The sequence below is a fragment of the Sphingomonas sp. 37zxx genome, assembly GCF_000786205.1.
Classification (GTDB): Bacteria; Pseudomonadota; Alphaproteobacteria; order Sphingomonadales; family Sphingomonadaceae; genus Sphingomonas.
Genome location: NZ_JROH01000011.1, coordinates 54,379 through 111,750 on the forward strand (window position 1 = coordinate 54,379; position 57,372 = coordinate 111,750).

At 65.3% G+C, this 57,372-nt stretch carries 50 protein-coding genes and 1 tRNA gene (2 of these 51 cut by a window edge); 30 read left to right on the forward strand and 21 right to left on the reverse strand.

The window, feature by feature from the left end; translation table 11 throughout:
* Positions 1–437: the 5' portion of a signal recognition particle-docking protein FtsY gene (gene ftsY, locus QU44_RS07195; RefSeq protein ID WP_033921232.1), read on the reverse strand. It extends 496 nt beyond the left edge of the window; the window shows 437 of its 933 coding nt (coding positions 1–437); its start codon is at positions 435–437; its stop codon lies off the left edge, out of view.
* Complete coding sequence (gene mtaB / locus QU44_RS07200; protein WP_033921233.1) at positions 434–1,645, reverse strand: tRNA (N(6)-L-threonylcarbamoyladenosine(37)-C(2))-methylthiotransferase MtaB; 1,212 nt, start codon at positions 1,643–1,645, stop codon at positions 434–436. Before mtaB ends, ftsY begins: the two co-directional genes overlap by 4 nt.
* Positions 1,646–1,669: 24 nt before the next feature.
* Here mtaB and QU44_RS07205 point away from each other — a divergent pair, with 24 nt between their 5' ends.
* Positions 1,670–2,248 carry a DUF924 family protein gene (locus QU44_RS07205; protein ID WP_052134411.1) on the forward strand — a complete coding sequence of 193 codons (579 nt, stop codon included), beginning with the start codon at positions 1,670–1,672 and terminating at the stop codon, positions 2,246–2,248.
* A gap of 30 nt (positions 2,249–2,278) precedes the next feature.
* Here the strand turns inward: QU44_RS07205 and QU44_RS07210 are convergent, their stop codons facing one another.
* The 3 genes from QU44_RS07210 to QU44_RS07220 form a co-directional block, all read right to left on the reverse strand.
* Entirely contained in the window at positions 2,279–2,887 is a 609-nt protein-coding gene (locus QU44_RS07210; protein WP_033921234.1) for a LysE family translocator, read from the reverse strand.
* Between the two features lie 110 nt (positions 2,888–2,997).
* Complete coding sequence (locus tag QU44_RS07215; protein ID WP_081987910.1) at positions 2,998–4,125, reverse strand: sialidase family protein; 1,128 nt, start codon at positions 4,123–4,125, stop codon at positions 2,998–3,000.
* A 67-nt stretch (positions 4,126–4,192) separates the two neighbouring features.
* A complete protein-coding gene (locus QU44_RS07220) occupies positions 4,193–5,821 on the reverse strand; it encodes an EAL domain-containing protein (protein ID WP_081987911.1) in 1,629 nt (542 codons plus the stop codon).
* Positions 5,822–6,098: 277 nt separating this feature from the next.
* Between QU44_RS07220 and ffh the strand changes: the two genes are divergently transcribed.
* From ffh to rimM, 3 genes are all read left to right on the forward strand, one after another.
* On the forward strand, positions 6,099–7,598 hold the full coding sequence (gene ffh, locus QU44_RS07225; protein WP_033921235.1) for a signal recognition particle protein: 1,500 nt from the start codon (positions 6,099–6,101) through the stop codon (positions 7,596–7,598).
* Positions 7,599–7,694: 96 nt separating this feature from the next.
* The gene (gene rpsP, locus QU44_RS07230; protein ID WP_033921236.1) at positions 7,695–8,168 is read left to right on the forward strand and encodes a 30S ribosomal protein S16; all 474 of its coding nucleotides are present in this window, start codon (positions 7,695–7,697) and stop codon (positions 8,166–8,168) included.
* Positions 8,169–8,229: 61 nt separating this feature from the next.
* On the forward strand, positions 8,230–8,766 hold the full coding sequence (gene rimM / locus QU44_RS07235; RefSeq protein ID WP_081987902.1) for a ribosome maturation factor RimM: 537 nt from the start codon (positions 8,230–8,232) through the stop codon (positions 8,764–8,766).
* 9 nt (positions 8,767–8,775) lie between these two features.
* Here rimM and QU44_RS07240 read toward each other — a convergent pair whose 3' ends face one another.
* Complete coding sequence (locus QU44_RS07240) at positions 8,776–9,684, reverse strand: NAD(P)/FAD-dependent oxidoreductase (RefSeq protein WP_033921238.1); 909 nt, start codon at positions 9,682–9,684, stop codon at positions 8,776–8,778.
* Between the two features lie 95 nt (positions 9,685–9,779).
* Here QU44_RS07240 and QU44_RS07245 point away from each other — a divergent pair, with 95 nt between their 5' ends.
* The 9 genes from QU44_RS07245 (at position 9,780) to QU44_RS07285 (ending at position 18,231) form a co-directional block, all read left to right on the forward strand.
* A complete protein-coding gene (locus QU44_RS07245) occupies positions 9,780–10,052 on the forward strand; it encodes a hypothetical protein (RefSeq protein ID WP_033921239.1) in 273 nt (90 codons plus the stop codon).
* A gap of 820 nt (positions 10,053–10,872) precedes the next feature.
* Positions 10,873–11,565: a tRNA (guanosine(37)-N1)-methyltransferase TrmD gene (gene trmD, locus QU44_RS07250; protein ID WP_052134425.1), complete on the forward strand. Its 693-nt coding sequence runs from the start codon at positions 10,873–10,875 to the stop codon at positions 11,563–11,565.
* Between the two features lies 1 nt (position 11,566).
* Positions 11,567–11,956 (forward strand): 50S ribosomal protein L19, encoded by a 390-nt coding sequence (gene rplS, locus QU44_RS07255; RefSeq protein WP_033921240.1) that lies wholly within the window; start codon positions 11,567–11,569, stop codon positions 11,954–11,956.
* 164 nt (positions 11,957–12,120) lie between these two features.
* Positions 12,121–13,149 carry an AI-2E family transporter gene (locus tag QU44_RS07260; protein WP_052134414.1) on the forward strand — a complete coding sequence of 343 codons (1,029 nt, stop codon included), beginning with the start codon at positions 12,121–12,123 and terminating at the stop codon, positions 13,147–13,149.
* Between the two features lie 81 nt (positions 13,150–13,230).
* A complete protein-coding gene (locus tag QU44_RS07265; protein ID WP_033921241.1) occupies positions 13,231–15,495 on the forward strand; it encodes a S9 family peptidase in 2,265 nt (754 codons plus the stop codon).
* Positions 15,496–15,761: 266 nt separating this feature from the next.
* The gene (locus QU44_RS07270) at positions 15,762–16,787 is read left to right on the forward strand and encodes an aspartate-semialdehyde dehydrogenase (RefSeq protein WP_033921242.1); all 1,026 of its coding nucleotides are present in this window, start codon (positions 15,762–15,764) and stop codon (positions 16,785–16,787) included.
* A gap of 31 nt (positions 16,788–16,818) precedes the next feature.
* The gene (locus QU44_RS07275; RefSeq protein WP_033921243.1) at positions 16,819–17,070 is read left to right on the forward strand and encodes a FitA-like ribbon-helix-helix domain-containing protein; all 252 of its coding nucleotides are present in this window, start codon (positions 16,819–16,821) and stop codon (positions 17,068–17,070) included.
* On the forward strand, positions 17,054–17,467 hold the full coding sequence (locus QU44_RS07280) for a type II toxin-antitoxin system VapC family toxin (protein WP_231621649.1): 414 nt from the start codon (positions 17,054–17,056) through the stop codon (positions 17,465–17,467). The genes QU44_RS07275 and QU44_RS07280 overlap by 17 nt, the downstream gene beginning before the upstream one ends.
* Positions 17,464–18,231: an alpha/beta fold hydrolase gene (locus tag QU44_RS07285; RefSeq protein WP_033921244.1), complete on the forward strand. Its 768-nt coding sequence runs from the start codon at positions 17,464–17,466 to the stop codon at positions 18,229–18,231. The genes QU44_RS07280 and QU44_RS07285 overlap by 4 nt, the downstream gene beginning before the upstream one ends.
* A 40-nt stretch (positions 18,232–18,271) precedes the next feature.
* Here QU44_RS07285 and QU44_RS07290 read toward each other — a convergent pair whose 3' ends face one another.
* The 4 genes from QU44_RS07290 to QU44_RS07305 form a co-directional block, all read right to left on the reverse strand.
* Positions 18,272–19,387 (reverse strand): SDR family oxidoreductase, encoded by a 1,116-nt coding sequence (locus QU44_RS07290; protein ID WP_052134416.1) that lies wholly within the window; start codon positions 19,385–19,387, stop codon positions 18,272–18,274.
* A 63-nt stretch (positions 19,388–19,450) separates the two neighbouring features.
* Positions 19,451–20,887 (reverse strand): AMP nucleosidase, encoded by a 1,437-nt coding sequence (locus tag QU44_RS07295; RefSeq protein ID WP_033921245.1) that lies wholly within the window; start codon positions 20,885–20,887, stop codon positions 19,451–19,453.
* Positions 20,888–21,025: 138 nt separating this feature from the next.
* Positions 21,026–21,415: a hypothetical protein gene (locus QU44_RS07300; protein ID WP_052134417.1), complete on the reverse strand. Its 390-nt coding sequence runs from the start codon at positions 21,413–21,415 to the stop codon at positions 21,026–21,028.
* 111 nt (positions 21,416–21,526) lie between these two features.
* Positions 21,527–22,009: a peroxiredoxin gene (locus tag QU44_RS07305; protein WP_033921246.1), complete on the reverse strand. Its 483-nt coding sequence runs from the start codon at positions 22,007–22,009 to the stop codon at positions 21,527–21,529.
* A gap of 115 nt (positions 22,010–22,124) precedes the next feature.
* On the opposite strand from QU44_RS07305, the gene QU44_RS07310 reads away from it, so the two are divergent.
* A complete protein-coding gene (locus tag QU44_RS07310; protein WP_033921298.1) occupies positions 22,125–22,685 on the forward strand; it encodes a YqgE/AlgH family protein in 561 nt (186 codons plus the stop codon).
* A 50-nt stretch (positions 22,686–22,735) separates the two neighbouring features.
* On the opposite strand, the gene QU44_RS07315 is transcribed toward QU44_RS07310, so the two are convergent.
* A complete protein-coding gene (locus QU44_RS07315; protein WP_052134418.1) occupies positions 22,736–24,520 on the reverse strand; it encodes a methyl-accepting chemotaxis protein in 1,785 nt (594 codons plus the stop codon).
* Positions 24,521–24,759: 239 nt separating this feature from the next.
* Between QU44_RS07315 and ahcY the strand changes: the two genes are divergently transcribed.
* From ahcY to trxA, 8 genes are all read left to right on the forward strand, one after another.
* Positions 24,760–26,175 (forward strand): adenosylhomocysteinase, encoded by a 1,416-nt coding sequence (ahcY, locus tag QU44_RS07320; RefSeq protein WP_033921247.1) that lies wholly within the window; start codon positions 24,760–24,762, stop codon positions 26,173–26,175.
* Positions 26,176–26,341: 166 nt separating this feature from the next.
* Positions 26,342–28,687 (forward strand): sensor histidine kinase, encoded by a 2,346-nt coding sequence (locus tag QU44_RS07325; protein WP_033921248.1) that lies wholly within the window; start codon positions 26,342–26,344, stop codon positions 28,685–28,687.
* Positions 28,684–29,130, forward strand: a complete 447-nt coding sequence (gene tsaE, locus QU44_RS07330; RefSeq protein WP_052134419.1) for a tRNA (adenosine(37)-N6)-threonylcarbamoyltransferase complex ATPase subunit type 1 TsaE — start codon at positions 28,684–28,686, stop codon at positions 29,128–29,130. Before QU44_RS07325 ends, tsaE begins: the two co-directional genes overlap by 4 nt.
* Entirely contained in the window at positions 29,127–30,095 is a 969-nt protein-coding gene (locus tag QU44_RS07335; RefSeq protein WP_033921249.1) for an aminoglycoside phosphotransferase family protein, read from the forward strand. Before tsaE ends, QU44_RS07335 begins: the two co-directional genes overlap by 4 nt.
* A 5-nt stretch (positions 30,096–30,100) precedes the next feature.
* Entirely contained in the window at positions 30,101–30,856 is a 756-nt protein-coding gene (locus QU44_RS07340; protein ID WP_033921250.1) for a nucleotidyltransferase family protein, read from the forward strand.
* Complete coding sequence (gene addB, locus QU44_RS07345) at positions 30,849–33,800, forward strand: double-strand break repair protein AddB (protein WP_033921251.1); 2,952 nt, start codon at positions 30,849–30,851, stop codon at positions 33,798–33,800. The genes QU44_RS07340 and addB overlap by 8 nt, the downstream gene beginning before the upstream one ends.
* Positions 33,787–37,182 (forward strand): double-strand break repair helicase AddA, encoded by a 3,396-nt coding sequence (gene addA, locus QU44_RS07350; protein WP_033921252.1) that lies wholly within the window; start codon positions 33,787–33,789, stop codon positions 37,180–37,182. Before addB ends, addA begins: the two co-directional genes overlap by 14 nt.
* Before the next feature lie 54 nt (positions 37,183–37,236).
* On the forward strand, positions 37,237–37,560 hold the full coding sequence (trxA, locus tag QU44_RS07355; protein WP_033921253.1) for a thioredoxin: 324 nt from the start codon (positions 37,237–37,239) through the stop codon (positions 37,558–37,560).
* A 108-nt stretch (positions 37,561–37,668) separates the two neighbouring features.
* On the opposite strand, the gene argJ is transcribed toward trxA, so the two are convergent.
* Positions 37,669–38,889: a bifunctional glutamate N-acetyltransferase/amino-acid acetyltransferase ArgJ gene (gene argJ / locus QU44_RS07360; protein ID WP_033921254.1), complete on the reverse strand. Its 1,221-nt coding sequence runs from the start codon at positions 38,887–38,889 to the stop codon at positions 37,669–37,671.
* Positions 38,890–39,002: 113 nt separating this feature from the next.
* On the opposite strand from argJ, the gene QU44_RS07365 reads away from it, so the two are divergent.
* Entirely contained in the window at positions 39,003–39,278 is a 276-nt protein-coding gene (locus tag QU44_RS07365; RefSeq protein WP_033921255.1) for a hypothetical protein, read from the forward strand.
* A 110-nt stretch (positions 39,279–39,388) separates the two neighbouring features.
* Positions 39,389–42,133 carry a preprotein translocase subunit SecA gene (secA, locus tag QU44_RS07370; RefSeq protein ID WP_033921256.1) on the forward strand — a complete coding sequence of 915 codons (2,745 nt, stop codon included), beginning with the start codon at positions 39,389–39,391 and terminating at the stop codon, positions 42,131–42,133.
* Positions 42,134–42,245: 112 nt separating this feature from the next.
* Here the strand turns inward: secA and QU44_RS07375 are convergent, their stop codons facing one another.
* The 4 genes from QU44_RS07375 to moaA all read right to left on the reverse strand — a co-directional run bounded on the left by QU44_RS07375 (position 42,246) and on the right by moaA (position 44,969).
* The gene (locus tag QU44_RS07375; RefSeq protein WP_033921257.1) at positions 42,246–42,845 is read right to left on the reverse strand and encodes a CC0125/CC1285 family lipoprotein; all 600 of its coding nucleotides are present in this window, start codon (positions 42,843–42,845) and stop codon (positions 42,246–42,248) included.
* Positions 42,846–43,000: 155 nt separating this feature from the next.
* Positions 43,001–43,075 (reverse strand) — tRNA-Asn (locus QU44_RS07380).
* Positions 43,076–43,197: 122 nt separating this feature from the next.
* Complete coding sequence (locus QU44_RS07385) at positions 43,198–43,974, reverse strand: NAD kinase (protein ID WP_033921258.1); 777 nt, start codon at positions 43,972–43,974, stop codon at positions 43,198–43,200.
* Complete coding sequence (gene moaA, locus QU44_RS07390) at positions 43,971–44,969, reverse strand: GTP 3',8-cyclase MoaA (RefSeq protein WP_033921259.1); 999 nt, start codon at positions 44,967–44,969, stop codon at positions 43,971–43,973. Before moaA ends, QU44_RS07385 begins: the two co-directional genes overlap by 4 nt.
* Before the next feature lie 144 nt (positions 44,970–45,113).
* Between moaA and QU44_RS07395 the strand changes: the two genes are divergently transcribed.
* From QU44_RS07395 to QU44_RS07405, 3 genes are read left to right on the forward strand one after another with little or no spacing between them, the layout of a single operon-like run.
* Positions 45,114–47,069, forward strand: a complete 1,956-nt coding sequence (locus QU44_RS07395; RefSeq protein ID WP_231621650.1) for a putative bifunctional diguanylate cyclase/phosphodiesterase — start codon at positions 45,114–45,116, stop codon at positions 47,067–47,069.
* A complete protein-coding gene (locus QU44_RS07400; protein WP_131602964.1) occupies positions 47,066–47,491 on the forward strand; it encodes a YybH family protein in 426 nt (141 codons plus the stop codon). The genes QU44_RS07395 and QU44_RS07400 overlap by 4 nt, the downstream gene beginning before the upstream one ends.
* On the forward strand, positions 47,491–47,889 hold the full coding sequence (locus QU44_RS07405; RefSeq protein WP_052134420.1) for a hypothetical protein: 399 nt from the start codon (positions 47,491–47,493) through the stop codon (positions 47,887–47,889). The genes QU44_RS07400 and QU44_RS07405 overlap by 1 nt, the downstream gene beginning before the upstream one ends.
* Positions 47,890–48,004: 115 nt before the next feature.
* Here the strand turns inward: QU44_RS07405 and mfd are convergent, their stop codons facing one another.
* Together mfd and QU44_RS07415 are read right to left on the reverse strand one after the other, a co-directional pair.
* Positions 48,005–51,481: a transcription-repair coupling factor gene (mfd, locus tag QU44_RS07410; RefSeq protein ID WP_033921261.1), complete on the reverse strand. Its 3,477-nt coding sequence runs from the start codon at positions 51,479–51,481 to the stop codon at positions 48,005–48,007.
* Positions 51,482–51,602: 121 nt separating this feature from the next.
* Positions 51,603–51,869, reverse strand: coding sequence for an FAD assembly factor SdhE (locus QU44_RS07415; RefSeq protein ID WP_033921262.1), 267 nt, complete (start codon positions 51,867–51,869; stop codon positions 51,603–51,605).
* Positions 51,870–51,939: 70 nt separating this feature from the next.
* On the opposite strand from QU44_RS07415, the gene recG reads away from it, so the two are divergent.
* Positions 51,940–54,000, forward strand: a complete 2,061-nt coding sequence (gene recG / locus QU44_RS07420; protein WP_033921263.1) for an ATP-dependent DNA helicase RecG — start codon at positions 51,940–51,942, stop codon at positions 53,998–54,000.
* A 63-nt stretch (positions 54,001–54,063) separates the two neighbouring features.
* Positions 54,064–54,504 (forward strand): DMT family transporter, encoded by a 441-nt coding sequence (locus tag QU44_RS07425; RefSeq protein WP_033921264.1) that lies wholly within the window; start codon positions 54,064–54,066, stop codon positions 54,502–54,504.
* Between the two features lie 3 nt (positions 54,505–54,507).
* Here QU44_RS07425 and QU44_RS07430 read toward each other — a convergent pair whose 3' ends face one another.
* From QU44_RS07430 to QU44_RS07440, 3 genes are all read right to left on the reverse strand, one after another.
* Positions 54,508–54,819: a PilZ domain-containing protein gene (locus QU44_RS07430; RefSeq protein ID WP_231621651.1), complete on the reverse strand. Its 312-nt coding sequence runs from the start codon at positions 54,817–54,819 to the stop codon at positions 54,508–54,510.
* A 101-nt stretch (positions 54,820–54,920) separates the two neighbouring features.
* Positions 54,921–56,159: a tyrosine--tRNA ligase gene (tyrS, locus tag QU44_RS07435; protein WP_033921266.1), complete on the reverse strand. Its 1,239-nt coding sequence runs from the start codon at positions 56,157–56,159 to the stop codon at positions 54,921–54,923.
* Between the two features lie 102 nt (positions 56,160–56,261).
* A complete protein-coding gene (locus tag QU44_RS07440) occupies positions 56,262–57,101 on the reverse strand; it encodes a MipA/OmpV family protein (RefSeq protein ID WP_081987905.1) in 840 nt (279 codons plus the stop codon).
* 171 nt (positions 57,102–57,272) lie between these two features.
* Here QU44_RS07440 and QU44_RS07445 point away from each other — a divergent pair, with 171 nt between their 5' ends.
* A protein-coding gene (locus QU44_RS07445; RefSeq protein WP_033921304.1) for an anhydro-N-acetylmuramic acid kinase crosses the window boundary here: on the forward strand, positions 57,273–57,372 show its start. The gene runs 992 nt beyond the window's last position; the window shows 100 of its 1,092 coding nt (coding positions 1–100); its start codon is at positions 57,273–57,275; its stop codon lies beyond the right edge, outside the window.

Consider the following 57,372-nt stretch of genomic DNA (forward strand, 5'->3'; position numbering starts at 1 on the left):
GCGGCGGCGCGGAAGGTGTCGCCCGCGCACAGCATCACGCCATAATCCTGATCGACCAGCGTCTTGGCGAGCTTGGCGATCGTCGTGGTCTTGCCCGATCCGTTGACGCCGATCACCAGGATCACCTGCGGGCGCGGAAAGGCGTCGATCTCAAGCGGCTGCGCGACTTTTTCGAGCACCTTCTCGATCTCTTCGGAGACGACCAGGCGGATGCCCAGCTCCTCCATGTTGCGCTCATAGGCCCCTTCGGCAAGGCGAGTGCGGATCCGCGCGGCGGTTTGCGGGCCTAGGTCCGACGCGATCAGCGCTTCCTCGATCTCGTCGAGCTTGGCGTCGTCGAGCCGGGCCGCCGACAAGCCGGCCAGATTGCCGATCAACCGATCCGATGTCTTGCGGAAGCCGCCGAGCAGGCGATCGTGCCAGCTTGAGTTGGTCATGCGAAGGTTCCTGTCAGGGCGTTTTCGGTCGCGTCGGTGATCTGTACCGGCGCGATCTGGCCCGTTCGTGCTGCGATGGGATTGGAGGCCGATTTCACTTCGGCGAAGTTTTCGGCATGGCCCCGGTCGCCGGGACGTTCGACCAGGATCGATTGCCGGGTGCCGATAAGCGAGCGCAGCCATGCCGCGCGGCGGCTTTGTGCCGCCTCACGCAAGCGGGTGGCGCGTTGCTTCACCAGTGCGGGCGCGACCTGCGGCATCCGGGCGGCGGGGGTGCCGGTTCGGGGGGAGAAGGAGAAGATGTGCGGGTGGACCACATCGCAATCGTCGAGCAGCGCCAGCGTGTTGGCGAAGGCGGCATCGTCTTCGGTGGGGAAGCCGGCGATCAGGTCGGCCCCGATCGCAATTGCGGGGCGCGCTGCCTTTAGCCGCTCGACCAGCGCCACCGATTGCGCGCGGCTGTGCCGGCGCTTCATGCGCTTGAGGATCATATCGTCCCCCGCCTGAAGCGACAGATGGACATGCGGCATCACCCGCGCCTCCTGTGTCAGCAACGCAAACAGCCGGTCGTCGATCTCGATCCCGTCGAGCGACGACAGCCGCAGGCGCGGGAGCGCGGGGACGTGCAGGAGGATGCGTCCGACGAGCTGGCCGAGCGTCGGCTGGCCGGGCAGGTCATGGCCATAGCTGGTCAGATCAACGCCGGTCAGGACGATCTCGCGATGGCCGGCATCGACGAATTGGCGAATCTGTTCGATCACGCCGCCTGCGGGCAGCGAACGGCTGGGGCCACGGCCAAAGGGTATCGCGCAAAAGGTGCAGCGATGGTCGCAGCCATTCTGCACCTCGACAAAGGCGCGGGCGAAGTTGGTGAAAGTGGCGCGCTTGGCCGGCGAGGGCGGGGTATCGACCGCGCCCCAATGCGCCGGGTCGAGCTTGCCGATATTGGGGACGACGCGATCGACTTCGGGCATCGCGCGATACCGATCGGGCTCGATATTGGCGGCGCAGCCGGTTACCACCAGTTCGGCATCGGGATGCAGCCGGCGCAGGCGGCGAATCGCGCGGGTGGTGTTGGCCACGGCTTCGTTGGTGACCGCACAGCTATTGACCACCGTCACCGCCCGATCGCCCACCATCGTGCGGATCGCTTCACTTTCGGCGATGTTCAGGCGACAGCCCAGGGTGACGATGTTCGTCACCGGCAAAAGACCAATCGAGGGGAAGCGATCATGGCGAGCGATCTAGGGACCGATGGCGGCGAAGTCCATGCAGCGGCGGCGCGGGTGCTGGCGTTCTGGTTTGAGGAAACCGCGCCCGAGGGGCATTTCGCGCAGGACGCGGCTTTCGATGCGGCGATCGCCGATCGCTTTGGCAGCGTGCGCGAACAGGTGCTGTCGAGCGGCGCGGCGGCCTGGCGCGATTCGCCCGAACCCTTGCTGGCGGCGGTGATCCTGCTCGACCAGTTCACCCGCAACATCCATCGCGGCAGCGCGCGCGCGTTCGAAGGCGATGCGTTGGCATTGATACTCGCTCGCGAGGCGATTGCCCAAGGGTGGGAGCGCGCGATGCCCGATGCGTGGCGGGTGTTTCTGTACATGCCCTTCATGCACGGCGAGGACGCGGCGGCTCAGGCCGAAAGCGTGCGGCTGTTCGAGGCGCTGGGCGGTGCCGACAGCGTTGCCTTTGCCCGCGATCATGCCGAGGTGGTGGCGCGCTTTGGCCGGTTTCCTAGCCGTAATGCCGCACTGGGGCGCGTTTCGAGCGAAGATGAGCTGGCCTATCTGGCAAGCCGGGACAGTAACTGGTGATATGTAGGGCGGCGGTTTCGCCAGGCGCGGTTAGCCAAGGTCCGCCAGCAGGAACGACGCCGCAACGCCGACTATGATCGCGGCAAAGACGCGGCGCACGATGCGGGTGCGGGCCGGATCGGAAAGCCAGACATTGGCTTTGCTGCCGGCGATGACGATCGCCAGATGGACGGTGGTGGCGATGGTCACGCTAACCAGTGCCAGGATAAGCGCATTGCCGAGGCCGAGCATTTCGCCGCGCAGGAACTGCGGCGCGACCACGACGAAAAAGATATATGCTTTCGGATTGAGCAGGTTGATGAGGGTGCCGGTGGCGAACGCCCGGCGCAGCGAGTTGCCCTGACTGGCTTCGCCCGATGGCCCGCCTGCGCCGCGCCATGCTTCGACAGCAAGCCACAGCATCATCGCCGCGCCGGCATAGCGAAGGCCGTCCCAAAGCTCCGGCGCGGCCTGCAACAACGCCGCCAGCCCCAGTGCGGCGAAAATGGCGTTGGCAAGCAACCCGATCGCCACCCCGGCAACCGCCGCCAACCCGCATGCCCGCCCCTGGGTCGCGGCTAGCCCGGCGAGCCAGGCCATGTTGGGGCCGGGGGTCAGCTCAATCACCAATACCGCAAGGGCAAAGCCGACAAGGTCCAATCATCGTCTCCGGTTGCGCGGCTTTAGGCGATTGCCGGGGTACGCCTTTGGGGGGCTCGGGTCGATCGTGTCGCTGTCCCGCTGGACTGTCGGGCAATGTACCGGCGCAGTCAGCGCAGCCGCTGGGGATCGATGACGACGTGCCGGATTCGGGTGCGGTTGTGGGTGTAGGTGATGTGGACCAGCCCGTCGCCGGTCTGGATTACCGCTGGATAAGCGTAGCCGGCGGGCACCGGCTGGGATTCGAGCGTCAGGACGTTGCGCCAGCGCACCCCGTCGTCGGAAAGACCGATGTTGAGCGGCCAGCGCGGGCCGTCGCCGGGTTGGCCGGGGGCATGGCCGGCATGGTTGTACACGATCAACTGTCGTCCATCGCGCAGCGTCACCGCGTCGGTGCCGGCATTGGGATTGGGCAGGTCGATCGCGGCGAGCGGTGACCAGTTGCGCCCGGCATCGCGCGACCAACTGGCCGCGAGCGCACCCTGCCGGGTTCGCGCCACCAATTGCAGCCGTCCGTCCTGGTGGGACAGGATACTTGGCTGGATCGCCTCGATATGCATGGGCGACGCGATCGTGTCGCCGACCTGCCAGCTTTGCCCGCGATCATCGCTTCGCTCGACGCGGAGCGACCAGTAATTCTCCTCGGCGCTGCCCTCTTCGCGGCTGGAGGGGGAGATCCAACTGCCGTCGGGCATCTCAACAGGCTTGTTCTTGATCGGTCCCAGCACGCCGTCGGCCAGCCGGCGCGCGGCGCTCCAGTGCCTGCCGCCATCGGCAGAGGTTTTGACCATGCCCCACCAGCTGCGCGGATTCGGCCCGACCTTGTAAAAGAGCTGGAGGTCGCCGCCTTTGGGCTGGAACAGCACCGGGTTCCAGGTGGGAAAGCGCTTGCCGCCGCCTGTCGCGCCGTCTGCGACCGCGACGGGAGTGTCCCATCCGTTCGGGCCGCGCCGCGCGAACCAGATGCGGACATCGGGCTGGCTTTCGCCTGATCCGCCGAACCATGATGCCGCCAGCGTTTCGTCGGGCAGTTCGACGATCGTCGATGCGTGCGCCTGGGGGTAGGGGGCTTGGGTGTAGATGAACTCGGACAACAGGATCGGGGATTGTCCTTGTGCCACAGCATTGTCGCCGCTGGGCGACGACGCGATTGCGCCGGTTGCCGCGACGATCGCCCCCAATGCAATCGCTCCCGAAGCCTGCCGCAGCCCCCGCGTCACCATCAATTTCGCGCGCATGCTGAACCTTTGATCTATTTGCCCCACCGTGACCGAGCGCCAGCAATAGCGCCCGAGCCGCGCCGGATTAGCCAGCCATGCGCCGCGCGTCGATCGGTTCGATGATAGCGCCGGCATGCGTGCCCAGTAGCATGTGGCGTTCGGCCAAAAAGCGGCGGACGCCGATCAGCGACAGCGGCTTGCCATAGAACCAGCCCTGGCCCTTGGCGCAGTTCATTGCCTTTAGCCGCGCCTCGATCGCTGCATCCTCAATCCCTTCGGCGGTGACGGGCAGGTTCAGGCTTTCGCCGAGGCTGACGATCGCGGTGACGATCGCCGCCGAATCGGTGCTTTCGTTGATCGAGGTGACGAAGGATTTGTCGATCTTGATCCGGTCGAACGGTAGCGCGCGCAGATGGGCCAGGCTGGAATAGCCGGTGCCGAAATCGTCGAGCGCGAGCTTCACCCCCTGGTTTTTCAGGCTGCCCGCGATCGATTGCGCCAGCGCCATATTCTCGAACAGCGCGCTTTCGGTGATTTCGATTTCCAGCCGCGCGGCCGGAAAGCCGGTTTCGGTGAGCGTCTTGATGATCTTTTGCGCCAGCCACGCATCGCGCAACTGCCAGGGCGAAATGTTGATCGAGATGGTGAGCGACGGATCCCAATCGCGCGCGGCGGTGAATGCCTGTTGCATGATCGACATCGACAGGTCGGCGATCATGCCGGTTTCCTCGGCGATCGGGATGAAGCGTTCGGGGCTGATGATGCCGCGCGTGGGATGCTCCCAGCGGGCCAGCACTTCGAAGCCGTTGAGCTTGCCGGTGGCGATATCGACCTGCTGCTCGAAATAGGGGACGATCTCACCGCGGGGAATGCCGACGCGAAGCCCTTGTTCAAGGTCGTTGCGCTGCTGGAGTTCGCGCTCCATCGATGCGTCGAACCACACGCAGCGATTGCGGCCTGATTTCTTGGCGGCGTACATCGCGATGTCGCCGGCGCGCATCAGCGCTTCGATCGTCGGGCATTCAAAGTCCGATCGGGCGATGCCGACCGAGCAACTGATGTGCAGTTGAAGCCCTTCGGCGTCGAATGGCTGGGCAAGGCGGCTGACCAGCCGTTCGGCGATACGATCGACCATCTCGGGGGCGGTAGGATCGAAGAGGAAGCCGCAAGCGAACTCATCGCCGCCAAGCCGCGCGGTAAGCGTGCTGGTGGGCAGGATCGCGATGATTTCCGCCGCGACGAGCCGCAGCAGCGCGTCGCCGACCGCATGGCCGTGCATGTCGTTGACCGATTTGAAATGGTCGAGATCGAGGATAAGCAGCGCCACCGCCTTGCCGCGTCGTTTCGCCAGCGTAAGCAATGCATGGCCCTCGCCCGCCAGGGTGCGCCGATTGAGAAAGCCGGTCAGCGGATCGCGTGAAGCGAGCAGGGTAGCGCGTTCCTCGGCAGCGGTGCGTTCGCGCACCTCTTTTGACAGCGCATCGTGGCGACGCCAGCCGATCAGCACCAATGCGATATTGAGCAACAGCGCGATGACCAGGCCGCGATCGGCTGGCTGCCCATCATGAACATAGTGCGCCACGGTCTGTGACAGCACCGTGCCGCCGGTGATGACGAACAGCACGATCGCACCGGCAGAGACGATGCCGGTGAGAATGTCGGTCCGCACAAGCGCGCTGCGCCGGCGTTCCAAAAGGTCGTGATCGCTCGGCATGCCAGGGGTCTCCATGCGCACAGTCTTGGCATGGCGTGGGTATAGAAGGGGTTAAGGGGCGGATGCCGGTGTGGCAAAGGCGGCTGCCGGCAGCGATCGGAACCCCTGGAGACGCGGTGCTTGCGTCTTTTGCCCGCTTTGGCTAAGGGCGACGGCGATCGTTCTTCCGTGAACGTGATGCAACCGCGCCCCAAGGGGTCCGCCGGCCGACGAGTTCTCGTCCGCCGGCGTGTTTTGCGTTACGGTCGGGGCGGTACGAAGCGACCGGAGTAAATGCATGTTCGATTCCCTCAGTGACCGGCTAGGCGGCGTCTTCGACCGACTGCGCGGCCGTGGTGCGCTGAGCGAAGCCGATGTGCGCGGCGCGATGCGCGAAGTGCGGATCGCGCTGCTCGAGGCCGACGTAGCGCTGCCCGTCGCGCGTGATTTCGTTGAAGGCATTACGGAAAAGGCGATTGGTCAGCAGGTCCTGCGATCGGTCACGCCGGGCCAGCAGGTCGTCAAGATCGTCAATGACGCGCTGATCGAAATGCTTGGCCCCGATACCGCCGAGCTGAACATCGATGTGTCGCCGCCCGCGGTAATCATGATGGTCGGCTTGCAGGGTTCGGGCAAGACGACGACGACTGCCAAGCTGGCCAAGATGCTGGCGGGCAAAGAGCGCAAGAAGGTGCTGATGGCGTCGCTCGACGTCAATCGTCCCAACGCGCAGGAGCAGCTTGCGGTGCTGGGCACCCAGGCCGAGGTTTCGACGCTGCCGATCGTTCAGGGGCAGCAGCCGGTGGAGATCGCGCGGCGCGCGCTGCAGGCAGCGAAGCTGCAGGGCTTCGACGTGGTGATGCTCGACACCGCCGGGCGACTACATGTCGATCAGGCGCTGATGGACGAGATGAAGGCGGTTGCCGACATCGCGCGGCCGAATGAAATCCTGCTCGTCGTCGATGCGCTGACCGGGCAGGACGCGGTCAACGTCGCCAAGAACTTCAGCGACCAGGTGCCGTTGACCGGCGTGGTGCTGACGCGGATGGATGGCGATGCGCGCGGCGGCGCGGCGCTGTCGATGCGCGCGGTGACGGGCAAGCCGATCAAGTTTGCGGGCACCGGCGAAAAGCTCGACGCGATCGAGGCGTTCCACCCCAAGCGCGTCGCCGGGCGAATTCTGGGGATGGGCGACGTGGTGTCGCTGGTCGAGCGCGCTGCCGAGGCGATCCAGGTCGATGATGCCGAAAGAATGGCGCAGCGGCTGGCCAAGGGTCAGTTCGACATGAACGACCTGCGCGCGCAGCTTGGGCAGATGCGGCGGATGGGCGGCCTGGGTGCGCTTGCCGGGATGATCCCCGGCATGAAGAAGGCGCAGGCGGCGATGGCGAACGGCGCGGTCGACGAGCGGCTGTTGCTGCGGATGGACGCGATGATCGGATCGATGACGATCAAGGAGCGCGCCAAGCCCGAATTGCTCAACGCCAAGCGCAAGATCCGCGTTGCCAAGGGCAGCGGCGTGACCGTGCAGGACGTCAACAAGCTGCTGAAGATGCACCAGGAAATGGCCACCGCGATGAAGCGCATCAAAAAGATGGGCGGCATCAAGGGCATGGCGGCGTTGCTGGGCAAGGGTGGTCCCGGTGGCGGCATGGGCGGCATCGGCAACGCGCTGGGCGGCCCCGCAATGGGCGATTTCATGTCGAAGGCGGGCGGCGGGCTGCCCGGCTTGGGCGGGAGCGGTGACGGCACGATGAAGCTGCCACCAGGTTTCGAGAATCTCATGAAGAAGAAGTGAGTTAGCCGCCCGAGCCGTCCTGCGGCGGCAAAGGCACCAATATAACCAGAAGGCCCCGGCGTTCGCCGGGGTGACGAACACAAGAAAGACGAAGTTATGGCAATCAGCATGCGCCTGTCGCGCGGTGGTTCGAAGAAGCGCCCTTATTACCGCATCGTGGTCGCCGATGCGCGCGCGCCGCGCGACGGCAAGTTCATCGAGAAGATCGGCACGTATAATCCGTTGCTGGCCAAGGACGATGCCGAGCGGATCAAGCTCGACAATGAGCGCGCAGCCCATTGGCTGAGCGTCGGCGCGCAGCCGACCGACCGCGTTGCCCGTTTCCTCGATGCAGCCGGCCTGCGTGAGCGTGCGGCGCGCAGCAACCCCAACAAGGGCAAGCCCGGCGAAAAGGCGACCGAGCGCGCCGAGGAGCGTGCAGCCAAGGTCCAGGCAGCCGAAGACGCGCGCCGCGAGGCCGAGGAAGCAGCCAAAGCCAAGCCTGCCGAGGAAGCCGCTCCCGCCGAGGACGCAGCGACCGAGGACGCGACCAACGAAGGCGAGAGCGCGGCCGCACCGGCCGAGGGCTGAACCGATCTCCCCCTCCCGCATGGCGGGAGGGGTTAGGGGAGGGGCCGTCGGCCTCTAGCGAATGTCTATGTCAACCAATCCTCCCCCCACACCCCCTGCCAGCGGCGGGGGAGACAAGCGTGTGACGCTTGCTGTCGTCACCGGCGCGCATGGCATCGGCGGCGAAGTGCGGCTGAAGGTCTTCGCCGAAGACTTGACGCCGCATAAAAGCTTTAACGACGGCGCGTTGACGGTGAAGGCGCTGCGAATCGTCCCTGCGGGTGCGATCGCGCGCTTCGCCGAGGTCGCCGATCGCAACGCCGCAGAGGCGATGCGCGGCACCGAATTGACCGTTCCGCGCTCGGCTTTGCCGCCGCTGGGCGAGGGCGAATATTATCATGTCGACCTGATCGGGCTGCCGGTGGTGAGCACCGATGGCGAGGCAGTCGGCCGCGTCGTGGCGATCGACAATTTCGGTGCCGGCGACGTGATCGAGATCGAAAAGCCCACCGACGACCAGGGACGCGCCAAGCGTTTCATGGTGCCGATGCGACCCGAAGCGGTGCCCGAATGGGATGACGCGCGGATGCTGCTGGATAGCGCCTACGTCGAGGATTGAAGGGCGGGCTCAGCGCCGGATCGGCGTCCGCTCGTTCAGCAGGTTGCGGATCGTCGTCGCTGCGACGCCGGCCTGGCCCATCGCGTTGCTGATCTGATCGAGCCCGAGCACCACATCGCCCGCCGCGAACAGCCCAGGGACGCTGGTGCGCATGTGGCTGTCGACCTTGAGGCTGCCGCTCTCGGCCGCCTCCGCGCCCGCCGCGATCGCGAGGTCCGAGCGGATCGTCGAGCCTAGCGCCGGATATACGCTGTCGAACGATAGTGGGCCGGTAGCGGTTTCGACGACGAAGCGCTCGCCTTCGATGCGATATTCGTCGCATGGGCCATCGACACGGGCGATGCCGGCTTCGTCGAGCTTGGCGAGGCAGGCGGCGTCGAGATCATGCTCGCTGTCGGGCGCGATCAGCGTGACGTCGGCGGTGTAGGCGCGCAGAAACAACGCTTCCTTCATGCCGTGGTCGCTGGTGCCGATGACGCCAACCCGCTTGTCGGTGACCTCGTAGCCGTCGCAGACCGGGCAGTAGCGCAGCAGGCCGCGGAGCAATGCTTCGTCATGGAGCGTGTCGTCGAGGGTCTTGGGGCGCAGGTTCACCACGCCGGTCGCCAGCAACACCGTGCGCGCCGGGAAGCTGTGGTTGGCGGTGCGGACGATGAAGTTCTCACCATCGGGCTCGATTGCGGAAACGACGCGATTCTCGCGCGATACGCCGAAGCTTTTGGCCTGTTCATGCATTAGTCGGACCAATTCGGGGCCTTCGATGCCGCCGGGATAGCCGGCGTGATTGTGCGTGCGCGGAATCATGGCAGCGCGGCTGTCACCACTGTCGAACAGGCGTATCGATAGGTGATAGCGCGCGAGATAGATCGCCGCAGTGAGGCCGGCCGGTCCGCCGCCGATGATGATGCAGTCGTCCATGTCACTCCATTTCGGATGCGGTCTGCATATCGGGACCGATACTCGCTGCTAGTCTTTGCAACGGCTCGGATGACACGACATGAAGGGGGGCGCGGGTGAGCTATTGTCGTTGGCTGGAGGGTGATCTGCATGCCTATAGCGCGCAGGATAGTTTTCATGTCCATGTGTCGTGCTGGGCCGCGACCCGGCACGGTTTGAAAGAGGTTTATGACGAACCATCCGCGCAAGCCCTGATGGCACGTATGCTGTGGTTGGGTGCCAAAGGCTGCGCCTATCCCTGGGACGCATTGCGGCACATCAAAGAAGATGTGATAGCCGAGGTCGAGCAGTCTGAAAGGCTGGCCGATGGTCGGCTGGTCGGCAGTTGACTGATAGGCAACGAAAAGTGAGCTGGTGCAGCACCGATACGCAGGCGATATTGGCGACTACCTGAAACTCGCCATTCTCCGCAAAGTTTCAAAGATCGCCGATGTAGCAGTGCTATGGTGGCTGCATCCCGACGAAGACCATAATGGCGATGGCGGCCATGTCAGCTATTTGCGTGCGCCCGAAAAGTGGCGATCGATCGACCCGGAACTGTTCGATGCGCTCGATCTGCTGATGCAGCAGAAGGTGCGATCGGTGGCGGGGTTGGAGCATGCGCTGCTGCCGGGAGCATTCACGTTCGATCGAAACGAGGTGCCGACGGGCACCGCCAAGCGGCGCGAACGGCGAGCCGAGTGGTTTCGGCAACAATCGGCAAGCGTGGGCAGCGCGGGCATCGTCTTTGTCGACCCGGACAACGGAATCGATCTTCGGCCCGACGCGGACCATCGCGCATCGGCCAAGCATGTTACGGTCAAAGAGTTGTTGACGCTGGCCCGCAACGGGGCTTGCGTCATCGCCTACCACCATCAGACGCGGCGCGCGGGTGGGCATGCAGCCGAAATTGCGTGGATCGCCGAGGAGTTGCTGGCGCGCGGTGCCAAAAGCGTTTCGGCCATCCGTGCCCGGCCTTATTCGCCGCGCGTATTCATCTTGATCAATGCAGATGAAGGGATCGTGGAGGCCGCCAAGGCGCTGGCCGACCAGCATGCTGGGGTATTCGAATGGCATTCGGACTGGACCGCGCCGACGGCAAGTGACGAGGTGGCGGTTGTCGTGGACGCTAAAGGCTGGGATGCCACGGTTCTCACCCTTTACCCCGAGATGTTTCCCGGGCCTCTGGGTGCGTCGATCGCCGGGCGGGCGCTGCGCGAGGGGCGGTGGGGGCTTGAGGCGGTGCAGATCCGCGACTTTGCCACCGACAAGCATCGCTCGGTCGACGATACCCCGGCGGGGGGCGGGGCGGGGATGGTGATGCGCGCCGATGTGATCGCCGCCGCGCTCGACAGTGTCGGGGGCGGGAGGCCGGTGCTGGCGATGACGCCGCGTGGTGCGCCGTTGACCCAGGCGCGGGTGCGCGCGCTGGCGGCGGGGCCGGGGGTGACGATCCTGTGCGGGCGGTTCGAGGGGATCGACGAACGGTTGTTCACAGCGCGCGAGATCGAGCAGGTTTCGATCGGCGATTACATCCTGTCGGGGGGCGAGATGGCGGCGCTGACTCTGCTCGATGCTTGCATTCGGCTGCTTCCCGGCGTAATGGGCGCGGCTTCAAGCGGGGATGACGAGAGCTTCGAAACCGGGCTGCTCGAATATCCGCAATATACCCGACCGGTAGAATGGGAGGGCCGCACGATCCCCGAAGTGCTGCGATCGGGGGATCATGCGCGGATCGCGGCCTGGCGAAAGCACCAGGCCGAGGTTGATACACGGTCACGGAGGCCGGATCTGTGGGAGCGTCATGAGGACGCTCGGGTCCAGTCTCCCTCTGGCGCGCGGCGACAGAACAGGAACGAATGAAATGAACCTCATCCAGCAGATCGAGGCCGAACAGATCGCGAAGTTCGCGGCGGCCAAGACCATCCCCGAGTTTCGCGCGGGCGACACCCTCAAGGTCGGCGTGAAGGTCGTCGAGGGCGAGCGCACCCGTACCCAGAATTACGAAGGCGTGTGCATCGCGCGTTCGAACAAGGGCATGGGCAGCAACTTCACCGTGCGCAAAATGAGCTTTGGCGAAGGCGTCGAGCGCGTCTTCCCGCTCTATTCGCCGAACATCGAATCGATCGAAGTCGTGCGTCGCGGTGTCGTGCGGCGTGCCAAGCTGTATTATCTGCGCGGTCGCACCGGCAAGTCGGCGCGTATCGCCGAGCGCCGCGACCCGCGTCCGGCCAAGACCACCGCCGCCGAGTAATCGGTGCGGGTTTGACGGTTGCCCAAGGGCGCGGTGGCTTTGGCTGCCGCGCCCTTTTGCGTTGCCCGGCGCGCTGGTTTTGTCGCGGGAGCGGGATCGTGCGCGGCGGGCGGTCGTTACGTGGGTGAACGATCCGATGCGGATCGCGGGATAGCGGGGACCAGATGGGCAGTTCGGATCAGGCGCGCGTGGTACGCAACACGTTGATCGTGCTGCTGCTGGTCGGCACCGCGATATTGCTGACCCAATTGTCGTTCGTATTCCTGCTGATCTTTGCGGCGATCCTGCTGGCGACGCTCATCCGATCGGCGGCCTTGCCGTTCCTGCGGATGGGGCTGCCCGATACGCCGGCGACATTGCTGGGGCTGGCGGCGATCATCGCCTTGCTATGGCTCGCCGGGTCGCTGTTCGGCGCGCAATTGGGCGAGCAGTTCACGATCGTTGGCAGCCAGTTGCCCGACGCCATCGCCCGCGCGCAGCAATGGGCGGCACGCATTCCCCTGGCGCGTTCGATGCTGTCGAACACGCCCGATATTCAGAATGTCGCGGGGCGGGTGCTGACCTTTGCCTTTGGCGCGGTTGGCGCGGTGACCAATTTGGTGCTGGTGGTGATCGCGGCGATCTATCTGGCGCTACAGCCCAAGCTGTATGCCGATGGCGTGGCTTTGCTGTTTCCCAAAGACGAGGGGCCGCGCGTGTCGGAGGCACTGCGCGCCAGCGGCCTGGCGATGCGGAAATATCTGCTGGCGCAGTTTTTCACGATGGCGGTGGTGGGGATTTTGGTGGGGGTCGGGCTGACCTTTGTCGGCGTTCCTTCAGCCGCAGCGCTGGGCGTGATCGTCGGCCTCGCTAATTTCGTGCCGCTGGTGGGACCATTTGTCGGCGCGGTGCCGGGCGTGCTGCTGGCGTTCGCGCAAGGGCCGGAGACCGGGCTGATGGCGACCGCCGTGTATATGATCGCGCAGCAATTGGAGGGGAATTTGCTCACCCCATTGGTGCAGCGTTTCGCGGTGTCGATCCCGCCCGCGCTGCTGTTGTTCGCGCTGGCGGGGCTGGGGTCGCTGTTCGGGGTGCTCGGGGTGATCGTGTCGGCACCGCTGGCGGTGGTGCTGTATACGCTGGTGACGATGCTGTGGACACGCGACGCGCTGGGGCATGATGTGAGGGTGCCGGGGATCGATCGCGAGGCGTGAGGCTTTACGCGGCGGCCCCGGCTCGCAATAACGGTGACCGGTCCCGCGATCGTCGGGCAGCTTCACCGGAGAGTTCGAGGAATGCGTAGATGGTTGGTTGGGATTGCGCTTGCGTCGGTGAGCGGTCTGGCGATGGCGGCTGATCCGGTGGCGGCCCAGGCACAGGTGGCCACGCAAGTGGCGAAGCAGGACGGCGGCGCGCTGACGATCGACCGGGTATTTTCCAGCCCCGATTTGAACGGTCGGAGCGCCCGTGCGGTGAAATTGTCGCCCGATGGCAAGCTGCTGACGCTGCTGCGCGCGCGCGCCGACGAGCCTAATCGTTTCGATTTGTGGGCGCTCGACACCGCGACCAATCAATGGCGGATGCTGGTCGATTCAAAGCAGGTCGGCAGCGGTGCCGAATTGTCCGAGGCCGAAAAGATGCAGCGCGAGCGCGCGCGGATCGGCGGATCGACGGGGATCGTCGCCTATGACTGGGCACCCGATGGCAAGTCGATCCTGGTGCCGCTCGACGGCGATTTATATCTGGCGACGCTGGATGGCGAAGTGCGGCGGCTGACAAAGACCGAGGGCGGCGAACTCAACCCGGTGGTGAGCCCGGCGGGGGGCTATGTGTCGTTCGTACGCGACCAGAATCTGTGGGTGCAGCCGCTGGGCGGCGGCGAGGCGCGGCAAGTGACCAAGGATGGCGCGGGCACTATCCATTGGGGCGAGGCCGAGTTCGTCGCGCAGGAGGAGATGGACCGATTCACCGGCTATTGGTGGTCGCCGGGCGACCGGCTGGTCGCGGTCGAGCGGTTCGACGAAGCGCCGGTGGGTATCGTCAGCCGCGCGGCGATCGGGGCCGAGGGCACGACGGTGTACGACCAGCGCTATCCCAAGGCGGGCACCGACAATGTCGCGGTCGATCTGTATGTGATGCGGCCCGACGGGTCGGGGCAGGTGAAGGTCGATCTGGGGCCGGAGCGTGACATTTATCTGGCGCGGGTGAACTGGTTGCCCGACGGATCGGCATTGCTGGTGCAGCGCCAGAGCCGCGACCAGAAGACGCTCGATATGCTTCGCGTCGATCCGGTGACTGGCAAGTCGCGGGTGCTGTTCACCGAACGATCGGGCGAGCGAAGCTGGGTGAACCTGTCGAACGGGCTTCGCGCACTGAACGACGGCAGCCTGATCTGGTGGTCGGAGCGCGACGGGCATGGGCATTTGTACCGCTTTCGCGACGGCAAATGGACGCAGCTTACCAAGGGTGATTGGGAAGTCGCCGATGTGGTCGGCATCGACCAGGCCAAGGGGCGGATCACGTTCCTGGGCAATAAGGACGGCGTGCTCGAGCGGCACCTCTACACCGTCGACATCGCCAAGCCGGGCGCGGTGACGCGGCTGACCGAGGCGGGGTGGTGGCATGGCGCGAGCATGGATTCGAGCGGCACCCGGCTGATCATCACCCGGTCGAACATCAACCAGCCGGCGCAGAGCTATCTGGCGGACGCGGCCGGCAAGCGCCTGTCGTGGATCAACGAAAACCGCGTCGAGGGTGATCATCCCTATGCGCCGTATCTCGCCAGCCACCGCGAACGCAGCTTCGGGACGTTCAAGGGGCCGGACGGCACGACGCTGCACTATGAAATGATCACCCCGCCGATCGAGCCGGGCAAGCAATACCCGGTGTTCTTCCAGCATTATGGCGGGCCGCATTCGCAGAATGTCACCCGCGCCTGGGGCGGGGCGTTGCAGCAGATGATCGTCGATCGCGGCTGGATCTGGTTCCAGATCGACAATCGCGGTGCCGCCAATCGCGGCAAGGCGTTCGAGGATCATCTGTACCACGCAATGGGCAGCGTCGAGGTTGCCGACCAGGTGGCGGGAGCCAACTGGCTGAAGCAGCAGCCGTTCGTCGCGCCCGACAAGATCGCGATCAATGGCTGGTCCTATGGCGGATATATGACGCTCAAGATGCTCGAGGCGGCACCGGGCGTGTTCGCGGCGGGCGTCTCTGGCGCGCCGGTGAGCAAGTGGGAATTGTACGATACCCATTATACCGAACGCTATATGGGCGATCCGCGCATCGTGCCCGAAGCCTATAAGACATCGAACACCGTCGAGGATGCGGCCAAGATCGCCGATCCGCTGCTGCTGATCCACGGCATGGCCGACGATAATGTCGTGCTGGAGCATTCGACGGTGATGATGGCCAAGCTGCAGCAGAATGCCCGACCGTTTGAAGTGATGCTGTACCCCGGCCAGACCCACCGCGTTGGCGGGCAGGGGATCAGCCAGCATTTGTGGGGGACGATCTTCGACTTTCTCGACCGCGAGGTGCTGGACAAGCCCCAACGATAGTTACGTTTGGGCCTGCCCTAGTGGTCCGATTCTGACATTTGCTACCCCCTTCGGCTCAGTCAGGAGCAAATGTCAGAATCTCCAGGACCACTAGCAATTATGTGATTCTAGTGGATTTTATGATTTTGACATTCGCAGCGAGAGTGTGCCGCAGGCGGGATGCGAATGTCAAAATCAATCCACTAGCGAAAGGGTCTTTCAATCGGCGCGCGCCCGCGTAAACAGCGGGCCGCGCCGTTCGCGCGCCAATTACGGGATAGTGGATCATGGGTTATCGGGTGGTGGTCGCAGGCGCGACCGGCAATGTCGGGCGCGAAATGCTCAACATCATGGCGGAGCGCGAGTTTCCGGCCGACGAGATCGCAGTGCTGGCATCTTCGCGCTCGGCGGGTGAGCTGGCCGATTATGGCGAGACCGGGCGCAAGCTGAAGATCCAGAATATCGAGCATTTCGATCCCACCGGCTGGGACATGGCGCTGTTCGCGATCGGCAGCGAAGCGACCGCGATCCACGCGCCGCGCTTTGCCGCCGCCGGCTGTGTCGTGATCGACAATTCGTCGCTCTATCGCATGGACCCCGATGTGCCTTTGGTGGTGCCCGAGGTGAATGCCGAGGCGATCGATGGCTATAAGGCCAAGAACATCATCGCTAATCCCAATTGCTCGACCGCGCAGATGGTGGTGGCGCTGAAGCCGCTGCACGACGCCGCCAAGGTGCTGCGCGTGGTTGTTGCGACCTATCAGTCGGTGTCGGGCGCGGGCAAGGCGGGGATGGATGAGCTGTTCGAACAGAGCCGCAATATCTTCGTCGGCGACAGCGCCGAGCCGCGCAAGTTCACCAAGCAGATCGCGTTCAACGTGATCCCGCACATCGATAGCTTCCTCGACGATGGTTCGACCAAGGAAGAGTGGAAGATGGTGGTCGAGACCAAGAAGATCCTCGATCCCAAGATCAAGGTGATCGCGACGTGTGTGCGCGTGCCGGTGTTCGTCGGCCATTCCGAAGCGGTATATGTCGAGATGGAGAGAGAGCTTTCGGCCGAGGACGCGCAGAACCTGCTGCGCGAGGCGCCGGGGATCATGCTGGTCGATAAGCGCGAAGACGGCGGCTATGTCACCCCGGTCGAGTGTGTCGGCGATTATGCGACCTATGTCAGCCGCGTGCGCGAAGACCCGACGGTTGAGAACGGCCTGGCCTTCTGGTGCGTGTCCGACAATCTGCGCAAGGGCGCGGCGCTGAATGCGGTGCAGATCGCCGAGTTGCTGGGGCGGCGGCATTTGAAGAAGGGTTGAGCGGTGCTAGCATAAATGCTATCATTCGCTGATGGCACAAATGACTGTTCGGCAGATCGACGACCGGCGCTACGAGCAACTCAAAACGCGGGCGCGGTTGAAGGGCGTTTCGGTTGAGGCGCTTGCGCGTGACGCGATCCATGAGATCGCCGAACTGACGCCCGAGGAAAAGCGCGCTTTGGTGCAGCGGATGCAGCAAGCGGGCGAGCGCGCGAAGGTCTCGGGCGTCGCGCAGACGCCGGGGTGGCAACTGGTCCGGGAGGATCGTGACGGTGATCATTGATGCCAGTGTCGGCGTCAAATGGATCGTTCCCGAAGAAGATCATGAAGCCGCCGCGGCTCTGATCGGGGACCAGCGATTATATGCGCCGGCCTTGTTCTTCAGCGAGGTCGGCAATGCATTGGTCAAAAAGCATCGTCGCGGGGAAATTGTCATTGCCGAAGTGGCGCAATCCTTTGCCGATCTGCCGCTGCTGATCACCAGCGTTGATGAATGCCGGGTAATGGGCCGGGCGATGCAATTGGCCACCGAACTTGGCCACAGCATCTACGACTGTGTCTATGTCGCCCTTGCCGAAGATATGCGGGTCGAGCTGGTCACGGCCGACCTGAAGTTTGTGGCGAAGTTGGAAGGGCATGCCGCACGACGACACGTCGTGCCGCTGAAGGAACGCGCATGACAGCTTCGATAACTTCGATCCACCATTTCACCAGTTTCGACGGCACCAAGATCGCGTGGACCGAGTTGGGCGAGGGCAGCCCCGTAGTGCTGATCCACGGCTATATGTCCGACGCGCATACCAATTGGGTGCGCTATGGGCATGCCGCGAAGATCGCGGCGGCGGGGCGGCGGGTGATTATGCCTGACCTTCGCGGGCATGGGCTTAGCGATCGCCCGCATGACGCTGCTGCCTATCCCGCCGATGCGCTGGCGATGGATGGTGAGGCTTTGGTCGCGCATCTGGGCCTGACCGATTATGACCTGGGTGGCTATTCGCTGGGGGCACGCACGGCGATGCGGATGATCGCCCGGGGGATCGTGCCTGCGCCCGCGCGGGTGGTGTTCGCCGGCATGGGGTTGGAGGGGTTGCTCGATACCCATCGCCGCGCGGGGCATTTCCGCGACATTCTCGACAATCTGGGCAGCTATGAGCGCGGATCGCCCCAATGGATGGTCGAGGCGTTTCTGAAGACCACCAAGGGCGATCCGGTCGCGCTGCGGCATGTGATCGACACTTTTGTCGACACGTCGCGCGAACAGGTGCTGGCGATCGAGCAGCCGGTGCTGGTGCTGGCGGGCGAAGAGGATGACGACAACGGATCGCATGCCGAACTCGCCGCCACACTCGCCAACGCGACGTTGGTCGAGATGCCCGGTGGGCATATGAGTTCGGTGACCAAGCCCGAAATGGGCGATGCGCTGGCGGCGTTCCTGCGCGACTGAGGCAGCGTTCGTACTTGCGGCTACTCCAGACCAACGGGGTCTAGATTTCCGGGATGGTATTTTCGTCAGCGATCCCGGCTGCGAACGACGCGCTCGAATCGCTGCCGTCGGGCTGGTGCGCGCCGGTTGCCTGGACGGCGTGCAAGCCAGGCTGCGGCTTGCGCGTCAGCAGATAGGCGGCGGCCCCCAGGCCGGCGAGTACCGTCGCAGCCGCCAGCGGGCGCATCTGCGCTTCGAGCGTGACGCTCTGGCGGCGGACATAAATGTCCTGGTTCGATCGTTCGCGGCCATCCTTGCGCGGTTCGAACAGATTGTCCTGCGTGCCCTCCTCGGGCGGCTGGTCGATCGTCTGCGCGGTACGGCCCCTGAAGCGTTCGATCACCAGATCGGTCATGCGCGGCATCGCGTTGCCAAGCCCGGCGATCAGCAGCCCGACGCCGCCCACGGTAAGGTCGCGCTTTTGGTTGGCAGCGGCGAAGCAGATCGCCTTGGCGACCAGTTCGGGATCATACACCACCGGTGGGATACGCGCAGGCGCGCCGATGCGGTTGCGTGCATGTTCGGGATAGGGGGTGTCGATCCCGGCGGGTTTGATGAGGGTGATCGACACCGGATGTCCCGCCGCCTCGACTTCGGTGCGGAGCGCTTCGGTGAAGCCCAGCACCGCGTGCTTCGTGGCGCTATAGGCCCCTTGCAGCGAGATGGCGCGTTCGGACAATACCGAACCGATGTTGATCAGCGAGCCGCCGCGTTCGGCAAGGCGCGGCACCGCGAATAGCGAGGCACGAACAAGCGCGAAATAGCCGACTTCGAAGACGCGGCGATGCTCCTCGATCGTCGTGTCGAGCAGTTCGGCATACATGGAGGCAGCCGCGTTGTTGACCCAGGTGTCGAAGCCGCCGAAACGCTGATCGGCCAATGCCGCAATCCGCTGCGGTGCGTCTTCGTCGGCGACGTCGAGCGCGATCCACGCCGCCTTGCCGCCGCGCAGAATGATGCTTTCGCCCGCCTCGCGCAGCGCATCCGCATTGCGCGCGACCAGCACGACCCGCGCACCGGCGCGTGCGGCCCGGCGCGCGGTGGCCAACCCTATCCCCGAAGACGCGCCGGTGATGACGATCGTCTGTTCGGCAAGCGGCTTGAGGGTGATGGCCATGCGGATGCTCCTGTTGGGATTTGCCTGGTCAACGCACGAGACGGCCAGGCTTTCCCGACAGGATCAGCGAAAGGGCGGTTCGTTGAACGCGCGCAGCTTTCGGCTGTGCAGCTTGGCCCCCTCGCGGCGCAGTTCTTCGCAGGTTTCGATGCCGATTCGCATATGCTCGCTGATCGCGCGTTCATAGAAGCGGTTGGCCTGGCCGGGCAGCTTCAGCTCGCCATGCAGCGGCTTGTCCGAGACGCATAATAAGGTGCCGTAGGGAACGCGGAAGCGATAGCCCTGCGCCGCGATCGTCGCCGATTCCATGTCGATCCCGACCGCGCGGCTTAGTGAGAAGCGAAGCGCCGAGGCCGAGAAGCGAAGTTCCCAGTTGCGGTCGTCGGTGGTGACGATCGTGCCGGTACGCAGTCGCCGCTTCAGCTCGTCCCCCGACTGGCCCGACACGGTCGCAGCGGCGCGGGCGAGCGCCTGTTGCACCTCGGCGATCGCGGGAACGGGGATGGCGGGAGGCAGCACTTCGTCGAGGACGTGATCGTCGCGCAGATAGGCGTGCGCCAGCACATAGTCGCCGATCCGCTGGCTGGGCCGCAGGCCGCCGCAATGGCCGATCATCAGCCACGCCTCGGGCCGCAGCACCGCGAGGTGATCGGTAATCGTCTTGGCGTTCGACGGGCCGACGCCGATGTTCACCAGCGTGATGCCGGTGCCGTCGGGCGCGATGAGGTGATAAGCGGGCATCTGATGCCGGCGCCAGGCGCTGTCGGTGACGATCTGATCGGGATCGGCACCCGCCTCGATATACAGGCCGCCAGCACCCGACAGCGCGGTGTAGCGGCTGTCGGTGTTGAGCTGGCCCAGCCCCCATTGCACGAATTCATCGACATAGCGGTGATAGTTGGTGAACAGGATATAGCGCTGGACATGCTCGGGCGGGGTGCCGGTGTAGTGACGGAGGCGCGCGAGGCTGAAATCGGTGCGCAAGCCATCGAACAGCGCCAAAGGCCGCGTCTCGTCATTGCTGACCCACAGGCCGTCGGCGATTTCGTCGCCGATATGCGCCAGTTCAGTCGCCGGGAAGAAGCGCGCCAGTTCGAGCGCCGAAACCTCGTCGAGTTGCAGCGCGTGGCCGGGATCGAGCACATAGGGAAAGGGGATTTCCTGTGCGCCGGGGACCGCCGAAACCTCGACCGCATAATCCTCGATCAGCAAGGTGAGCTGTTCGATCAGATAGTCGGCGAACATCGCGGGCTTGGTGACGCTGATCCGATAGTCGCCCGCCGTGACGAGCCTGCCGAAAGAGCGAAGCGGGGTCGGGCGTTCGGGACCGCCAGTATATACCACGCGGATTTCGGGATAGGCGAACGAGCCGTCGGTGCGGCTGTGCGGCGGGGGCGCGGTGCCATCGGCGAGATAGGCGGCCAGAGCCGCCTGAAGGCGCGCCACCGAGGCGCGATAGAGCCGATCGAGTTCGGCGACGATGTCGGATGCCTGTGTCATCACAAGCGGCTATCGCGCGCGCGTTACGCTGGCAAGACGTGCATCGAATCCTGGGAGCGTTGACGACGGCGAAACGCAGCGGGGGCCGACGTGCTGAACGGTTTCCCGCACGTCGGCCCCGTGGCTTTCGCCGAAGCTTCAGCCCTTTGGCGTTGCAGCCGGCTTCTTGGCCGCAGTCTTGCGCGGCGCGGCGGGTTTTTTGGGCTCGGCAGGCACCTTGGCGGTGGCGGGCTTGGCCGACGTCGCCTTCTGCTTTTCCATCAGCTTGCTGACGCCGAATGCCGCGCCGGCGACGGCGGCAGCCGCACCCGCGACGATCGCCGCGGCGGCCACGGGATGGCGGCGGGCCGAATCGACCGTGGTCCCGGTCGCCGATTCGATTTTTTCGCGGGCGGCACTGGCCGCCTTCAGCGTGGCATCGCCCGCCTTGGACAATTGCTTGCTCGCGGCGTCGGTAATTTGGGTCACTTTGTCCTCTGCCTGGTCGATGGCGTTGGCAGCGTCGTTGTGAAGCGTCTCGCTTGTCATAAGTTTCTCCCTTCGCACCTGCAAACCGTTACGGGGGCGATGAAGTTCCATTACGCCATCATCGGCGGCGACTATAGTGAACGACGCTGCCCCTTTTTCACGCGCTTATCATCACAGCTTGTCGATCAGATAGTCGGCCGAGCTTACCTTGAACTCGCCGGGCGCTTCGACATGGAGTTGTTCGACCACGCCATCGTTGACGATCATCGCATAACGCTGGCTGCGCTTGCCCATGCCATAGGCCGAGCTATCGGCATCCAGGCCGATCGCGGTGGCAAACTCGCCATTGCCGTCGGCGAGCATCGTCACCCGGCCTTCGGCCTCGTTCGCCTTGCTCCAGGCGGCTAGCACGAAGGCGTCGTTGACGGCGGTGCAGGCGACTTCGTCTATGCCCTTGGACAGGATTTCATCGGCACGTTCGATGAAGCCGGGCAGATGCTTGACCGAGCACGTCGGCGTGAAGGCGCCGGGGACCGAGAACAGCGCGACGCGGCGGCCGGCGAAGAAATCGGTGGTGGTCACCTGGTCAGGACCGGCTTCGGTCGCCTTGACGAGGGTGGCTTGCGGAAGTTTTTCGCCGATTGCGATGGTCATGATGTCTAGGCTCCCCTGAAAGCGCCAGCAGGCGCGGTGGGCGGCACGTTGGGGCGCGGCGACATGATTTCAAGCGGTGGCGAAGTGGCCTTGCGCGGCATATGCTTGGGGCATGATCGAACAATCTCCCTTTCTGACCGGACAGTTCCTGTTGGCGATGCCCGGTATCGGTGATCCCCGTTTCGACCGCGCGGTGATCGCGATGTGCAGCCATGATGCCGAAGGCGCGCTGGGCGTGGGCGTGGGGGCGGTGATCGACGGGCTGAGCCTGGGCGACGTGCTGCGCCAGTTCGAGATCGACCCCGGCACCGTCGGCGATGCCCCGGTGCATTTCGGAGGCCCGGTCGAGCCGCAGCGCGGGTTCGTGCTGCATTCGAACGATTGGGGTGGCCAGGATTCGATCGACGTCGCGGGCCGCTGGGTGCTGTCGGGCACGATCGACGTGCTGCGCGCGATCGCCGACGGCACCGGGCCTTCGCATTGGCTGGTGGCGCTTGGCTATGCCGGGTGGAGCGAGGGGCAGTTGGATGGCGAGATGACCCGCCATGGCTGGTTCAACACGCCGGGCGAGTTGAGCCTGTTGTACGACGTCCCGACAGACGCGCGCTGGACCAGTTGCTTTGCCGCTGCAGGGATCGACCCGACATTGTTGTCCAGCGCCGCCGGGAAAGCCTGAGTTTGACGGTTCGGCGTGCCCTGACGAGCGTGCGCCGCGAGCTATGCGGCCTATGATGGCTGTGCGCTGAGATGCTGCACTTCCGCCATGCCTGTTCCGTGCCGGCTCCTCGCCGATTGACTGACGCGAAATTGCCCGGCCTGTTCGTTTAGCGTCAATACTTCGGATTGCAGATTGCGCGCGGCTGCCGAGGTTTCCTCGACCATCGCCGCATTCTGCTGGGTAGCGCGGTCCATCGCGGCGACGGCGGTCGCTATGTCGGTGATCGCTTCAGCCTGGGCGCGGTTTTCGTGTGACATCGAATCGAGCAGCGTGTGGACCTGTCCCGTCGCGTCGGCGATCCGAACCAGCGCTGCATCGACGCGGGCGACCATCTCTACTGCCGATCCGACTTCGGACTGGGTTACGGTTAGTTGGTCGCGGGCGCGCTTGGCCTCTTCCTCAGCGCGCATTGCGAGCGCCGAAACCAGATCGGCGACCACGGCAAAGCCGCGCCCCGCCTCACCGGCGCGACCGGCCTCTACGGCAGCGTTCATCGCCAGCACGCGCGTCTGGAACGCAATCTTGTCTAGCCCCTCGATCACGTCGTCAATGCCGCGGGCGCTGTCCGACACCCGCGCCATCGCATCAGATGCAGAGGCAGCGACTTCGCGTCCGTTTTCGACCGATCGCGCTGCTTCGTCTGCGCTTTGCAGGGTGCGCGCGGCGGAGTCTGCCACGCCTTGCAGCCGTTTCCCCATCAGCGTGATCGAGGCACTGGTTTCCTCGAGGCTTGCGGCATTGCCTTCGGTACGTCGGGCCAGATCCTCGGTTGCAACCGCAATCTCGCTGGAGCCGGTGGTAATGCCGCGCGCGCTTTCGGCGACGGCACCGATCAACCCACGCAGGCGCATCAGCGCGGCGTTGAAGTCCTGCCGGACGGGCTCATAGTCGATGGGGAAGGGGCTGTTGATGTCGCGCCCGAGGTCGCCAGCGGAAATCGCCGAAATCGCGTCGCGCAAGGCAGCGGTGACCTGCTGCTGAGTCTGGGTTGCGGCACTCTCGGCCAAGGCGCGTTCGACGGCAGCGGAGCGGAAAATCTCACATGCGCGCGACATGCGACCAATCTCGTTGGGCTGTTCCTGATAGGGAATAAGGGCGTCGCTGGTCTTGTCCGCCAGTTTTTCCATCGTGTCGGCCAGCGTCGCTATCGGCGTGATGATCGCGTTGCGTGCCACGACCAGCGCAAAAACCCAAACAGCCCCTGCGATTAGCGCGATGACGGCGGACACGATCACGGCAGCCCGATCGAAGTCGAGGGCACCGTCGCTCACCTCCTTTGCGACCTTGATCTGTTCCTCGACCAGGGCACTGAGCGCCGCCGATGCAGGATCGATCGCAGGGTAGAGGTCGGTCGCGACGATGCGGTCCAGCGCGGCACGATCGTCCGCATCGAGTGCGGTCTGCAATGCCGCGACTACCTGATCCGCGCTTTCCATCCTTTGTTCGGCGGTTTTTGCCAATTTCTCCTCGTGCTCAGTCATGAAGCTGGCGCGATAAACTTTCCAGCGAGCGTCGATCTCGGCGCGCCCTTCGCGGACCTGATCGGCTGCCTCCGCGATGGAAAGGTTGCCGTCACGCGCCTTGTGGGAAGCATCGACGATCGCGACCGCATATTGGTCGGTAACGAATTTCAAGTCGCCTAGCGGTATGACTCGATCGGTGAGCAGCGTCTGAAACGCGGCGGAGTCGGTTCTGACCACCGCAGCGAGTGTGATCAAAAGTGCCAGAAGTGCAAAGGCAAACATCGACAGGCAAAGGATAAGTTTCGCGCGAATGGTGGACTTGAACAGCATGAGATTTTCCGCAGCTCAGGGCCGATGCCGACCCATCTCTTCTATGATAGACGAGTGGGTCTATCTGAGCATGCGACGTCCGCCATAAAGTCGCTTGGCGCGCGACACCGGTCCCTGAACTGGCTCATATAAAGATATCTTTATATTTCGATTGCGTGGCGACGGGGACCCCGCTAAACGCGCCAAATCGCGGTCGGCGAGTCCGGTGCGCGCCTGAATTTCGGAATTGGAGAAGCGTCTTGGCTACCGTGCTCGACAACAAGGATTATGTGATCAAGGACATTGCGTTGGCCGATTTCGGCCGCGCTGAAATGCGGATCGCCGAAACCGAAATGCCCGGACTGATGGCGCTGCGCGAAGAATTCGCCGCATCGCAGCCGCTGAAGGGCGCGCGGATCACCGGTTCGCTGCACATGACGATCCAGACCGCAGTGCTGATCGAAACGCTGACCGCGCTGGGCGCCAAGGTCCGCTGGGCGACGTGCAACATCTTTTCGACGCAGGATCATGCCGCAGCCGCGATTGCCGCCAGCGGCGTGCCGGTGTTCGCGATCAAGGGTGAGAGCCTGGCCGATTACTGGAACTATGTCGGCGACATCTTCAGCTGGGACGGCGATGTCGACGGCCAGACGTCCAACATCATCCTCGACGATGGCGGCGATGCGACGATGTTCGCGCTATGGGGCGCCAAGCTGGAAGCGGGTCATACGATGCCTGAGCCGGACAATGAAGAAGAAGTCGAAATGCAGCGCGCGCTCAAGGCGTATGTCGCCAAGAAGCCCGGCTATCTGACCGAGACGGTCAAGAACCTGAAGGGCGTTTCGGAAGAGACCACCACCGGCGTCCACCGCCTGTATGAAATCGCCAAGAAGGGCGAACTGCCGTTCCCCGCGATCAACGTGAACGACAGCGTCACCAAGTCGAAGTTCGACAATCTGTATGGCTGCAAGGAATCGCTGGTCGATGCGATCCGTCGCGCGACCGACGTGATGCTGGCGGGCAAGGTTGCCGTGGTTGCCGGTTTCGGCGACGTCGGCAAGGGTTCGGCGCAGTCGCTTCGCAATGGCGGTGCGCGCGTGATGGTGACCGAAATCGATCCGATCTGCGCGTTGCAGGCGGCGATGGAAGGCTTTGAAGTCGTGACGATGGAAGAAGCGGTGAAGCGCGCCGACATCTTCTGCACCGCCACGGGCAATGCCGATGTCATCACCGCCGATCACATGAAGGCGATGAAGCCGATGTCGATCGTGTGCAACATCGGCCATTTCGACAGCGAGATCCAGATCGCCGCCTTGTCGAACTACAAGTGGAGCGAAGTGAAGCCCGGCACCGACCTGGTCGAGTTTCCCGACGGCAAGCAGATCATCGTGCTGGCCAAGGGCCGGCTGGTGAATTTGGGCTGCGCCACCGGCCACCCAAGCTTCGTGATGTCGGCCAGCTTCACCAATCAGGTGCTGGCACAGATCGAATTGTGGACCAAGGGCGACGAGTACAAGAACCAGGTCTATGTCCTGCCCAAGCATCTCGACGAGAAGGTTGCGGCGCTGCATCTGGAAAAGCTGGGCGTGCAATTGTCGCAGCTGACGCCGAAGCAGGCGGGCTATATCGGCGTGCCGGTCGAGGGACCGTTCAAGCCCGATCATTATCGCTACTGATCGGTCGTACCGAGCAGCAAAGGGGGCGTCGGCATCAACCGGCGCCCCTTTTTCATTGGGTGCGGCGTGATCGGCGACGGCACCCTCTTCCGCGCATCGCCGCTGCACTCTAGGGCTAGTGCATGAAGCGAGGGCGGGGCGCTGCGCCGGTTTGGTGCGGGCGGACATGATCGAGGCAAATATCTGGCACATCGCGCTTGCCGGCGTGGTGCTGGCTGCGCTGATCGGTGTGGCCGGATGGGCGCTGTATACCGGGCTGGCGCTGCGCGCACGGGTGCGTGTGAGCGAGCAGGATAATGCGCGGCTGTGGGCGCTGGTGCGGGCTGCACCGGCGCGGGCGATGGTGGTGCGCGCCGACGGGCGGGTCGAATTATCGAGCCATCTAGCCGATTGGCTGGGGCTGACCGCAGCGGCGCGCGATGTCGCCGGGCTTTCGATCGGCGATGAAGGATTGGTGGTCAAGGATCGCGACGCGCTGGCCAAGGGGATCGAGGTCGCGGGCAAGGCCGGACGCGGATTCCGGCTGGCGGTGCGCGCGCAAGGGTCGGCGCGGCTGATGCTGGCGGTGGGCGAACGCGCGCCCGATTCGCTGGGCGCACCCGGCGGCGTGCTGGTGTGGTTTTTCGATGCGACCGAGATGCAGGGCGAAGTCGCGCGGCTGGCCGAGCGGGCTGAGCGGTTACAGGACGCCTATACCGCACTGACCGGCCTGATCGAGGCAGCGCCGATGCCGATGTGGTATCGCGGCGATGATCTGCGGCTGGCGATGGTGAACACCGCCTATGTCCGCGCAGTCGACGCCAGCGACGGCGAGGATGTGGTGGCGCGACAGGTCGAGCTGGTCGAACGATCGGCGCTGGGCGGGCCGATGGCGCAGGCAGCGATCGCGCGTGATACCGGCGCACCGCAGACCAGCGCGATGCCGACGACGATCGCGGGCGCGCGGCGGATGCTTCGCGTGCACGACGTGCCGCTGGCCGATGGCGGCACCGCAGGCTTTGCCGTCGACATCGAGGAACTGGAGCAGGCGCGCAGCGGGATCAAGCGCTTCGGCGAGGCGCAGCGGGCGATGCTCGACCGGGTTTCGGCGGGCGTGGTGCAGTTCGGCCCCGATCATGCGATGGTATTTTGCAACCAGCCGTTTCGCCGCATCTTTGCGATGCGCAGCGAATGGCTGGCCGATCGCCCCGAATTCGATCGAGTGCTCGAGCGGATGCGCGAGGCGGGGCGGCTGCCCGAGGTGCGCGATTTTCCCGGCTGGAAGGCCGAGCGCCGTGACTGGTTCCGGTCAGCCGAGGAGTCGATCGAGGAAAACTGGCATTTGGCGGGTGGCACCCATCTGCGCGTGGTGGCGCAGCCCTTGCCCGATCGCGGGCTGCTGATCATTTTCGAGGACCGCACCGAACAGGTGCAACTGGCGAGTGCGCGCGACACGCTGTTGCGGGTGCGCACCGCGACGACCGAAAATCTGTTCGAGGCGGTGGGGGTGTTCGCCGCCGATGGCAGGCTGCAATTGTGGAACAACAAGTTCCGCAATGTGTGGGGATTCTCGACCGAGTTGCTCGATACCCATCCGCGCGTCGATGCCCTGGCGCGCGAGGCGGCGCATCGGCTGGCGAAGCCCGAGCGTGCGATGCTGATCGCCGATCTGGTGCGATCGGCGACGGTCGACCGGTTGCAGCGCGGCGGGCACGTCGCCTTTGCCGATGGGCGGCATTTCGAATTTGCGGCGGTGCCGCTGCCCGACGGCAACGCGCTGCTGACGATGCTCGATATTTCGGACAGCAAGCGGGTCGAACAGGCGCTGCGCGATCGCAACGAAGCGCTGGTGGCCGCCGATGCGGTGAAGACCCAGTTCGTCGCCAATATGAGCTATGAGCTTCGCACCCCGCTGACGTCGATCAAGGGCTTCGCCGAGATGCTGCATGCAGGCTATGCCGGGGCGCTGAGCGAGAGCGGGACGGGCTATACCGCCGCGATCCTCGAATCGGTCGAGCGGCTGGGAACGCTGGTCGACGATGTGCTCGATTTGACGCAGGGCGATACGCCGCCGGTGCGGCAGCGTTTCGACCTGAAGCTGGCGGCGGAAACGGCGGCGGCGGGCGTGGCTTCGGCAGCGGCGGACAAGGCGATCGACTTTGCGGTCGACGCGCAGGCAAGCGCGGGCATGATCGCAGGCGACGAGCGGCGGATATGCCAATCGATCGAGCATGTGCTTCGCCATGCCCTGGCCGAAACGCCGGCGGGTGGCCGGGTTTTGCTGCACGTCGATGGCACGCCCGAAGCGGCGCGGATCATCGTGTCGGATGACGGGCCGGGGATGGATGCCAAGGCGCAGGCGCGCGCGTTCGACCGCTTTGCCCGGCATGGCGTGACTGCTGGCGGCGAGCGGGCGCTGGGGCTTGGGCTGCCGCTAGCCAAGCAGTTTGTCGAGGCGCATGGCGGCACCATCACCTTGGTGTCGCAACCAGGAGAGGGGACGCTGGTGACCATCAGCTTGCCGCGCACATGATCCGGCTGGTCGGCGATGCGCAGAGCCGCGTGTTCGGCGCGCAGCTTGCCCGGGTGCTGGCGGTTGGCGATGTCGTGACGCTGAGCGGGCCGCTGGGCGCGGGCAAGACCAGCATCGCGCGCGGATTGCTTGCCGAGCTTGGGCTGACGAGCGAGGCCCCTAGTCCGAGCTATCCGATCGTTCAACCCTATGCCCCGCCCGAGCTTCGTCTGCCGGTGCTGCATATCGATCTGTACCGGATCGAGGATGACCGCGAGATGCTGGAGCTGGGGCTGGACGATGCACGTTATGATTCGGCGCTGCTGGTGGAATGGCCCGAACGCGCGGGCGAGTATTGGTGGCACGACGCGCTCCGCCTGACGCTTGCGGTGGCCGAGGATGATGCGCGTATCTTGACAGCACAGGTGCCGGCGGCTTGGAGGGCGCGATGGCCCCTGACATGAACCCGCCTGCCGCCGCTGTTCCCTTCCTGACGTCGATCGGGTGGGAAGATGCTGAGATTCAGCCGCTTGCCGGCGATGCTTCGTTCCGGCGCTATTTCCGGGTCGTCGCACCCGGACGAAGCGCGATCCTGATGGACGCGCCGCCGCCGCACGAAGACCCGCGCCCGTTCCTATCGGTTGCGCGCTGGCTGAACGAGCGGGGATTTGCCGCGCCTGCAATCCTGGGCGAGCAACTGGCCGAAGGATTGGTGCTGATCGAGGATTTCGGCAACGCCCGGCTGCGCGAAACCGCCGATGCCGCGCCCGAAAGCGAATTGCGGCTGTATGAGGCGGCGATCGACGTGCTGGTGCGGCTGCATGGCGAAGCGCCGATGCCGCTGGCCCCGTACAGCATGGCCGAATATCAGCGCGAAGCGGGGTTGTTGCCAGAATGGTATTGCCCCGCGATCGGGGTCGAGGTGGATACGCAAGGCTATCACGCCGCATGGGCGCAAGTGCTGGTGCCGCTGGCCGATACGCCGCCCGTGACGGTGCTGCGCGATTATCATGCCGAAAATCTGATGCTGATCGAGGGCAGTGAAACATTGGGGCTGCTCGATTTCCAGGACGCGCTGGCGGGGCATCCGGCCTATGATCTGGTGTCTTTGCTGCAGGATGCGCGGCGCGACGTGCCCGCAGCATTGGAGGCGGCGATGCTCGATCGCTATCGTCGGATCACCGGTGCCGATCAGGCGTTCGACACCGCCTATCATGTGCTGGGCGCGCAGCGGAACGCCAAGATCATCGGCATCTTCACCCGCCTGTGGAAGCGCGATGGCAAGTCGCGCTATCCCACGCTCTGCCCACGGGTGTGGGAATATCTGCACCGCGATCTGGCGCATCCGGCGCTTCGCCCGGTGGCCGACTGGTTCGACGCCAATATTCCCGCCGCCAAGCGCGGTGACCCTATCTTGCTGGAAGCCTGAACCCGATGGCGCAGACGCTTTCGTTGCGGCCCAATCCCGCCGTTTCGGTGCCGCAAGTCGCGATGGTGATGGCGGCGGGTCTGGGCAAACGGATGCGACCGCTGACCGCTACCCGGCCAAAGCCATTGGTCGAAGTGGCGGGCAAGCCGCTGATCGACCATGTGTTCGATCGGCTGCGCGCGGCGGGCGTCGAGCGGGCGGTGGTGAATGTCCATTATCTGGCCGATGTGATGGAAGCGCATCTGCATCACCGGGTGAAGGGTATCGAAATAGCGGTATCCGACGAGCGCGCCGAACTGCTCGAAACCGGGGGCGGGCTTGCCAAGGCACTGCCGCTGCTGGGCGACGCACCGTTTCTGTGCGTCAACAGCGATAATCTGTGGATCGACGGGCCGGTGGATGCGATCCGGGCGCTGGCGGCGCGGTGGGATCCCGAGCGAATGGATGCTCTGCTGCTGATGGTGCCGCTGGCGCGCGCGACTAGCCATCGCGGGCAGGGCGATTTCCACCTCAATGCGCAAGGGCGGATCGTCGGGCGGCGCAAGCCGGGGCGGCTGGCACCGTTCGTTTATACCGGGGTACAGATCCTAAGCCCCAAGCTGATCGTCGATTATCCAGAGGGGCCGTTTTCGACCAATTTGTTCTGGCAGCGCGCGATCGATGCCGGGCGCGCCTGGGGCCTGACGCATCAGGGATTGTGGTTCGACGTCGGCAGCCCGCGCGCGATCGGTGAGGCCGAGGCGTTGCTCGCCGATGGCTGAGCGCCGGCTCGGCCTGTACACGATACCGCCGCATCGGGCGTTTGCCGATACGCTCGCCATCGGGCTGATCCGGCGGTTTGGGCGCGACCGGATGGGGCTGGCGCGCGGGGTGGTGCTGGTGCCCAATCATCGCGCGGGGCGTGCCATCACCGATGCCTTTGTGCGCGCGAGCGAGGGCGGGCTGCTGCTGCCGCGCATCGTGGCGATCGGCGATCCCGATCTCGATGAGGCGGTTGGGCCGCTGTTCGATCCCGCCGATGCCGAGCCGGTGCCGCCGGCGGTGCCACCCCTCAAGCGCCGGATGATCCTGGCGCGATTGCTGATCGAGGCACGCGGCGATTCGATCGAGCCGGCCGAAGCGGTGCGGCTGGCAGGCGAGCTTGGCCGCACGCTCGACCAGATGCAGGTCGAGGAGGTGGCAGCGTCGGCACTGCGCGATCTGGAGCTGACCGCCGAGCTTTCGGACCATTGGCAAAGCGCACTGTCGACCTTTGAAGTGGTGCTTGATCGCTGGCCGGGCGAGCTGGCGCGGTTGGGCATGATCGACATGGTTGAGCGGCGGCGGATGCTGCTCGATCGCACCGCCGTGTCATGGCGCGATCGGCCGCCCGAGGGGTTTGTCTGCGTCGCGGGCGTGACTAATTCATCGCCGCCGATCGCGCGGCTGTTGCGGGTGGTGGCCGAAATGCCGCGCGGGCTGGTGGTGCTGCCGGGGCTCGCGACCGATATGGACGAGGCGCAATGGGCGTCGCTCGGGCCGCACGCGCCCGATCCGGTGACCGGCGCGCGGATTCGGTCGATCGAGACCCACCCGCAATATCATCTGAAGCTGTTGCTCGACCGGATGGGCGTCAACCGTACCGAAGTGGCGGCGTGGCGGGTGGCGAGCGAGCTGGATGCAACGCCGGCGCGGGGCAAGGCGATCGCCAGCGCGATGGCGCCCGCGGCGTTCACGCATTTATGGACGACGTTGCCCGCTGGCCAGCGGCGGTTCGACGGGGTGCGGGCGCTTGAAGTCGCGACGCCGGCCGAGGAAGCCCAGTCGATCGCGCTGGCGCTGCGCGAAGTGCTCGAACTGCCGGGGCGGACGGCGGCGCTGGTGACTCCCGATCGCAATCTGGCACGCCGGGTGGCGGCGCATTGCGCGCGCTGGGGCGTGGCGGTCGACGATTCGGCGGGGCAGAAATTGTCGACGCTGCCACCGGGGACGCTGTTGCTGGCGATTGCCGATGCGATCGGCCAGCGTTTCGCGCCGATGGCGTTGCTGACATTGCTCAAGCACCCGCTGGTCGCGGCGGGCGAGGGGCGGCTGGCGTGGCTCGAAGGCGCGCGCGCGCTCGATCTGGCGCTGCGCGGGCCTAGGCCGGGGCCGGGGCTTGCGGGGATCGACGCGCATTTGCGCGAGGGCGACAAGCGGACGGCTGGGGTGCGCGAGACGGCGGCGGCGTGGTGGGTAGAGGCCCGGGCGCGGTTGGAGGGGATTGCTGCGCTGAGTGTCCCTCCTTCGTGCGAGGGGGGCTTGTCTTCCCTCATCGCCACTTTGCGCGAAGCCGCGACCATATTGTGCGGCGAGGCCGTTTGGGCGCGGGCCGATGGGCGGGCGGCGGCGCAGTTGCTGGCCGACCTCGAAATCGAAGCCGCCGACGGGCCGCGCCAGGTGGCTCCGGGTGATTTGCTGCCGCTGCTTCGCACCTTGTTCGAGGAGGTTTCGGTGCGTCCGCCGCAGGGCGGGCATCCGCGCCTGGCGATCTATGGCCTGGTCGAGGCGCAGTTGCAGACGGCGGATCTGATGGTGCTGGGTGGGCTGAACGAAGGCGTTTGGCCCGCGCTGCCCGCGCCCGATCCGTGGCTTGCGCCGCGTATCCGCAGCGAATTGGGGCTGCCTTCGCTTGAGCGCCGGATCGGCCTTTCGGCGCATGATTTCTCGATGGCGCTGGGTGCGCCCGAAGTGCTGCTGACGCGGGCACGGCGTGATTCGTCCTCACCGACGATCGCCTCGCGCTTTTGGCTGCGGATGGAGGCGCTGTCGGCTGGGCTGGAAGCACCCGCGGGCCTGGCCGAATGGGCGCGCGCGCTCGATCGGCCCGAGGTGTATGCGCCTGCACTGCGGCCTGCGCCGAACCCGCCGGTCGAGAAGCGGCCGCGCAAGATTTCGGTGACCGAGGTCGATCGGCTGAAGGCCGACCCCTATGCCTTTTACGCGCGGCGGATGCTGGGGCTGATGCCGCTCGACCCGGTCGATGCCGATCCGACGCCGGCATGGCGCGGGACGGCGGTGCATGCGGTGTTGCAGGCATGGTCGCAGGAGGATCAGTGCCGACCCGATGCACTCAAGCCGCGCGCGCTGGCGATGCTGGGCGATACGCGAACGCATCCGGTGCTGCGCGCGCTGTGGCAGCCGCGCCTGATCGAGGCGATCGACTGGATCGCGGGCGAGCTGGCGCGGCAGCGGGACGAAGGCCGCGCGGTGATTGATGTCGAGCAGGCAGGCAAGCTGCAGATTGCGGGCGTGACGCTGAACGGCAAATATGACCGGATCGACCGCATGCCCGACGGCACGCTGGGCATCGTCGATTACAAGACCGGCACGCCGCCGTCGAACAAGGCGGTGACCGCCGGATATAGCCTGCAACTGGGGCTGATCGGGCTGATTGCCGAGCGCGGCGGGTTCGAGCGGGTCGATGGTGTTGCGCGAACCTTCGAATATTGGTCGTTGGGGCGCTACGCGGGTAAGTTCGGCTTCATCCGATCGCCGGTCGAGGGGCGCGGCGAGAAGATCGCACCCGAAGACTTCATCGCCACCGCGCAGGCGCATTTTGCCGATGCGGTGGGACGCTGGCTGACCGGCGACGAACCCTTCATCGCCAAGCTCGAGCCTGAATTTGCCCCTTATGCCGAATATGATCAATTGATGCGCCGCGACGAATGGTATGGCCGTGAGTAGCGTGATCCACCCCTTGAAGGGCGCGCAGCGCGAAGCTTCGGACCCGACCGCGCATATCTGGCTGTCGGCATCGGCGGGGACGGGCAAGACGCAGGTACTGTCGGCGCGCGTATTCCGGCTGCTGCTGCATGGCGCGCGGCCCGAGGGCACATTGTGCCTGACTTTTACCAAGGCGGGCGCGGCGGAGATGGCCGAGCGGATCAACGGCACGCTCGCTCGCTGGGTTCGGATCCCCGAGGCGCAATTATTCGCCGAATTACAGGCGCTGGGCGAGCGTGGCAGCATCGACCAGATCGAGCGCGCGCGCACCTTGTTCGCGCGGGTGCTCGATGCGCCCGGCGGGCTGCGTATCCAGACGATCCACGGTTTCTGCCAGAGCCTGTTGTCGGCCTTCCCGGTCGAGGCCGATCTGGTGCCCGGCTTCCGCCCGCTCGAAGGGCGCGAGGAGGCGGTGCTGGCGCGCGAGGCGCTGGCGCGGATGCTGGAGGACGAAGCGGCGGCGGGGCGGGTGCGGATCGTCGAGGCGATCGGCGCGCTGTCGCTGCGGCTGGGCGAGGGCAAGGCCGAGGATTTCCTGATGGCATGCGCGCGCAAGCCAGCGGCGATGGCGGCACTGCCCAGCGGCATCGGCCCGTTCATCCGCCGCGCGCTCGATCTGCCGAGCGGCGATATCGGGGCCGAGATCGAGCGATGCTGCGGCGATGATGTGTTCGACATGCCATCGCTGCGCGCGATCGCCGCCGCCAATGCCGGTTGGGCGACCAAGACCGGACTGGCGCGCGCCGACATCATCGCGCGCTGGATCACCGGATCGCCGCGCGCGCGGGCGGCGGGGTTGGGCGAACTGCATTCGGTTTGGGCGACGGCCAAGGGTGAGATGCGCGCCAAGCATGGCCCCAAGGATGAGGGCTATGACGGCTGGGCGGTGCGGCTGCACGAGCGCTGCGGCGCGCTGCTCGCGATGCGATCGCAGGCGGCCTATGCCGATTGCCTGGCCGAAGCGCTTGCGGCGGGGCGGGCCTATGCCATCGCTTATGGCGAGGCGAAGCGGCGCGCGGGTGCGGTCGATTTCAACGATTTGATCGAAGCGACGGTGAAACTGCTCGCCAAGCCCGGCATGGGCGATTGGGTGCGCTACAAGCTCGACCAGGCGACCGAGCATGTGCTGATCGACGAAGCGCAGGACACCAATCCCGAGCAATGGGCGATCATCGCTTCGCTCGCCGATGAATTTTTCGCGGGCGAAGGCGCGCGGGGATCGGGGGGGCGGACGCTGTTCACCGTCGGCGATTACAAGCAGGCGATCTATGGCTTCCAAGGCACCGACCCGGTGTATTTCGGCGCGGCGCAGGCGCGGTTCGACGCGCTGGCGAGCGCCGAACCCTTCCCCAACGAACCTGCGCGCCCGCTGCAATCGCTGTCGCTGACGCAGAGCTTTCGATCGACACGGACGGTGCTGCGTTTCGTCGATGCGGCGATTGCGGCGGTGCCAGAACCGGGGCTGGGGGCGCTGAGCGCGATCGAGCCGCATGCCTCGCAAGTCGCCGGGCCGGGGATCGTCACGCTGTTGCCGCCGGTGGTGGCGGGGGGCGATGCCGACGATGAGGAAGGTTGGGTCGACGACGCGACGCGCGAACTCGCCAAGCGGATCGCGCGGCAAATCCGGCAATGGCTGGACGACGGGCATCGGCTGGGGGCCAAGGGCCGCGCGCTTCGCCCCGAGGACATCATGATCCTGGTCAAGCGGCGCGGCGACCTGGCGGCGCTGATCGTCGCGCGGCTTTATGCCGAGGGGGTGCCCGTGGCGGGGGTCGATCGGTTGCGGCTCAACGCGCCGCTGGCGGTGCAGGATCTGCTGGCGGCGGTGCGCTTCGCGTTGCAGCCCGAGGATGATCTGAGCCTTGCCAGCCTGTTGGTGTCGCCGCTGATCGGCTGGACGCAGGATGAATTGATGGCGGCGGCGATGGATCGCCCGGCGACCAGCCTGTGGCGGCATCTGCGCCGCACGCAGGACGAGGCACGGCTCGCGCCGCTATATCTGTTGCTGCGCCGCGCCGATGTGGCGACGCCCTATCGTTTCTTTGAGGAAATCCTGTCGGGCGAGATGGACGGGCGGCGCAAGCTGATCGCCCGGCTGGGCGAGGAAGCGCGTGATCCGATCGAGGAACTGCTTAATGCTGCGCTCAATTTCGAGGGGCTGACTGCGCCGTCGATGCAGCGATTTCTCGACTGGTTCGATCGCGGCGATGTCGAGATCGTGCGCGATTCGTCGCGGCCGCAGGCGGCGGTGCGGGTGATGACCGCGCATGGGGCCAAGGGGCTGCAGGCACCGCTGGTGATCCTGGCCGACGCCACCGCCGATCCCAAGGCGGCGCGGCGCGACCTGCTCGACTGGCTGCCCGATGGGCATGAAGGCGCGGCCTTCCCGATCTTTCGCCCGCGCCCCGACGAGCGCGGCGGGCCGCTGGGCGACCTGCTGACGACGACCGAGCAGCGCGAGATCGAGGAGCATTGGCGGCTATTCTATGTCGCTGCCACGCGCGCCGAGGAGCAATTGGTGATCGCCGGATCGCTATCGGCGCGCGCCAAGGGCGAGCCGCCGGCGCTTAGCTGGTATGCGGCTTGCGTGCGGGCGTTTGATTCGCTGGGAGCTGCGCCGGGCGAGACGCGCGTGCTCGACGATGCCGAACCGCCGGTGGCGGCCAAGTCCGTGGCTGCGGTTGCTGCCGAGGCATCGCCCGCGTTGCCCGATTGGGCGCGGCGACCCGCGCCGCAGGAGGCGCGTCCGCCAAGGCCGCTGGCCCCGTCGGCGATCGGCGACGATTCGGTGGCCGATCCGCCGCCCACCCCGGCGATGCGCGCCGCTGCCGAGCGCGGGCGGCTGCTGCATGGGCTGTTTGAGCGGTTGCCGGGGGTTGCTGCGGAGGCTCGGCGAAGTGCTGGCGAGCGCTGGTTGGCGCGGGCGGGAGCGGATGATGCCGCGTCGCTCGTCGATGCTGCGCTGGCGGTGATCGAGCATCCCGATTTCGCCGATTTGTTCGGCGACGACGCACTGGTCGAAGCGCCGATCGCGGCGGTGGTCGGGGGCGCGGTGGTGTCGGGCACGGTCGATCGGCTGCTGGTGCGCGACGACCGGATTGTGCTGGTCGATTTCAAGACCGGCCGCAGCGCGCCGGCGACGATCGACGAGGTGCCGGTCTATCATTTGCGGCAAATGGCGGCCTATGCCGCCGCGCTGGCGGTGATCTTTCCGGGGCGTGCGATCGAGGCGGCGTTGCTCTACACTGCCGCACCAAGGCTGATCGCGCTGCCGCCCGAAACGCTGGCATCGCACAAGCCGGGCTTCGCGCGCGGGGAGCAAAGCTTGGGCTCGCGCGCTTGAGCCGCTAGGCTGCGGTGCATAGATTGGCCTTCAAGACGTTTCAGGAGAAGAATAATGGGTACTAAGGCAATCACCGACGCAAGCTTCAACACCGATGTGCTGGCGTCGGACAAGCCGGTGCTGGTGGATTTCTGGGCCGAATGGTGTGGCCCGTGCAAGATGATCGGGCCGAGCCTGGAGGAACTGTCCGAGGAACTGGGCGAGCAGGTGACGATCACCAAGCTGAACATCGACGAGAATCCAGACGCGCCGGGCAAATATGGCGTGCGCACCATCCCGACGATGATCCTGTTCAAGAACGGCCAACCAGCCGCGACGAAGCTTGGGGCCGAGCCCAAGGGCCGGCTGAAGGCATGGCTTGAGGGTGAATTGGGCTGATCTGATCCTTAACGCGGCGGTTGATGGGATCCAGAGAAGCCGTGGCGAAGGCTTGAGCCTTAGCCGTGGGCTTCTGGATCCCCGCTTTCGCGGGGATGACGGGGCGCGTCAGCTCCGATAATCTGCGTTGATCGAGATATAGCCGTGGGTGAGGTCGCAGGTCCACACGGTGGCGCGGCCTTCGTGTAAGCCCAGGTTCACCCCGATTTCGATCTCCTGCCCCTTGAGATGCGCGGCGACAGGCGCTTCGTCATAGCCCTCGACCACTAGCCCTTCGCGGGCGACTTCGATGCCGCCGAAGCGGATGGATAGCAGGTCGCGGTCGGCAGGTTCCCCCGCCTTGCCGACCGCCATCACGACCCGGCCCCAATTGGCGTCCTCGCCCGCGATCGCGGTCTTCACCAGCGGCGAATTGGCGATGCTCATCGCGATCGCGCGGGCGCTTCGGTCGCTGTCGGCCCCTTCGACATCGACGCGGATGAACTTCGTCGCGCCTTCGCCGTCGCGCACCACCAGATGCGCCAATTGGCGGCAGACATCGGCGAGCGCGGCGCGGAAGGCGTCGGCACCCGGATCGGTGGCATCGCTCAGGACGCGGTTCCCCGCCTGGCCGGTGGCGAATACCAGCACGGTGTCGCTGGTCGAGGTATCGCTATCGACGGTAATGCACGAGAAGGTGTCACGATTGGCGTCGGCCAGCGCGTCTTGCAGGAAGCCGGGTTCGACTGCGGCATCGGTGAAGACGAAGCCGAGCATCGTCGCCATGTCGGGGGCGATCATCCCCGAACCTTTGACGATACCGCCGATCGTTACGGTGCGGCCATCGACGATCGCAGTCGCGGTTGCGCCCTTGGCAAAGGTGTCGGTGGTGCCGATCGTGTTGGCGGCTTGCTCCCACGAGGCGGGGGGCGCTGTGAAGGCGGCGTCGAGCCCGGCTTCGGCCTTGTCGATCGGCAGCGGGACGCCGATCACCCCGGTCGAGGCGATGAAGATGTCCGATGGCTGGCAGCCCAGATGCCCGGCGGTGCGCGCGGCGATCGCCTCGACCGCTGCGCGGCCGCGTGCGCCGGTAAAGGCATTGGCGTTGCCTGCATTAACGACCAGCGCGCGGGCGCGGCCCAGCACCAGCGCGCGGCGGCACCATTCGACTTCGGGCGAGGGGCATTTGCTTTGCGTCGTGACGCCAGCGACGACGGTGCCTTCGTCGAGCGTCACGAAAGTGAGGTCGGCTCGGTCCCAGGGCTTGTAGCCGGCACGCGCGACATGCGGCGACACGCCGGCGATGGCGGGGATGGCGGGGAAGGGCAATGCGAGCGGGGAGCGGGTCATGCGCGGGGGTTAGCGCGGTTGGGGGCGGTTTGCCACCGGCGCACGGCGGGCAGCGCGGCACTATTTGACGGCATTCGGTGGACGTTCATCGCGCGACGCCATAAGTAGCGACCGTGAACCTGCTTCCGTTCCTCTATGCGCTGCTTGCGGCGATCACCGGCATTGCCCCTGGCGGTGCGGTTATCGACGAGCCGCGCGTGGCCGCCAGTGCCGTCGGGCAGCGCGCGCAGGCGGTTGCGGTTGCCGCCGCACGGCTGGTTTCAGTGCCGTTGCGCGCTTCGCTGGAGACGCTGCGATCGCAGCCGACACCCGCAATGACGATCGAAACGGCGCGATTCGCGCTGATGTTGCTGCCGGTGGACGAGCGCCCCGCGCGCCGCCGCGAATAGGCTGTCGGCCGGCGCGGGAGCCCGCGCGCGCCTTTTTCGTATCCATTCTCAACGCTCCCGGCACGCGCATTCGCGGCTGGGTATTGCGGTCAAAATAGCAGGAAATTCCCATGTTCGGTGGCCTCGCCAAAACCTTTTTCGGTTCCTCCAACGATCGTTACGTCAAGTCGCTCGGCGCGATCGTGCAGAAGATCAACGCGCTCGAGCCTTCGCTCCAGGCGATGAGCGACGACGATCTTGCGCAACAGACCGCGCGCTTTCGCGAGCGGCTGGCAGCCGGCGAGACGCTCGACGACATTCTGCCCGAAGCGTTTGCGACGGTGCGCGAGGGATCGGTCCGCATTCTGGGCATGCGCCACTTTGACGTTCAGATGATCGGCGGCATCGTTTTGCATCGCGGAGAGATCGCCGAGATGCGGACGGGCGAGGGCAAGACGCTGGTGGCGACGCTGGCCACCTATCTCAACGCGCTGGCGGGCAAGGGCGTCCATGTCATCACCGTCAACGACTATCTGGCGCGGCGCGACGCCGAGTGGATGGGGCAGCTTTATCGCTACCTGGGCATGACGACCGGGGTGATCGTGCCCAATCTCGCCGATCATGAGCGGCGCGCGGCTTATCATTCGGACATCACTTACGGCACGAACAACGAGTTCGGCTTCGACTATCTGCGCGACAATATGAAATATGATCGCGCGTCGATGGTGCAGCGGCCCTTTGCCCATGCGATCGTCGACGAGGTCGATTCGATCCTGATCGACGAAGCGCGCACGCCGCTGATCATCAGCGGGCCGACCGATGACAAGTCAGACCTGTATCGCAGCGTCGATCTGATCGTGAAGCAATTGACGTCCGACGATTACGAAAAGGACGAAAAGCAAAAGTCGATCATCCTGACCGAGGACGGCACCGAGCGGATCGAGCGACTGCTGGAAAACGCCGGGCTGTTGCAGGGCGCGAACCTGTATGATTTCGAGAATACGCAGGTCGTCCACCATGTGAACCAGTCGCTGCGCGCGAACATGATGTTCAAGGTCGATACCGATTATATCGTCAAGGACGACAAGGTCATCATCATCGACGAGTTTACCGGGCGGATGATGGATGGTCGCCGCTGGTCCGATGGCTTGCATCAGGCGGTCGAGGCCAAGGAGGGCGTCCAGATCGAGCCTGAGAACCAGACGCTGGCGTCGATCACCTTCCAGAATTACTTCCGCATGTATCCAAAGCTAAGCGGCATGACCGGCACCGCGGCGACCGAAGCGGCGGAATTCCACGATATCTACAAGATGAACGTCGTCACCATCCCAACGAACGTCGAAATCCGGCGGGTCGATGAGGAGGACGAATTCTACAAGACGATGCAGGACAAGTTCATGGCCATCGCCAAGGCCATCGGGGTCCATGCCGAAAAGGGTCAGCCGGTGTTGGTGGGCACGGTGTCGATCGAAAAGTCCGAGCTGTTGTCCGAATATCTCACCAACGAAGGCGTGCCGCACAAGGTGCTGAACGCGCGCTATCATGAGATGGAGGCTCATATCGTCGCGCAGGCCGGTCGTGCCGGCGCGGTGACGATCGCGACCAATATGGCGGGGCGTGGCACCGACATCAAATTGGGCGGCAATCTGGAATTCCGCGTCGAGGAAGAACTGGCCGAAATGCCCGAAGGCCCCGAGCGCGACGCGGCGATCGCCAAGATTCGCGACGAGATCGAGGTCGAGAAACAGGCGGTGCTCGCCGCCGGCGGCCTGTTCGTGCTTGGCACCGAGCGTCACGAAAGCCGCCGGATCGACAACCAGCTTCGCGGGCGGTCAGGGCGTCAGGGCGATCCGGGTCTCAGCCGTTTCTACCTGAGCCTCGACGACGATCTGCTGCGGATTTTTGGTCCCGACACGATGTTTGCCAAGATGATGCGATCGAACATCGGCGATGGCGAGGCGATCGGCAGCAAGTGGCTGAGCAAGGCGATCGAGACGGCGCAGAAGAAGGTCGAGGCGCGCAACTACGACATTCGCAAGCAGGTGGTCGAATATGACAACGTCATGAACGACCAGCGCAAGGTGATCTATGAACAGCGCAGCGACATCATGGACGCCGATACCGTCGGCGACGTCGTGATCGACATGCGCGCCGAAACGGTCAACACCATCGTGGCTGAGGCGATCCCGCTCAACAGCTATCACGAGCAATGGAATGTCGAGGGGCTGAAGGAGCGCGCACAGGCGGTGCTGGGCATCGAGGTGCCGGTCGATCAATGGATCGCCGAACAGGACGGCATCGAGCCCGAGGATATTGAAACGCGAATCCGCGAGGCGGCGGACAAGCTGATCGACGATAAATCGGCAGGCCTGGCACCTGAGACCTGGAGCCAGGTGGAAAAGTCGATCCTGTTGCAGAACCTGGATCACCACTGGAAGGAGCATCTGGCGATGCTCGATGCGCTGCGGCAGGTGGTGCATCTGCGCGCCTACGCGCAAAAGACGCCGATCAACGAATATAAGCAGGAAGCGTTCGCGATGTTCGAGCGAATGCTGTCATCGATCCGCGAGGACGTGACGAGCACCTTCGCGCGCGCGCAGTTCCAGATGACGCCGCCACCGGCATTGCCCGAGCTGCCCGATTTCCTGACGCATCATTTCGATCCGCTGACCGGCGAGGATGACAGCGACGATTGGGATGCGGCGACCTTTGGGACGCTGGAGAATCGGATGCCGCCCTTTCAGATCCCGCAGCCAAGCGGCGAGGCGATCGGCGATGATCCCGCCGACTGGGAGGGCAAGGTGAGCCGCAACGCGCCATGCCCGTGCGGTTCGGGGCGCAAGTACAAGCATTGCCACGGCGCACTGGTGGCTTGATCCACGACGCCTGCCCATCGCCTCGCAGTCGGGGGATGGGCGGGGAGCCAAGGACAAAAAAAGGGCCGCGCATCGGGGGATGCGCGACCCTTTTATAATTGAAAAAGCAGGATCAGCGACGACGACCGGGTTCGGGCATCATGACGTTGGGACCGACATTCTCGATCACCTGGCGCGCATCGAAGGCGCGGACATTGTCGGCGGGCTTGGGGCCGCGACCGGTGATGATTTCCGCCATCGCCTCATAGCGATCGATCTGGCGAATGTCGGTCATGCCGCCGCCAAAGCCGCCGCCCCAGCCACCCCAACCGCCCCAGCCAAAGCCGGGCTGGAAGAAGCGCCAGCTCGGCCCCCATCCGCCGAACCCGCCGAACCCGCCGAACCCGCCGGGACCGAAGCCGTTATCCATGATCTGGGTGCGCGAGCGCCGTTCGGTGTCGCGATCGATCAGCATGAAATGATCAAATCCGCGCTCGAGCGTCACCTGCGCCGCGCGGAACAGCAGATACCGCTCCACCGTCTCGCGTGACGTGACGCTGTTGCCCGAGAACGAGACCCGGAAGCGATTGGCCTCGATCTGTTCGTCGGCATAGCCGGCGCGACTATAGCCCTGTCCGGTCGCGGGGGTGAAAGGCGTTGGCGTGGCGCAGGCGGCCAGCGCCAATGTGCTGGCGATTGCGAGCAATGCGGGACGAAAACGGCGATCAGTCATTCATACTCTCCACGGACGCGCCGACGAGACGCTTATTCAAACCCACGCGCAGCAACGCTTGGCGCTCCACACTATATAGCGATGAACTGTGTCACGCATAGGATTGACGGTAGCTGAATAAATCCAGCTTGCGCGGAAAATCGCACGAGCGGCGGTGGCTCCCCGGGCCTGATTCGAACAGGCGACCATTCGATTAACAGTCGAACGCTCTACCGCTGAGCTACCGGGGAACACCGTCGAGGGCGGCAGGGCCGCCCGCGTCGAAGCGGCTAGGCCGCTGCGGGAGCGGGGCCTATAGCAGTGGTTTTTCAGGGTTGGCAAGCGGGGTTTCGACGAAAGATCGGCCGGCGGCTCAAGCGATGAACTGTTCCATCGTAATCCGGTCGTCGAGCGCGTGCTCGGGATCGAACATCAGCGTCAGGCCGCGCATGCGATCGATCGCGATTTCGACCTGTGCGACGTCGCGAACCTCGCGCTGATCGGCGACCGCGCTGACGGGGCGCTTTTCGGGTTCGAGCACGGTGATCGTGATTCGCGCCTTTTCGGGCAGGATGGCTCCCCGCCAGCGGCGGGGCCGAAACGCGCTGATCGGGGTGAGCGCGAGCAGCGCCGAGCCAAGCGGCAGGATCGGGCCGTTGGCCGACAGGTTATACGCAGTCGAGCCTGCGGGCGTGGCCACCAATATGCCGTCGCAGACCAATTCGGGCAGTACCGCGCGGTCGTTTACGGTGACCGCCAGCTTGGCTGTCTGGCGAGTCTCGCGCAGCAGCGACACTTCGTTGATGGCGGGAATCTGGTGGGTCTGGCCATCGATCGTCGTTGCCGTCATCGATAGCGGTGAGACACGGAACGGCTTGGCGCGCGCCAGCCGCTCATCCAGGCCGCCCAGCCGCCAGTCGTTCATCAGAAAGCCGACCGTGCCTAGGTTCATGCCGAATGCCGGGACGATTCGCCGGCGTTCGAGCATCGCGTGGAGCGTCTGGAGCATGAAGCCGTCGCCGCCCAGCGCGACGATCGTATCGGCTTCATCGGGGGCGACCCAGTCATAGCGATCTCGCAACTCGCGCTCGGCCACCTGCGCTGCATGGGTGGGCGATGCGACCAGGGCGCGCGGCACGCCGTCGCTCATCCGCCGGTGACGTTCATATGGCGCGACACCGCCGGGGCCGCCCCTGCCGTAACGTCGAACGCATGTGCCTCGGGCTTGGCGGCGATGGCTTCGTCGAGCGCCGAATCGACTGCGGCCAGCCCCCCGGCGCGGATCGCCGCCTTGAGATCGACCGAATCATCATGGCCGAGACAGGTATAGAGCATCCCCTCGGTCGTCAGCCGGACGCGGTTGCAGCCCTGGCAGAAATTGCCGGTGAGCGGCGAGATGAGGCCGAGCCGGGTGGCCGATCCATCGACCTGCCAATAGCGCGCCGGGCCGCCGCTATCGTGCGAATTGCGGACCAGGGCGAAACGCTGGGCCAGCGTATCGAATACGCGGGTCAGCGGTACGAAGCGGTCGGCGCGGTCTTCGTCGATTGCGCCCAGGGGCATCGTTTCTATCAAGGTCAGGTCATGCCCTTCGGCCACTGCCCAGGCCAAGATCGCGGGGAGTTCGTCCTCGTTCAGACCTTTTAGCGCGACGGCGTTGATCTTCACCGCGATACCTGCGGCGGTAGCAGCGCGGATGCCGGCCAGTACCTGGGCGAGATCGCCGTGGCGGGTGATATGGCGAAAGCGATCGGGGTCGATGCTGTCGAGGCTGACGTTCATCCGCCGGATGCCCGCATCGGCAAGGGCCGGGGCATGCTCGACCAACCGGGTGCCGTTGGTGGTCATGGTCAGCTCGTCGAGCCCGCTGCCGACATGGCGACCCAGTCGCCGAACGAGATCGAGCGCATCGCGCCGCACCAGCGGTTCACCGCCGGTAAGACGGACCTTGGTCACGCCGCGCTGGATGAAGCGTTCGGCGATCAATGCCATCTCGTCGAGGGTAAGCAGCGCCGACTTTGGCAAGAACTGCATCTTTTCTGCCATGCAATAGCGGCAGCGAAGGTCGCAGCGATCGGTGACCGAAACGCGCAGATAGCGGATAGTCCGCCCGTGGCGATCGATCAGGGCGGGGGGCATCGACATGCCCAACAGCTAAGGCCTGGCCAGCAATGGCACAAGGTGCGGTGGCTCAAGCGATTGATGGCACGTTGATGGATTGGCGCATGCCGCAGAGCGCGCTAGACCAAGGACTTGGCGCGACATTGCGCCGGCGGAACCCAGGCGCACGTGACACAAATCGACGCATCTCTTCCGCACCATCTTCCCCTGTTCATCCTTTCGTTCCGGCAACGCGACGAACTGGCCGCGCTGGCCGCGCGCGGCGGCTGGCGCGTCGTTGCCGCACGGCGCGACGAGGCGGTCGAACGACGGTTTCGCGCGAGCGGAGCGGAACTGGCGGTAGTCGACGCGCGCGGATCGCTGGCGCAAGGCGTGGCGGCGGTGGCGACGCTGGCGGGGGCCGGGGCGTCGCGACCGGGGGCGATCGTCGCCTGCGTCTCGCGCGGGGATGTCACGGCGCTGGGCGATTTCTATTCGGCGGGGGCCACGCATTTCCTGGTAAGCCCGATCGCCGAGGCGGAGTTTCTGCACATGCTGCGGTTCGCCCGGCGCGGCATTGCCGGTGACGAGCGGGTCGATAATCGACCCGCCGACATGCTGGGGTGGCGCTATGACCCGCTGCGGCGGACGGTGCAGCTTACGCCGGCGCTGGCATCGGTGCTGGAGATGGCGACGACACAGACTGTGCGTGCGTTGCTGCGTGAGATTGCGCGCGAAGAGCGCAAGGCGCTTGCGCGGGCGCTGATGCGGCTGGAGGGCGGCACGGTGACTGCCTTCGCGCATGATCTGGCCCCGCTGGGGCGCGTGGTGCAGCATCTGCAACGCGATCCGCGCACCGGGCGGCTGCAGTCCCTGGTCGAGCCGCTGGGGAGCCCGCCCGATGTCGGCGCGGTATTGCGCGAGACCATGCCCGCCGTGCGCGATGAACAGGGCGCGCGGCAGTGGATCGATCATGCGTTGCGCGCTGGCACTGCATTGCAAGTGGCGGTGGTGACGCTGGCGCGGTTTGATGTGGTCAACGTCGCCTATGGCCGGGCGGCTGGCGATCGGCTGTTGCGAGCTGCCGCGAAACGGATCGAGGAAGCGGCATCGGCGGTGCTGGGGCGGCGGGCGATGGTTGCCAGATTGGGCGGTGCCGATTTCGCCATCGCCACGCGCGAGGATGCCGATGCACTGGCGCGCGCGACTGAGGCAGTGGGTGCGGCACTGGGGCGGGCGTTCGTCGTCGCCGGCGAGATGGTGCCGATTGGCGCGCGGATCGCGACGGCGGCGAGCCAGGAGGGCGATGACGCGACCGCGTTGCTGCGCCGCGTCGGCGATGCGCTGGAAGCGCCAAAGGCAGAGGGCGGGCGCGACCAGATCGAACGGCTGGCTGCCGAACTGCGCCAGGCGATGGATGCAGGGCAGATCGAGACGCTGTTTCAGCCCCAGGTGGCGATCGCCACGAACCAGATCGTCGGTGTCGAGGCATTGGCGCGGTGGCGGCATCCGGTGCTGGGGGAATTGGGTGCCGAATTGCTGTTTGCGGCAGCCGATCGGGCGGGTCTTGCGCTGGCGCTGTCGGAGCATGTGCAAAAACTGGCGTTGCGGCGTGCGGCGGCATGGCCGGCGGTGCTTGGACGATTGCGGCTGGCGATCAACATTACGGCGGGCGACATCGCCCGGCCAGACTTCGCCGATATTTTGCTTGGGCGGATCGACGCCAGCGGTTTTCCGCGCTCGCGGCTGACGATCGAGATTACCGAAAGCGGCCTGATCGAGGAACTGGGTGAAGCCGCGCGATTGCTGGCCGAACTGCGCCGCGCAGGGTGCCGGGTGGCGATCGACGATTTCGGGACCGGCTATTCGAGCCTTGCCTATCTAAAGGCGCTGCCGCTCGATTACCTCAAGATCGACAAGCAGTTGAGCCAGGATATCGAAGGCACCCCGCGCGACCGGATCGTGGTGCGCGGGGTGATCGACATGGCGCGATCGCTGGGGCTGTCGGTGATCGCTGAAGGGGTGGAGACCGAGGTGCAGCTCGATTTGCTGGCCAAGGAAGGATGCCAGTATTTCCAGGGCTTTCTGTGCGCGCCGCCGATCGAAGTCGCGGCGCTGGTGGCGTTGGTAGAGGGGCAGCGATGATCGGATTATGGGCAGTGCCTGTACTGGTGGCCGCAACACCGATCGCCGAGCCGAGGGTGGCGATCGAAGCCGCCATGCGCGATTCGGCGGCGGGATGGAATGCGGGCGACCTCGATCGGTTCCTGGCGGTCTATTCGGATGATCCCGCGACCAGCTTTACCGGGGCCAAGGGTCTGGTGCGCGGCAAGGCGGCGATCCGCGCCCGCTATATCGCGGGGTATCCGGCGATTTTCGGACCGGCGGCGAAGCGCGAGGCGATTCCGGCGCTGTCGTTCGTGTTCGAGGATTTCCGGTTGCTGGGCGACGACCATGCGCTGCTCACCGCGCGGTGGCGGCTGGGCGAGGGGCAGACGGGCATGACGACACTGGTGTTCCGGCGTGAGGATGGCGGCTGGCGGATCGTGGCGGACCATAGCAGCTGATGAACGATCCGAGTGATCTGAGCGGCGTCTGGTATGGCGACTATGCGTCGAACCATTGGAGCGTCGATCCGAACAGCTTCATTGCGTTATTGGAGGAGCAGGGAGGATCGCTGAGCGGTTCGATCACCGAACGCGACATCTGGCTGGGCAGCGGGATCGTTCGTGCTAGCGTCGATGGCACGCGGCAGGGTCTGACGGTACGCTTTCGCAAGCAATATGACGGGTCGGGCGGTCTTAGCCATGCGGTCGACTACCAGGGCACCGTCAACGACGACGCTACCCGGATCGTCGGTCGATGGAAGATGCGCTTCTATGCGGGGAGCTTTTCGATGAGCCGCGAGAAGTTCGCTGGCGAGGAAGTCGCAGAGGAGATCGAGGAAGCTGTGCCGGTGGTGTGACGGCGTTCGGTACCCTACACCGTCGTTCGCACTGAGCTTGTCGAAGCACTGTTCTTCTGGCGTTGGCAGAAGAAGAACGGCATTTCGACAAGTTCAATGCGGACGGGGACGGGAACTACCCTGCCGCCTTTGCCAGCCCCCGTGTGATTTGCAGCGCGGCGTTCAGTCGTGCCTTGGGGTTCGCGAATGGGCGGGTGATGGCCAGCTTCATGTCGGGGCGCAGCTTTGCCGATCCTTCGAGCCGCGCGACATAGGCCAGCAGCCCGTCGACATTGGGGAATTTGTCGGCATGGAACGCCACCAAAGCCCCGCGCGGGCCGACGTCGAGCTTGGCGATGCACGCGCGCTTGGCGTTCAGCTTGGCTTCCATCAGCACCAGCAGATTCTCGGTCGGTTCGGGCAGCTTGCCGAAGCGGTCGATCATCTCGGCGGCGAATGCCTCGATCCCCGGACGATCGTCGACATCGTTGAGGCGACGATACAGCCCCATCCGCAGGTCGAGATCGGGAACGAAGGTTTCGGGGATCAGGATCGGCGCGTCGACGGTGATCTGCGGGCTGAATTCGCCGGGCTGCAATTCGCCATCGTCGCGGGTGCGGCCCGCCTTGGCGTCCATGATCGCCTCTTCGAGCATCGACTGGTAGAGTTCATAGCCGACCTCGCGAATATGGCCGGTCTGCTCGTCGCCAAGCAGATTGCCAGCGCCGCGAATATCGAGATCGTGGCTGGCAAGCTGGAAGCCTGCACCCAATGATTCGAGGTCGGACAGCACCTTGAGCCTTTTGTCCGCCGCCACCGTCATCAGCCGTTCGGCGGGGGTGGTCATATAGGCATAAGCGCGGGTCTTGCCGCGCCCGACGCGGCCACGAAGCTGGTATAGCTGGGCAAGGCCGAACTTGTCGGCGCGGTTGATGATCATCGTGTTGGCGCTGGGAATATCGAGCCCGCTTTCGACGATCGTGGTCGACACCAGCACCTCGAACTTCTTGTCGTAGAAGGCCGACATCCGCTCCTCGACCTCGGTCGGGGCCATCTGGCCGTGCGCGACGACGTAGCGGATTTCGGGGACTTCGCGGCGTAGATACTCCTCGATCTCGGGCAGGTCCGAAATCTTGGGCGTCACGAAATAGGCCTGGCCGCCGCGATAATGCTCGCGCAGCAGCGCCTCGCGCACCACCACCGGATCCCAGGGCATGACATAGGTGCGAACCGCCAGGCGATCGACCGGCGGGGTCTGGATCACCGACAGGTCGCGCAGGCCCGACATCGCCATTTGCAGCGTGCGCGGGATGGGGGTGGCGGTGAGCGTCAGGACGTGGACATCGGCCTTCAGCGCCTTCAGCCGCTCCTTGTGAGTGACGCCGAATCGCTGTTCCTCGTCGACGACGACCAGGCCGAGCCGCTTGAAATCAATCCCCTTCGACAGCAGCGCATGGGTGCCGATGACGATGTCGACCTGGCCGTCGGCAAGCCCTTCCTTCACCCCCTTGGCCTCGTTCGCGGGGACGAGGCGCGAGAGGCGACCGATGCGGATCGGGAAGCCTTCGAAACGCTGGCTGAAATTGGTGTAATGCTGGCGCGCGAGCAACGTCGTGGGGCACACGATCGCGACCTGCATCCCCGCCATTGCGGCGACAAAGGCGGCGCGCAAGGCGACTTCGGTCTTGCCGAAACCGACATCGCCGACGACCAGCCGGTCCATCGGCTTGCCCGCCGAAAGATCGCCCAGCACATCCTCGATCGCGCGGTCCTGATCTTCGGTTTCCTCATACGGAAAGCGATCGAGGAACGAGGGATAGCCGCTCGAATCGGGTTCGGCGATCTGGCCGGGGCGGGTGGCGCGCTTGGCGGCGACGATGATGAGTTCGCCCGCGATTTCGCGGATTCGCTCCTTCATCTTCGACTTGCGGCGCTGCCATGCCTCGCCGCCCAGCCGATCGAGCGTGGCGGCTTCCTCGCCCGATCCGTAGCGCGACAGGACGTCGAGATTTTCGACCGGCACGTATAATTTGTCGCCGCCGGCATATTCGAGCGCGACGCAATCATGCGGGCTTTGCCCGACGGGGATCGAGGTCAGCCCCTTGTAGCGGCCGATGCCGTGATCGACATGGACGACGAGGTCGCCCGGCGACAGTGACGACAATTCGGCGAGGAAGGCGTCGGTCGATTTCTTGCGCTTGGTTCGGCGGATCAGCCGGTCGCCGAGCATGTCCTGTTCGGTGAGCACCGCGATGCCGGGGGCGGTGAAACCGTGATCGAGCGGCAGGACGATGAGCGCGACCTTGCCCGCGTCCTTTGCGGCGAGGCCAAGCGCTTCCTGCCAGCTATCGGCATGGGCCGCGCCCTTGAGGCCATGATCGGCGAGCAAGCCGCCCAGCCGTTCGCGCGCGCCGATCGAATAGCTGGCGAGGATCGGCTTGCGGCCCTCCTTGCGGAGCTTGGCGACGTGCGCGACCACGGCTTCGTAGACATTTGCCTGCGCGGTGCGTTCGGGGGCGAAATCGCGCGGGCCGTCGACTTCGAAATCGAGCACGGTGGCGCTGGCGGGTTCGTGGAAATGGCTGATCAGATGCGCGCGCGCTTCCTTGAGCAGCCCGGCCCATTCGTCGGCGAGCAGATAGAGCTGGTCGGTGCCGAGCGGGCGATAGCTGCCGACATCGGTGCTCTGCGCGCGAACCCGGTTCGCCTGATAATCGGCGATCCCCTCGAATCGCGAACCGGCGGCGGCGGGGGCGTTGGCATCGCGAACGACGACGGCATCGTCGGGCAGATGGTCGAACAGCGTTTCGAGCCGTTCCTCGAACAACGGCAGCCAATGTTCCATGCCCGCCAGCCGCCGGCCTTCGCTCACCGCCTGGTATAGCGGATCGCCGGTCGCGGTGGCCCCGAAGCGTTCGCGGTAGCGGCCGCGGAAGCGCTTGATGCTGGCTTCGTCGAGCAATGCTTCGGAGGCGGGGAGCAGGGTGAAGCCGTCGATGCGACCGGTGGTGCGCTGATCGGTGGGGTCGAAGGTGCGCACGCTTTCGATTTCGTCGCCGAAGAAATCGAGGCGCAGCGCCGAATCGCTGCCCGATGGCCACAAATCGACCAGCCCGCCGCGCACCGCGAACTCGCCCGAATCATGCACCGTGTCGGTACGCAGATAGCCATTGGCCGACAGCAATTCGGCCAGTTTGCCGAGCGAAATGCGCTCGCCGGGGGCAAGCCGGGCGACGAGCTGGCGGATTCGGAACGGGGTGAGCGTGCGCTGAGTCGCGGCGTTGACGGTGGTGAGGAACAGCCGGGGGCGGGTGGGCCGCGTCTGGATCGCGTGCAGCGCCCCCAATCGTTCGGACATGGTGCGAAGCGACGGGCTGGCGCGGTCATAGGGCAGGCAATCCCAGGCCGGGAATTGCAGCACTTCGATTTCGGGCGCGAAGAACGGCACGGTGCCCGCGATCGCGCGCATCTCGGCATCGTCCGACGCGATCAGCACCGCGCCGCCGGGGGCCGCACGCGCCAGATCGGCGAGCAGGACGGGAACGAAGCCGGCGGCGACGCCCGACAGGGTAAGCGGCTGGCGCGCGCCGAGAACGGTGGAAATGTCGGGCATGGGGTTCTTTTTGAAAGCCCTCTCCCCTCCGGGGAGAGGGTTGGGAGAGGGGCAGAGCGGAGAGGGCGGTTACCCGGCCCCTCTCCCCGATCCTCTCCCCGGAGGGGAGAGGGAGGCTAGGTCAGCGCGCGATCGGCACGTAGTTGAGCGTTTCCATCGCCTGCATCAGTGTGCCGCGATATTGCTCGGGCACGGCTTGCGTCCCCATCGCCCAGGCCATGATGTCGACATCCTGTTCCTCGATCAGCACTTCGAACTGCTCGATCTCGGCATCGGTCCACCCGGCATGATGCTGGTCGAAGAAGCCGCCGATCAACAGGTCTGCCTCTTTGGTGCCGCGATGCCAGGCGCGGAATCGCAGGCGCTTTATTTTCGTATCGCGGTCCATCATCTCTCCAACACGGATAGACCGGTGGCGCTGGAAGCTGCCGCCGGCTGGTGTATGGGGGCAGATAGGCATGCGACCCGATCTACTCAATCCATTGTTCGCCGAGGTAACCGTCCTGAAGGGGGTGGGGCCGGCGATGGCCAAGCCGCTCGAGCGGCTGAAGCTGTCGCGCGTGGTCGACGTGGCGTTTCATCTGCCCAGCGGCTGGATTGATCGCTGCCCTCGCGACGAGCTGGACATGGCCGATGCCGGGCGGGTGATCGCGATCCAGCTAACTGCCGTCGAATATAAGTCGAGCGCCGGGCGCGGGCCGACGCGCGCGCATGCGGTCGACGCCAAGGGCAATTATGTCAGCCTGGTCTATTTCGGCGGCAATTCGGGTTGGGTGAAGAAATTGCTGCCGCTGGGCGAGCCGCGCTTCGTGTCGGGCAAGCTTGAGCTGTACGGGCAGGAATTGCAGATCGTGCATCCCGACATCGTCGTGCCGCCAGAGGAAGCGAGCACCGTCGGCGGGCGCGAGGCAATCTATCCGCAGGCCGAGGGGGTCAATTCCAAGCGGCTCGCCGCCTTTGCCGCGCAGGCGATCGAGCGCGCGCCCGACTTGCCCGAATGGATCGAGCCTAGCCTGAAGGCCAAGCATGGCTGGCCCGGCTGGCGCGAGGCATTGGTGCGGATTCATGCCGATCCGGCGGATGAAAAGGCGCGCGCGCGGCTGGCCTATGACGAGGTGTTCGCCAATCAATTGGCGCTGTTGCTGGTGCGCGGCGAGGCGCGGTCGAAGCGGGGGCGGGCGCTGGTGGGCGACGGGCGGCTGCGTGACCGGCTTGACCTGCCCTATTCGCCCACCGGCGCGCAATCGCGCAGCATCGCCGAGATCGAGGGCGACATGGCGCAGAACCGCCCGATGCTGCGGCTGCTGCAGGGTGATGTCGGATCGGGCAAGACGCTGGTGGCGACGATGGCGCTGTTGATCGCGGTCGAGGGCGGGGCGCAGGGGGCGCTGCTGGCTCCTACCGAAATTCTTGCGCGCCAGCATTTCGAGACGCTGTCGCGGACGCTGGGGGGGATTGCCACCGTCGCGATCCTGACCGGGCGGGACAAGGGGCGGGTGCGCGAGTCGACGCTGATGGGGCTGGCCGACGGGTCGATCGACATCCTGATCGGCACCCATGCGATTTTTCAGGATACGGTGACCTACAAGGCGCTGGGGCTGGTGGTGGTCGACGAGCAGCATCGCTTTGGCGTCGCGCAGCGGATGCTGTTGCAGGCCAAGGCTGCGGTGCCGCCGCATCTGCTGGTGATGACCGCCACGCCGATCCCGCGCACGCTGACGCTGGCGCAATATGGCGAGATGGACGTCAGTCGGCTCGACGAAATGCCCCCCGGCCGTCAGCCGATCGAAACGCGGGTGCTGTCCGAGGAGCGGCTCGCCGAAGTGGTCGAGGCGCTGGGCCGGCATCTGGAGGGCGGGGGGCAAGCCTATTGGGTGTGTCCGCTGGTCGAGGAAAGCGAGACGTCGGACATGGCGGCGGCGGAGATGCGCGCCGAAACGCTCCGGCGGCGCTTTGGCGATGCGGCGGTGGCGCTGGTGCATGGCCGGATGAAGCCGCTGGAAAAGGACGCCGAGATGGCGCGGTTTTCGGAGGCGCGTGCCGGGGTGCTGGTGGCGACGACGGTGATCGAGGTTGGCGTCGATGTGCCCAATGCGACGTTGATCGTGATCGAACATGCCGACCGTTTCGGACTGGCGCAGCTCCACCAGTTGCGCGGGCGGGTTGGGCGGGGCGGCGGCAAATCGGTGTGCCTGTTGCTGCGTGGCGGAACGCTCAGTGAGACCTCGCGCGCGCGGCTGGCGCTGATGCGCGAGAGCAATGACGGGTTCCGAATCGCTGAAGAGGATCTGCGGCTGCGCGGCAGCGGCGAATTGCTCGGCACGCGCCAATCGGGCGAGATGACCTTCCGGCTGGCGGCACCTGAAATGTTGGGCGAGCTGCTGCCGCCTGCGAATAGCGATGCGCGGTTGCTGGTCGATCGCGACGGCGGCTTGCGCGGCGAGCGGGGCAAGGCGGCGCGGGTGGCGCTGTATCTGTTCGAGCGCGATGCCGCCGTGGGATTGCTGCGCTCGGGGTAGCGTTGTCCCTTCGCTCGAAACGAACGGTTTCTTCCAGTTGCGTCGAAAGATAGGGCAGGGTGCATGGGCAATCTCATTCCAATCCTGGCCGCATTGCTTGGCGGCATCGGTCTGGCCGTCCAGCCGCCGACCAATGCCGCGCTGGGGCGCAGTATCGGGTCGGTACTCGTGGCTGCGCTGGTATCGTTCGCGATCGGCACCGCGATCCTGCTCGCCATATGGCTGGCAGCCGATCGGACGCCGTTGGCGAACGTCAGGAGCGCCAAGCCGTGGATGCTGCTCGGCGGGCTGTACGGCGCTTATTTCGTCGCCGCCGCAGCCTTCGCCGCGCCGCGTCTGGGCCTCGCGTCGATGCTGACGATCATGATCGCCAGCCAATTGGTCGCCGCGTTGGTGCTCGACCAGTTCGGATTGTTCGGCCTCGAACGCGCGCCGGTCAGCCTGGCGCGGGTCGCGGGAGTAGTGCTCGTGCTGGTCGGAGTCGTGCTGGTGCGGCGTGGCTGATGCTCAGCGCTTCAGCATGGTTGCCAGCAGCTCGTAATAGGACGCCCGGTCGATCGCGGCGTCGAAGCTGCAGCCGATCCGACCGCCCAGCACCCAGCGTATTTCAGCGACGACTACCCCGGTGACGGGCAGGGTAACCCGGATGCGTTCGCCGGGCACATAGCCTGCTTCCAACCGCGCCATTAGCCCGTGCGGCGAGATATTGACGATCTGCAGCGATAATTGCCGCGCATCGGGACCGAAGGCGCGGGCGCGGTAATCCACCAGGTCGCGTTCGACCTCGCGCTGGCTGGCAAATGAATCCGTGCCGGTCACCAAGCCACCTCATTGTCACGCATCCCGCAACATTTTGCGGGATGCCCAAAGCTATCGTGCCTGGGGTGAACTTGCTTACAATAAAGGGACTTAACGACCGTTTACGATAAATTAGTCCTGACGAGCAGGCCGTGATGCTTCTTGCCCGCCGACACGCGAACCGGCGAGTCGGCAACGGGCACCACCAGCGCGTCATCCTCGACCTTCACGCCATCGACCCGCGCGCCGCCGCCCTTGATTAGCCGCCGCGCTTCGCCCTTTGACGCTGCCAGGCCTAGCGCGACCATCGCATCGACGATGCCGATCGTCGGTTCGCCAACCGCGTGGGTGGGAAGCGCGTCGCCGGCGCTGCCCTCTTCAAAGGTGCGCCGTGCGGTTTCGGCGGCTTCGGCGGCGGCGTCGGTGCCGCGGCACAAGGCGGTTGCGGCATTGGCGAGCAGCTTCTTGGCCTCGTTGATCTCGGCCCCGCCGAGCGATTCGAGGCGGGCGATTTCGTCGAGCGGCATGTCGGTGAACAACCGCAGGAAGCGGCCGACGTCGCGATCGTCGGTGTTCCGCCAGAATTGCCAATAGTCATAGGCAGAGAGCTGTTCGGGGTTGAGCCACACCGCCCCCGCCATCGTCTTGCCCATTTTGCCGCCATCGGCGGTGGTGATCAACGGCGTGGTCAGCCCGTACACCTCGGTCGAATCGACGCGGCGCGCTAGCTCGACGCCGTTGACGATGTTGCCCCACTGGTCCGATCCGCCCATCTGCAATCGGCAACCGGCGCGGCGCGACAGCTCGAGAAAGTCATAGGCCTGGAGGATCATGTAGTTGAATTCGAGGAAGCTGAGCGATTGTTCGCGATCGAGCCGCAGCTTGACCGAATCGAAGCTGAGCATCCGGTTGACCGAAAAATGCTGGCCGATGTCGCGCAGGAACGGGATATATTCGAGCGCGTCGAGCCAGTCGGCATTGTCGAGCATCAGCGCGTCGGTCGGCCCGTCGCCAAAGGTAAGGAAGCGTTCGAACACCGTCTTGATCGACGCGACGTTGCTGGCGAGCGTGTCGGGCGTGAGCAACCGGCGCGCTTCGTCCTTGAAGCTGGGGTCACCGATCTTGCCGGTGCCGCCGCCCATCAGCACGATGGGCTTGTGCCCCGCCTGCTGCATCCGGCGAAGCATCATGATCTGCACCAGGCTGCCGACATGCAGCGACGGCGCGGTGGGATCGAAGCCGATATAGCCGGGCACCACCTGGCGACAGGCCAGCGCATCGAGCGCGGCTGCGTCGGTCTGCTGATGGATATAGCCGCGATCGGCCAGGGTGCGGAGCAGGTCGGAAGCGAATTGGGTCATGATGGCTTGCGCGATAGCATGATTTGGGGCGGGGGGAAGCTGGGGTGCGGCTTACATGCGCTCGCCGGCTACCCCGCCATCAATGCCTGACCGGCAAATCGATCACAGCCCGAAACGGTATCCATATCCCAGGCCGAGCGTGAACTGGGTCCGCTGGCCACGCTCGCGAACCAGGGGCGAATCCGCCGCTTCATCGCCCAGCCGTTCGAGGTTGGTGAACATGGTGAGGGCCGTTCGCCGGGTAAGCGGGCGGATGAGCGATCCGCCGACGCCATAGGACAGCAGCCCGCCCGACGCTTCATAACGTGCATAGCCGGTCCGCGCGGATTGCCCGGCGTCGATCCCGAAATAGGTCTGCATGAAATCCTGGCTGGTGATCGTCGCGCGCGGGCCGATATTGGCGATGGCCCGCCCGATTCGCGTGCGATAACTCGCCGAGGCATCGAAGACGACGCCTTCATGGCCACCAAAGCCCTGGCGAAGTTCACCGCGCACCCGCCATTCGCGCTTCGGCCCGAAGGATTTTTCGACGAAGCCGCCTACTTCGCCCGCGGTTTGCACATTGCCCATGCCGACCAGCGCGTCGCTGCCGCCGGTGATCAGGAAAGGCGATCCGCCATTATCTTCATTGCGACCGAACCGCACACGGGCGAGGGGGCCGGCGCGCCAGCCATTTTCATTGATCGCGTTCCAGCCGAAACCGTCGATCGCCGAGGCAAACAGAATGTCGCGATAATTCAGCCGGATGTCGGGAAAGATCGACAGCGCCATTTCGTTCGATCCCTGCCAAGCCGGGCTGAGCACCGGGGCCATGCCGATCGAGAGGGTCCAATCATTGGCGGGGACCGGGGGTCGCGCACTTGGCGGGGGAGCGGGCGGGGCCACCTGGGCGTGTGCCGATGTGGCCGCAAACGATAATAACGCCAGTGCAACGATGCGCATTTTCTGTCTCCTTAGACAGTTTGACCGATAGTTCCACGACATGTCCAGAGGATGAACGAACCTGAAGCCCGGCGTGTGCAATGCGCTGCTCGCTCGGCATCAGCGAACATCTCTCGACTTCTCGCGGCTGCCCGCGATAGGGGATGAAGGATGAATGAACCTTCAACGCATATGCTGGCGATCGGGCTGATGTCGGGAACGTCGCTCGACGGGATCGACGCGGCGTTGATCGAAACCGATGGCGAGCGGGTTGCGCGGCCGATCGCGTTTG

What these genes read in the sequence shown, in the direction of transcription:
- QU44_RS07205 (WP_052134411.1), top strand. Translation starts at nt 1,670, where the DNA reads ATGGCGAGCGATCTAGGGACCGATGGCGGCGAAGTCCATGCAGCGGCG.
- QU44_RS07215 (WP_081987910.1), bottom strand. Translation starts at nt 4,125, where the DNA reads ATGCGCGCGAAATTGATGGTGACGCGGGGGCTGCGGCAGGCTTCGGGA.
- QU44_RS07220 (WP_081987911.1), bottom strand. Translation starts at nt 5,821, where the DNA reads ATGCCGAGCGATCACGACCTTTTGGAACGCCGGCGCAGCGCGCTTGTG.
- ffh (WP_033921235.1), top strand. Translation starts at nt 6,099, where the DNA reads ATGTTCGATTCCCTCAGTGACCGGCTAGGCGGCGTCTTCGACCGACTG.
- rpsP (WP_033921236.1), top strand. Translation starts at nt 7,695, where the DNA reads ATGGCAATCAGCATGCGCCTGTCGCGCGGTGGTTCGAAGAAGCGCCCT.
- rimM (WP_081987902.1), top strand. Translation starts at nt 8,230, where the DNA reads ATGTCTATGTCAACCAATCCTCCCCCCACACCCCCTGCCAGCGGCGGG.
- QU44_RS07240 (WP_033921238.1), bottom strand. Translation starts at nt 9,684, where the DNA reads ATGGACGACTGCATCATCATCGGCGGCGGACCGGCCGGCCTCACTGCG.
- trmD (WP_052134425.1), top strand. Translation starts at nt 10,873, where the DNA reads ATGTTTCCCGGGCCTCTGGGTGCGTCGATCGCCGGGCGGGCGCTGCGC.
- rplS (WP_033921240.1), top strand. Translation starts at nt 11,567, where the DNA reads ATGAACCTCATCCAGCAGATCGAGGCCGAACAGATCGCGAAGTTCGCG.
- QU44_RS07260 (WP_052134414.1), top strand. Translation starts at nt 12,121, where the DNA reads ATGGGCAGTTCGGATCAGGCGCGCGTGGTACGCAACACGTTGATCGTG.
- QU44_RS07265 (WP_033921241.1), top strand. Translation starts at nt 13,231, where the DNA reads ATGCGTAGATGGTTGGTTGGGATTGCGCTTGCGTCGGTGAGCGGTCTG.
- QU44_RS07270 (WP_033921242.1), top strand. Translation starts at nt 15,762, where the DNA reads ATGGGTTATCGGGTGGTGGTCGCAGGCGCGACCGGCAATGTCGGGCGC.
- QU44_RS07275 (WP_033921243.1), top strand. Translation starts at nt 16,819, where the DNA reads ATGGCACAAATGACTGTTCGGCAGATCGACGACCGGCGCTACGAGCAA.
- QU44_RS07285 (WP_033921244.1), top strand. Translation starts at nt 17,464, where the DNA reads ATGACAGCTTCGATAACTTCGATCCACCATTTCACCAGTTTCGACGGC.
- QU44_RS07290 (WP_052134416.1), bottom strand. Translation starts at nt 19,387, where the DNA reads ATGGCCATCACCCTCAAGCCGCTTGCCGAACAGACGATCGTCATCACC.
- QU44_RS07295 (WP_033921245.1), bottom strand. Translation starts at nt 20,887, where the DNA reads ATGACACAGGCATCCGACATCGTCGCCGAACTCGATCGGCTCTATCGC.
- QU44_RS07300 (WP_052134417.1), bottom strand. Translation starts at nt 21,415, where the DNA reads ATGACAAGCGAGACGCTTCACAACGACGCTGCCAACGCCATCGACCAG.
- QU44_RS07305 (WP_033921246.1), bottom strand. Translation starts at nt 22,009, where the DNA reads ATGACCATCGCAATCGGCGAAAAACTTCCGCAAGCCACCCTCGTCAAG.
- QU44_RS07315 (WP_052134418.1), bottom strand. Translation starts at nt 24,520, where the DNA reads ATGCTGTTCAAGTCCACCATTCGCGCGAAACTTATCCTTTGCCTGTCG.
- QU44_RS07325 (WP_033921248.1), top strand. Translation starts at nt 26,342, where the DNA reads ATGATCGAGGCAAATATCTGGCACATCGCGCTTGCCGGCGTGGTGCTG.
- tsaE (WP_052134419.1), top strand. Translation starts at nt 28,684, where the DNA reads ATGATCCGGCTGGTCGGCGATGCGCAGAGCCGCGTGTTCGGCGCGCAG.
- QU44_RS07335 (WP_033921249.1), top strand. Translation starts at nt 29,127, where the DNA reads ATGAACCCGCCTGCCGCCGCTGTTCCCTTCCTGACGTCGATCGGGTGG.
- QU44_RS07340 (WP_033921250.1), top strand. Translation starts at nt 30,101, where the DNA reads ATGGCGCAGACGCTTTCGTTGCGGCCCAATCCCGCCGTTTCGGTGCCG.
- addB (WP_033921251.1), top strand. Translation starts at nt 30,849, where the DNA reads ATGGCTGAGCGCCGGCTCGGCCTGTACACGATACCGCCGCATCGGGCG.
- addA (WP_033921252.1), top strand. Translation starts at nt 33,787, where the DNA reads ATGGCCGTGAGTAGCGTGATCCACCCCTTGAAGGGCGCGCAGCGCGAA.
- trxA (WP_033921253.1), top strand. Translation starts at nt 37,237, where the DNA reads ATGGGTACTAAGGCAATCACCGACGCAAGCTTCAACACCGATGTGCTG.
- argJ (WP_033921254.1), bottom strand. Translation starts at nt 38,889, where the DNA reads ATGACCCGCTCCCCGCTCGCATTGCCCTTCCCCGCCATCCCCGCCATC.
- secA (WP_033921256.1), top strand. Translation starts at nt 39,389, where the DNA reads ATGTTCGGTGGCCTCGCCAAAACCTTTTTCGGTTCCTCCAACGATCGT.
- QU44_RS07375 (WP_033921257.1), bottom strand. Translation starts at nt 42,845, where the DNA reads ATGACTGATCGCCGTTTTCGTCCCGCATTGCTCGCAATCGCCAGCACA.
- QU44_RS07385 (WP_033921258.1), bottom strand. Translation starts at nt 43,974, where the DNA reads ATGAGCGACGGCGTGCCGCGCGCCCTGGTCGCATCGCCCACCCATGCA.
- moaA (WP_033921259.1), bottom strand. Translation starts at nt 44,969, where the DNA reads ATGTCGATGCCCCCCGCCCTGATCGATCGCCACGGGCGGACTATCCGC.
- QU44_RS07400 (WP_131602964.1), top strand. Translation starts at nt 47,066, where the DNA reads ATGATCGGATTATGGGCAGTGCCTGTACTGGTGGCCGCAACACCGATC.
- QU44_RS07405 (WP_052134420.1), top strand. Translation starts at nt 47,491, where the DNA reads ATGAACGATCCGAGTGATCTGAGCGGCGTCTGGTATGGCGACTATGCG.
- mfd (WP_033921261.1), bottom strand. Translation starts at nt 51,481, where the DNA reads ATGCCCGACATTTCCACCGTTCTCGGCGCGCGCCAGCCGCTTACCCTG.
- QU44_RS07415 (WP_033921262.1), bottom strand. Translation starts at nt 51,869, where the DNA reads ATGGACCGCGATACGAAAATAAAGCGCCTGCGATTCCGCGCCTGGCAT.
- recG (WP_033921263.1), top strand. Translation starts at nt 51,940, where the DNA reads ATGCGACCCGATCTACTCAATCCATTGTTCGCCGAGGTAACCGTCCTG.
- QU44_RS07425 (WP_033921264.1), top strand. Translation starts at nt 54,064, where the DNA reads ATGGGCAATCTCATTCCAATCCTGGCCGCATTGCTTGGCGGCATCGGT.
- tyrS (WP_033921266.1), bottom strand. Translation starts at nt 56,159, where the DNA reads ATGACCCAATTCGCTTCCGACCTGCTCCGCACCCTGGCCGATCGCGGC.
- QU44_RS07440 (WP_081987905.1), bottom strand. Translation starts at nt 57,101, where the DNA reads ATGCGCATCGTTGCACTGGCGTTATTATCGTTTGCGGCCACATCGGCA.